The sequence below is a fragment of the Sphingobium yanoikuyae genome, assembly GCF_013001025.1.
GTDB classification, from domain to species: Bacteria; Pseudomonadota; Alphaproteobacteria; order Sphingomonadales; family Sphingomonadaceae; genus Sphingobium; species Sphingobium yanoikuyae_A.
Map to the genome: position 1 here is coordinate 57,672 of NZ_CP053022.1, position 57,075 is coordinate 114,746.

The 57,075-nt window shown below is 60.8% G+C and carries 49 protein-coding genes and 5 pseudogenes (2 of these 54 running past the window's edge); 28 read left to right on the top strand and 26 right to left on the bottom strand.

The genetic code is table 11. From position 1 onward, the window contains the following. The 3 genes in view from HH800_RS25510 to HH800_RS25520 are tightly spaced (at most 8 nt apart) and all read left to right on the top strand, a layout consistent with a single transcriptional unit that may run on beyond the window. Positions 1-315, top strand: partial view of a GntR family transcriptional regulator gene (locus HH800_RS25510; RefSeq protein WP_017502154.1) — the final stretch only. It extends 417 nt beyond the left edge of the window; 315 of the gene's 732 nt are visible here — the last part of the coding sequence; its start codon lies beyond the left edge, outside the window; its stop codon occupies positions 313-315. Then, a complete protein-coding gene (locus HH800_RS25515) occupies positions 316-1,809 on the top strand; it encodes a permease (RefSeq protein WP_017502153.1) in 1,494 nt (497 codons plus the stop codon). Positions 1,810-1,817: 8 nt separating this feature from the next. Then, positions 1,818-2,834 carry a serine hydrolase domain-containing protein gene (locus HH800_RS25520; RefSeq protein WP_017502152.1) on the top strand — a complete coding sequence of 339 codons (1,017 nt, stop codon included), beginning with the start codon at positions 1,818-1,820 and terminating at the stop codon, positions 2,832-2,834. On the opposite strand, the gene HH800_RS25525 is transcribed toward HH800_RS25520, so the two are convergent. After that, positions 2,831-3,964 carry a serine hydrolase domain-containing protein gene (locus HH800_RS25525; protein ID WP_235682146.1) on the bottom strand — a complete coding sequence of 378 codons (1,134 nt, stop codon included), beginning with the start codon at positions 3,962-3,964 and terminating at the stop codon, positions 2,831-2,833. The genes HH800_RS25520 and HH800_RS25525 overlap by 4 nt on opposite strands. A 190-nt stretch (positions 3,965-4,154) precedes the next feature. On the opposite strand from HH800_RS25525, the gene dacB reads away from it, so the two are divergent. Then, entirely contained in the window at positions 4,155-5,597 is a 1,443-nt protein-coding gene (gene dacB / locus HH800_RS25530) for a D-alanyl-D-alanine carboxypeptidase/D-alanyl-D-alanine-endopeptidase (protein ID WP_037522368.1), read from the top strand. A 3-nt stretch (positions 5,598-5,600) separates the two neighbouring features. Here dacB and HH800_RS25535 read toward each other — a convergent pair whose 3' ends face one another. Beyond that, positions 5,601-7,982: a penicillin acylase family protein gene (locus tag HH800_RS25535; RefSeq protein ID WP_017502149.1), complete on the bottom strand. Its 2,382-nt coding sequence runs from the start codon at positions 7,980-7,982 to the stop codon at positions 5,601-5,603. 465 nt (positions 7,983-8,447) lie between these two features. On the opposite strand from HH800_RS25535, the gene HH800_RS25540 reads away from it, so the two are divergent. Beyond that, on the top strand, positions 8,448-11,264 hold the full coding sequence (locus HH800_RS25540; RefSeq protein WP_235682147.1) for a TonB-dependent receptor plug domain-containing protein: 2,817 nt from the start codon (positions 8,448-8,450) through the stop codon (positions 11,262-11,264). A gap of 239 nt (positions 11,265-11,503) precedes the next feature. Here HH800_RS25540 and HH800_RS25545 read toward each other — a convergent pair whose 3' ends face one another. Then, positions 11,504-13,135 carry an N-acyl-D-amino-acid deacylase family protein gene (locus HH800_RS25545; RefSeq protein ID WP_017502147.1) on the bottom strand — a complete coding sequence of 544 codons (1,632 nt, stop codon included), beginning with the start codon at positions 13,133-13,135 and terminating at the stop codon, positions 11,504-11,506. A 166-nt stretch (positions 13,136-13,301) separates the two neighbouring features. On the opposite strand from HH800_RS25545, the gene HH800_RS25550 reads away from it, so the two are divergent. The 5 genes from HH800_RS25550 to HH800_RS25570 all read left to right on the top strand — a co-directional run bounded on the left by HH800_RS25550 (position 13,302) and on the right by HH800_RS25570 (position 17,998). Beyond that, on the top strand, positions 13,302-14,186 hold the full coding sequence (locus HH800_RS25550) for a LysR family transcriptional regulator (protein ID WP_026109384.1): 885 nt from the start codon (positions 13,302-13,304) through the stop codon (positions 14,184-14,186). Positions 14,187-14,280: 94 nt separating this feature from the next. Next, complete coding sequence (dgcN, locus tag HH800_RS25555; RefSeq protein ID WP_017502145.1) at positions 14,281-15,318, top strand: N-acetyltransferase DgcN; 1,038 nt, start codon at positions 14,281-14,283, stop codon at positions 15,316-15,318. Between the two features lie 5 nt (positions 15,319-15,323). After that, the gene (gene dgcA, locus HH800_RS25560) at positions 15,324-16,316 is read left to right on the top strand and encodes an N-acetyl-D-Glu racemase DgcA (RefSeq protein WP_017502144.1); all 993 of its coding nucleotides are present in this window, start codon (positions 15,324-15,326) and stop codon (positions 16,314-16,316) included. A gap of 16 nt (positions 16,317-16,332) precedes the next feature. Further along, positions 16,333-17,565, top strand: a complete 1,233-nt coding sequence (locus tag HH800_RS25565) for a dicarboxylate/amino acid:cation symporter (protein ID WP_017502143.1) — start codon at positions 16,333-16,335, stop codon at positions 17,563-17,565. 169 nt (positions 17,566-17,734) lie between these two features. Then, positions 17,735-17,998, top strand: coding sequence for a hypothetical protein (locus HH800_RS25570; protein WP_017502142.1), 264 nt, complete (start codon positions 17,735-17,737; stop codon positions 17,996-17,998). A gap of 27 nt (positions 17,999-18,025) precedes the next feature. On the opposite strand, the gene HH800_RS25575 is transcribed toward HH800_RS25570, so the two are convergent. After that, the gene (locus HH800_RS25575; RefSeq protein WP_037522387.1) at positions 18,026-19,534 is read right to left on the bottom strand and encodes a tyrosine-type recombinase/integrase; all 1,509 of its coding nucleotides are present in this window, start codon (positions 19,532-19,534) and stop codon (positions 18,026-18,028) included. 176 nt (positions 19,535-19,710) lie between these two features. Between HH800_RS25575 and HH800_RS25580 the strand changes: the two genes are divergently transcribed. Further along, positions 19,711-20,715 (top strand): hypothetical protein, encoded by a 1,005-nt coding sequence (locus HH800_RS25580; protein ID WP_157228533.1) that lies wholly within the window; start codon positions 19,711-19,713, stop codon positions 20,713-20,715. Positions 20,716-22,675: 1,960 nt separating this feature from the next. After that, on the top strand, positions 22,676-23,104 hold the full coding sequence (locus HH800_RS25585; RefSeq protein ID WP_017502139.1) for a hypothetical protein: 429 nt from the start codon (positions 22,676-22,678) through the stop codon (positions 23,102-23,104). A gap of 150 nt (positions 23,105-23,254) precedes the next feature. Here the strand turns inward: HH800_RS25585 and HH800_RS25590 are convergent, their stop codons facing one another. The 3 genes from HH800_RS25590 to HH800_RS25600 form a co-directional block, all read right to left on the bottom strand. After that, on the bottom strand, positions 23,255-24,385 hold the full coding sequence (locus HH800_RS25590) for a replication initiator protein A (protein WP_017502138.1): 1,131 nt from the start codon (positions 24,383-24,385) through the stop codon (positions 23,255-23,257). Between the two features lie 74 nt (positions 24,386-24,459). Continuing rightward, positions 24,460-25,533 (bottom strand): ParB/RepB/Spo0J family partition protein, encoded by a 1,074-nt coding sequence (locus HH800_RS25595; RefSeq protein WP_026109382.1) that lies wholly within the window; start codon positions 25,531-25,533, stop codon positions 24,460-24,462. Next, positions 25,530-26,726 carry an AAA family ATPase gene (locus HH800_RS25600; RefSeq protein ID WP_037522374.1) on the bottom strand — a complete coding sequence of 399 codons (1,197 nt, stop codon included), beginning with the start codon at positions 26,724-26,726 and terminating at the stop codon, positions 25,530-25,532. The genes HH800_RS25595 and HH800_RS25600 overlap by 4 nt, the downstream gene beginning before the upstream one ends. Before the next feature lie 383 nt (positions 26,727-27,109). Here HH800_RS25600 and HH800_RS25605 point away from each other — a divergent pair, with 383 nt between their 5' ends. After that, a complete protein-coding gene (locus tag HH800_RS25605) occupies positions 27,110-27,502 on the top strand; it encodes a hypothetical protein (RefSeq protein ID WP_125989602.1) in 393 nt (130 codons plus the stop codon). 179 nt (positions 27,503-27,681) lie between these two features. On the opposite strand, the gene HH800_RS25610 is transcribed toward HH800_RS25605, so the two are convergent. The 5 genes from HH800_RS25610 to HH800_RS25630 form a co-directional block, all read right to left on the bottom strand. Then, complete coding sequence (locus tag HH800_RS25610; protein ID WP_017503622.1) at positions 27,682-28,101, bottom strand: IS110 family transposase; 420 nt, start codon at positions 28,099-28,101, stop codon at positions 27,682-27,684. A gap of 56 nt (positions 28,102-28,157) precedes the next feature. Continuing rightward, positions 28,158-29,726, bottom strand: a complete 1,569-nt coding sequence (tnpC, locus tag HH800_RS25615; protein WP_017503621.1) for an IS66 family transposase — start codon at positions 29,724-29,726, stop codon at positions 28,158-28,160. Positions 29,727-29,793: 67 nt separating this feature from the next. Continuing rightward, the gene (gene tnpB, locus HH800_RS25620; protein ID WP_017503620.1) at positions 29,794-30,147 is read right to left on the bottom strand and encodes an IS66 family insertion sequence element accessory protein TnpB; all 354 of its coding nucleotides are present in this window, start codon (positions 30,145-30,147) and stop codon (positions 29,794-29,796) included. Then, a complete protein-coding gene (tnpA, locus tag HH800_RS25625) occupies positions 30,144-30,500 on the bottom strand; it encodes an IS66-like element accessory protein TnpA (RefSeq protein WP_017503619.1) in 357 nt (118 codons plus the stop codon). Before tnpA ends, tnpB begins: the two co-directional genes overlap by 4 nt. A 139-nt stretch (positions 30,501-30,639) precedes the next feature. Further along, positions 30,640-30,966, bottom strand: coding sequence for an IS110 family transposase (locus HH800_RS25630; protein WP_081600997.1), 327 nt, complete (start codon positions 30,964-30,966; stop codon positions 30,640-30,642). A gap of 396 nt (positions 30,967-31,362) precedes the next feature. On the opposite strand from HH800_RS25630, the gene HH800_RS25635 reads away from it, so the two are divergent. Then, positions 31,363-31,665: a transposase gene (locus HH800_RS25635; RefSeq protein ID WP_017503617.1), complete on the top strand. Its 303-nt coding sequence runs from the start codon at positions 31,363-31,365 to the stop codon at positions 31,663-31,665. 226 nt (positions 31,666-31,891) lie between these two features. Here HH800_RS25635 and HH800_RS25640 read toward each other — a convergent pair whose 3' ends face one another. From HH800_RS25640 to HH800_RS25660, 5 genes are all read right to left on the bottom strand, one after another. After that, positions 31,892-32,383, bottom strand: a complete 492-nt coding sequence (locus HH800_RS25640; protein ID WP_164522515.1) for a hypothetical protein — start codon at positions 32,381-32,383, stop codon at positions 31,892-31,894. A gap of 110 nt (positions 32,384-32,493) precedes the next feature. Further along, on the bottom strand, positions 32,494-33,069 hold the full coding sequence (locus HH800_RS25645) for a hypothetical protein (protein WP_080727358.1): 576 nt from the start codon (positions 33,067-33,069) through the stop codon (positions 32,494-32,496). Continuing rightward, on the bottom strand, positions 33,066-33,614 hold the full coding sequence (locus HH800_RS25650) for a hypothetical protein (RefSeq protein WP_125989606.1): 549 nt from the start codon (positions 33,612-33,614) through the stop codon (positions 33,066-33,068). The genes HH800_RS25645 and HH800_RS25650 overlap by 4 nt, the downstream gene beginning before the upstream one ends. Before the next feature lie 625 nt (positions 33,615-34,239). After that, a complete protein-coding gene (locus HH800_RS25655) occupies positions 34,240-37,083 on the bottom strand; it encodes a tyrosine-type recombinase/integrase (RefSeq protein WP_162181992.1) in 2,844 nt (947 codons plus the stop codon). A 2-nt stretch (positions 37,084-37,085) separates the two neighbouring features. Beyond that, positions 37,086-38,006 carry a hypothetical protein gene (locus HH800_RS25660; RefSeq protein WP_169863451.1) on the bottom strand — a complete coding sequence of 307 codons (921 nt, stop codon included), beginning with the start codon at positions 38,004-38,006 and terminating at the stop codon, positions 37,086-37,088. Between the two features lie 494 nt (positions 38,007-38,500). Here HH800_RS25660 and HH800_RS25665 point away from each other — a divergent pair. Beyond that, positions 38,501-39,245, top strand: a pseudogene (locus tag HH800_RS25665) (IS5 family transposase). Positions 39,246-39,313: 68 nt separating this feature from the next. Here HH800_RS25665 and HH800_RS25670 read toward each other — a convergent pair. Continuing rightward, positions 39,314-40,249, bottom strand: coding sequence for a LysR substrate-binding domain-containing protein (locus HH800_RS25670; protein ID WP_017503039.1), 936 nt, complete (start codon positions 40,247-40,249; stop codon positions 39,314-39,316). Positions 40,250-40,362: 113 nt separating this feature from the next. Here HH800_RS25670 and HH800_RS25675 point away from each other — a divergent pair, with 113 nt between their 5' ends. The 8 genes from HH800_RS25675 to HH800_RS25710 all read left to right on the top strand — a co-directional run bounded on the left by HH800_RS25675 (position 40,363) and on the right by HH800_RS25710 (position 45,435). Next, the gene (locus tag HH800_RS25675; RefSeq protein ID WP_026109583.1) at positions 40,363-41,157 is read left to right on the top strand and encodes a type 1 glutamine amidotransferase domain-containing protein; all 795 of its coding nucleotides are present in this window, start codon (positions 40,363-40,365) and stop codon (positions 41,155-41,157) included. Between the two features lie 71 nt (positions 41,158-41,228). Beyond that, entirely contained in the window at positions 41,229-41,525 is a 297-nt protein-coding gene (locus HH800_RS25680) for a putative quinol monooxygenase (protein WP_026109582.1), read from the top strand. 10 nt (positions 41,526-41,535) lie between these two features. After that, positions 41,536-41,712, top strand: a complete 177-nt coding sequence (locus HH800_RS25685; RefSeq protein WP_017503036.1) for a hypothetical protein — start codon at positions 41,536-41,538, stop codon at positions 41,710-41,712. 18 nt (positions 41,713-41,730) lie between these two features. Beyond that, positions 41,731-42,471 (top strand): SDR family oxidoreductase, encoded by a 741-nt coding sequence (locus tag HH800_RS25690; RefSeq protein WP_169863452.1) that lies wholly within the window; start codon positions 41,731-41,733, stop codon positions 42,469-42,471. Between the two features lie 110 nt (positions 42,472-42,581). Next, on the top strand, positions 42,582-42,875 hold the full coding sequence (locus HH800_RS25695; RefSeq protein WP_017503034.1) for a putative quinol monooxygenase: 294 nt from the start codon (positions 42,582-42,584) through the stop codon (positions 42,873-42,875). A gap of 110 nt (positions 42,876-42,985) precedes the next feature. Further along, entirely contained in the window at positions 42,986-43,396 is a 411-nt protein-coding gene (locus tag HH800_RS25700; protein WP_169863453.1) for a GlcG/HbpS family heme-binding protein, read from the top strand. A gap of 298 nt (positions 43,397-43,694) precedes the next feature. Then, complete coding sequence (locus HH800_RS25705; protein ID WP_026109581.1) at positions 43,695-44,834, top strand: glutathione-independent formaldehyde dehydrogenase; 1,140 nt, start codon at positions 43,695-43,697, stop codon at positions 44,832-44,834. Between the two features lie 31 nt (positions 44,835-44,865). Next, entirely contained in the window at positions 44,866-45,435 is a 570-nt protein-coding gene (locus HH800_RS25710; RefSeq protein WP_026109580.1) for a type 1 glutamine amidotransferase domain-containing protein, read from the top strand. Positions 45,436-45,691: 256 nt separating this feature from the next. On the opposite strand, the gene HH800_RS25715 is transcribed toward HH800_RS25710, so the two are convergent. Then, the gene (locus tag HH800_RS25715) at positions 45,692-48,283 is read right to left on the bottom strand and encodes an excinuclease ABC subunit UvrA (RefSeq protein WP_037522566.1); all 2,592 of its coding nucleotides are present in this window, start codon (positions 48,281-48,283) and stop codon (positions 45,692-45,694) included. Between the two features lie 638 nt (positions 48,284-48,921). Between HH800_RS25715 and HH800_RS25720 the strand changes: the two genes are divergently transcribed. The 3 genes from HH800_RS25720 to HH800_RS25730 all read left to right on the top strand — a co-directional run bounded on the left by HH800_RS25720 (position 48,922) and on the right by HH800_RS25730 (position 51,160). Further along, positions 48,922-49,542, top strand: coding sequence for a DUF6088 family protein (locus HH800_RS25720; RefSeq protein WP_017503542.1), 621 nt, complete (start codon positions 48,922-48,924; stop codon positions 49,540-49,542). Between the two features lie 113 nt (positions 49,543-49,655). Then, positions 49,656-49,889 (top strand): helix-turn-helix transcriptional regulator, encoded by a 234-nt coding sequence (locus HH800_RS25725; protein WP_017503541.1) that lies wholly within the window; start codon positions 49,656-49,658, stop codon positions 49,887-49,889. Beyond that, the gene (locus HH800_RS25730) at positions 49,886-51,160 is read left to right on the top strand and encodes a type II toxin-antitoxin system HipA family toxin (protein ID WP_026109697.1); all 1,275 of its coding nucleotides are present in this window, start codon (positions 49,886-49,888) and stop codon (positions 51,158-51,160) included. The genes HH800_RS25725 and HH800_RS25730 overlap by 4 nt, the downstream gene beginning before the upstream one ends. Before the next feature lie 76 nt (positions 51,161-51,236). On the opposite strand, the gene HH800_RS25735 is transcribed toward HH800_RS25730, so the two are convergent. Both HH800_RS25735 and HH800_RS25740 read right to left on the bottom strand, forming a co-directional pair. After that, positions 51,237-52,073, bottom strand: a complete 837-nt coding sequence (locus HH800_RS25735) for a hypothetical protein (RefSeq protein WP_155276517.1) — start codon at positions 52,071-52,073, stop codon at positions 51,237-51,239. 91 nt (positions 52,074-52,164) lie between these two features. After that, a pseudogene (locus HH800_RS25740) lies at positions 52,165-52,431 on the bottom strand (MIT C-terminal domain-containing protein); the annotation flags it as partial. 127 nt (positions 52,432-52,558) lie between these two features. Here HH800_RS25740 and istA point away from each other — a divergent pair. Further along, on the top strand, positions 52,559-54,082 hold the full coding sequence (gene istA / locus HH800_RS25745) for an IS21 family transposase (protein WP_169863454.1): 1,524 nt from the start codon (positions 52,559-52,561) through the stop codon (positions 54,080-54,082). Continuing rightward, the gene (gene istB / locus HH800_RS25750) at positions 54,072-54,878 is read left to right on the top strand and encodes an IS21-like element helper ATPase IstB (protein ID WP_169863455.1); all 807 of its coding nucleotides are present in this window, start codon (positions 54,072-54,074) and stop codon (positions 54,876-54,878) included. Before istA ends, istB begins: the two co-directional genes overlap by 11 nt. A gap of 59 nt (positions 54,879-54,937) precedes the next feature. Here istB and HH800_RS25755 read toward each other — a convergent pair. The 5 genes and pseudogenes from HH800_RS25755 to HH800_RS25770 form a co-directional block, all read right to left on the bottom strand. Then, a pseudogene (locus tag HH800_RS25755) lies at positions 54,938-55,144 on the bottom strand (WYL domain-containing protein); the annotation flags it as partial. A gap of 142 nt (positions 55,145-55,286) precedes the next feature. Continuing rightward, positions 55,287-55,736, bottom strand: a pseudogene (locus tag HH800_RS25760) (ATP-binding protein); the annotation flags it as partial. After that, the gene (locus HH800_RS29200; protein ID WP_235682150.1) at positions 55,675-55,923 is read right to left on the bottom strand and encodes a hypothetical protein; all 249 of its coding nucleotides are present in this window, start codon (positions 55,921-55,923) and stop codon (positions 55,675-55,677) included. The gene HH800_RS29200 and the pseudogene HH800_RS25760, both read right to left, overlap by 62 nt. Before the next feature lie 118 nt (positions 55,924-56,041). Then, a pseudogene (locus HH800_RS29205) lies at positions 56,042-56,254 on the bottom strand (DNA repair exonuclease); the annotation flags it as partial. Further along, positions 56,253-57,075, bottom strand: partial view of a TM0106 family RecB-like putative nuclease gene (locus tag HH800_RS25770; RefSeq protein WP_328805881.1) — the 3' portion only. 374 nt of this gene lie beyond the right edge of the window; 823 of the gene's 1,197 nt are visible here — the last part of the coding sequence; the start codon falls outside the window, past its right edge; the stop codon is at positions 56,253-56,255. The pseudogene HH800_RS29205 and the gene HH800_RS25770, both read right to left, overlap by 2 nt.

The following is a 57,075-nucleotide window of genomic DNA, read 5'->3' on the forward strand; positions in this document are numbered from 1 at the left end:
TCGGGCGGCGAGCCGCTGGCGATCGAACATGCCATCGTTCCGGCCGATTGCCTGCCCGACCTCACGACCATCGGCGACTCCCTCTATGAGGCGATGGGCCGGGCCGGTTTCCGTCCTACCTCCGGCACGCAGCGCGTCCGAGCCTCGCTCGCCACGCCGACCGAAGCCGGCCTGCTCTGTGTCCGCCAGAATAGCGAAGTGCTGCGTATCGAACGCATCACCCGCATCCCCGGTGGCCGGGCGGTCGAATTTACCCGCTCCGTCTATCGCGGCGACCGCTATGACTTTGTGACTGAACTCAAGGAAATCGGCTGAATGACAGCATCGATCGCCGCCGATCTGACCGAAGGCCCCACGCCAGAGCGCCCGCCGCTCCGCACGCTGGGCCTCTATCTCCTCCTCGGTTTTTCCGCCGGCCTGCCCTTCTACATGTTCAATGCGGTGCTGACGCTGCGGCTCGCGCGGCATGGCATCGACATCGTCATCATCGGCTTCTTTGCGTGGATCGCGCTGCTGCCGACCTTCAAATTCGTCTGGGCGCCTTTGCTGGATCGCTACAGCGTACCCGGCTTCTCCCATTTCTGGGGCAGGCGGCGCGGCTGGATCATGCTGTCGCAACTCGGCATCTTCTTCTCCATGGTCGCCATGGCTTTCACCTCCAGCGACCAGAGCCTGCCGCTTACAGCGCTCTTCGCGATCCTGCTCGCCTTCTGGACGACCACGTTGGAAGTCGCGGCCGATGGCTGGCGCATCGAACTGGCGCCCACACAGGCGCAGCAGGGGCCGATCGTCGCCGCAAACCTGTGGGGCTATCGCAGCGCCATGGTCGCGGCGGGCAGCGGCGCGGTGCTTGTCGCCGCCTGGGCCGACTGGACCTGGGCCTATCTCGCCATCGCCATCGCCGCCTTCCTCCCCTTCCCCATTCTCGCCGCCATGCGCTCGGAACAGGAAAAGACGAAAGGCCGCACCGGCGCTCTAATCAGCGGCACCCTCGTTAGCCTCGTCATCCTCGCCGTCACCGGCGCGGCCACCGCGCTGATCGGCTGGGTACTACTCTCTGCCGTGCAGAGCGCGGGCTTCTCCGCCCAAACCAATGTTACGCCGATCGTGCTGGCAGTCGCGCTGCTGCCCTTCGTCGCGCTCGCCATCGCCCTGCCGCGCATCCGCCGCCTGCCGGCCGATGCGCCGGCGAAAATGCCCGGCTTCATCGCCCCCTATGTCGAGATTTTCTGGCGCTATGGCTATGCCGTGCTGCCGGTGCTGGCCTTCGTCTCCTTCTACCGTATGGGCGACGTGCTGACACTCACCCTCTCGCATCCGCTGTGGAATGCGGCGGGCTACAGCCTGGAACAGATCAGCATGGCTGACGGCGTCGTCGCCCTCACCTGTTCCATGGCCGGCGTGGCGCTGGGCGGCCTGTGCGCCGCGCGCCTGCCGATGACGGTCGCGCTTATCATCGGCGCCTGCGCCTCGGCCATCGGCAACTGGGTGTTCGTCTGGCTCTGGTATGCCGAACCGTCCGCCTTCGTCCTGTATGTCGCGGCGGGCGTGGACCAGTTCGGCCATGGCCTGGAAGGCGCCGTCTTTGTCGTCTATCTCTCCATGCTGGTCAGCCCGCGCTATCCCGGCACCCAATATGCCTTCCTGTCGGGCTTCGCCTTCCTGCTGCCCCGCCTGATCGGCGGCGCGGCCGGCGCGATCCAGAAGCAGATCGGCTATGACGGCTTTTTCATCCTGTCGGGCGCGCTCAGCTTCGCCGCCATCTTCTTCCTGCCGATCGTCATGCGCGTTCGGGCCAGAACCGTTTAGGAGCAATAATGATAGATGAAATCTGCGAAGCCGCCTTCGCCCCGGCGGTCGAAGCGGTCGCCAGTGGCCGCATCCCCGGCGCGACCCTTGGCATCGTCAGTGCCGACGGCAAAAGCGCAGTGCGCCTGGTCGGTTCAGCCGCCATCTTGCCCGAACGCGAAGCCCTGACCCGCCACCACTGGTTCGACCTCGCCTCCGTATCGAAGGTGATCGCCACCACCACCATGATCTTGCAACTGGCGGAGCAGGGCCGACTCGATCTCGACCGTCCTCTGACCGACGCCATTCCCGACCTGCGCCAATATGACGTCGCCAATGCAGCGGAACGCAAGCTGACCTTCCGTGATTGCCTCGCCCACCGCAGCTTCCTGCCCGCGGTTGAGCCGATCTACACCTATGGCGATGATCCCGCGCGGCTGCGCGCCTTCGTCCTCCAGCGCGAATGGCACCATGGCCCGCCAGTCTATTCCGACATCAATTTCATAATGCTCGGCATCGCGATCGAACGCATCACCGGTGCGCCGCTCAGCGACTGGCCGCTGGGCGATGGCCTGTCCTACGGCCCGCCCCCTGGCCCCGCCGTCGCGACCGAGGCATGCAGCTGGCGCGGACGGGTGCTCAAGGGCGAAGTGCATGACGAAAATGCCGCCGCACTGGGCGGCGCGCCGGGCCATGCCGGCCTGTTCGGCACGGTCGACGGCGTGCTGGGCTTTGCCAGAACGATGCTCGACGGCTCGATCCTATCCCCCGCGATGCTGGCCCAGACCCGCACCGCGCAACTGGGCCACCGCACTTGCGGCTGGGAACGCGCCTTTGCCAGCTGGTCAGGCGGCGACGCCTGTTCGACCGCAACGATCGGCCACACCGGCTTCACCGGCACGGGTCTATGGATCGATTTCGAGCGCGGCCTCGCCTGGACCCTGCTCACCAACCGCGTTCATCCCACCCGCCATGCCGACAGCGGCATCTTCACCCTGCGCCCTGCGGTGGGCGACGCGCTGATCGCGGCGTGGGATGCCGCTTAGGGGAGCTGCCCCTGCGCCAACCCTTCCTCGACCGGCGTATAGGCGCTGACCGCGCCACGCCCGGCCGGAACATCCGTCGCGAAATAGAGCACGCCTGTACCGCGCTTCGGATCGATCCACAGTCCGGACTTCAGGCCATAGGCATCGCCGGCATGTCCGATACGCTGGCGGCCATCGCCGAACGGATCGTCGGCACAACCCTTGGCGGACGTCGCAAGGAAAGCAATCGCCAGACCATAGCGGCAGGTGAAACCGGTGTTCGTGTCACCCGTATCGGCTTCCCCGGTCACGCCATTGGCGGCATCGACGCCGCCATAGGTCCATAGCGGCGTCATCAGTTGCGTCATGCTCTGCGCGCTCAGCAGGCGCCGGCCATCGACCACGCCACGCCCCAGAAACAGGCGGCCCACCGTCGCCAGTCCGCGCGCCGAAATCCGTAGACCGCCCTGCGGAGAGAAGATCGCGCCATTGCGCCCTGCAACCCAGGTCGACAGATCGCAACTGCCATCGCGGGCCGGCGTCACGGTGCAGTCTGGCTTCGCGCCCTTATTATCGTCCCGCACCGGCTGCCCGTCCTGATAGAGCACCACCGCCTGCGCAGCGCGGGCATCCGAACAAGTCGACCAGTTATAGCAGGCGTCCAGTTTCAGCGGCTTTAGCACCAGCCGATCCATCAATCGGTCGAACCGCTCCCCGGTCGCCCGCTCCATGACGGCAGCGACGACCGGAAAGTTGAGATTGGTATAGGCATACCAGTCGCCGGGCCCGTGGTGCGCATCCCATGCTTCCGCCTTGGCCAGGGTGGCGCGCATGTCCGCATTCAGCGGTAGTGCATAGCCGGCGCTGTCGACCAGCCCGGACCGGTGCGACAACAGCAGTCGCAGCGTGATCGGCCGATCGGGAAAGCCGGGGTGGCGCAGCCTGTAGCCCAGCCAGTCGGACACGTCCTGGTCCAGGTGCAGCTTGCCCGCCTCCACCAGCCGCATGGCACCGATGGCAACAACCAGTTTGGAAATGGACGCAACCCGCACCGGATCATCAATGGTCAGCGCCCGCCCCGTCGCCTTGTCGGCTGGGCCGCTGACCTTGCTATCGGTCACGCCCGTGCGATCGAAGCTCACCCGAACCATCGCGACAGGCGGATGCACCGCAGGGACTGCAACAACGGGAGCGGAGGCGAGAGCTAGGACAAGAGACAGCATGCGCAAAAGGCTAGTCCGATCCCCGCCAGCACCGCAAGTCCGCCCCATTGCCCCAGGTTATGGCTTGCGCCGTGCACGCCCTATTCCCCTGCCCTGCCTGCTCTCTATGATCCACCTCATGCGTATCATCCTCCCCCTGCTCGCCCTCACCCTGCCACTGACCAGCCTTTCCGCCCAAAATGCGCCGCCGCCGCTCCTCAGCGCGGTCGAACAGCAGCTGGCGCAGGGGCCTGCCGGCACTCGCTACGGCCTGATGGTCGCCACGCTGGATGGCGAGCCGATCCTCGCCATCGCCCCGGACCAGCGCTTCATCCCAGCCTCCAATACCAAGATGTTCACCACCGCCACCGCCTATGCCGATCTGCCCGCGCTCGACGCCGCGGCACGGGGCACCGGCGTCCGCCTCGATCGGGGCGACGTCATTCTGGTCGGCCATGGCGACGCGCGCCTGTCCAGCGCGAACGGCTGCACGATCAACTGCCTCCAGACGCTGGCCGACGCGGTCGCCGCGAAGACACGCCATGTGCGCAACATCGTGGGCGACGATAGCTGGTTTCCCGACGAACGCTGGGGACCGGGGATGAGCTGGAACAATATCCAGTCACGCTATGGCACCGGCATTTCCGCGCTGACGCTGGACGATAATGAGGTGACGGCGTCGGTCGCGCCCGCCGCGATCGGCGCATCGCCAGCCGTCACCGCGCCGGCCTATTACGGCATCGACAACCGTATCATCACCGTCCCCGGCAAAAGCGAAGCGATCACGGCCGACCGCGCGCCCAACAGCCGCCTCATCCGCCTGACCGGCACGATCGGCGTGGAAGCGAGACCCGCCACGCTCCATTTCAGCATCGACGATCCGGCCCATTATGCCGCCTGGCGGCTGCGCGAGGCGCTCCTCGCACGCGGCGTGAGGGTCGATGGCGATATCCTCACCCGCCACCGCCCGCTTGCCCCCGCCGATGATCCTGCCATCCGCAAGGACGCGCCTGCCGCCCAACCGCCCTCGCCCGATATGCTTGCGCAACTCCCTGCTCTGCCGTTGGCGCAGGACATGCGCATCATCAACAAACAGAGCCAGAATCTCCACGCCGACCTGATGCTGCGCCGCGTGTCCCGCGCGCAGGCGAGCGGCTCGATCGCCGATGGGCAAGTCGCGCTTCACCGACTGATGGCGCAAGCCGGTCTGCCTGAAAGCAGCTACAGCTTCGCCGACGGATCGGGCATGTCATCCTATAACCGGATCACCCCGCGCGCCGCTGTCACCCTGCTCACATGGATCGCCCGCCAGCCCTGGGGCATGGCCTGGCGCGAGACGCTGCCGATCGCGGGACATGACGGCACGCTGCGCGGCCGCTTCAAGGGCACGCTGCTGGAAGGCAAGCTGTTCGCCAAGACCGGATCGCTCAACGCCGCGCGCGCCGTATCGGGCTATTTCATCACGAAAAGCGGCCGCACTTTGGTCTTCTCCGCCCTCGCCAACGACATGCCCGATGGCACTGACGGACAGGCCACCGCCGCCGTCGACCGCGCGCTGGTCGACATAGCGGCGGCGCTATAAGCCTTATGCTGGAATGATCTCCACCCGGTCCGCCGCATGCTGCTCCACTGCAGCGCGGCTGAACCACAGCGGCTGCATCTCGCCCGCCAGCCAGCGCGGGTAGAAATCGCGATAACGCGGCGATCGCGGGTCGGCCGACTGGCCGGGCAGCAGCAGGAAGCGGCTATTGTCCCATGCGCCGACATCCGCGACCAGCAGATAGCTGGCACCATGCGACACCTGATAGCCGCGCTTTGCATTGAAACCGCGCGCCATCGGCGTGAAGCCGTCGCCGCCTGACCGCCCACCCTCGATCTTCGGGAAAGCCGCTGCGACCCCCGGCAGCGACGACAGCGGATGGGCCAGCGTCACCCGATGCAGATCACCCCAGCGCCATTGCGCGGGATCGGCACCGCCCAGTTCCACCGCCTTATTCCACCCGGCGATCAGCGATCGTTCGATCAGCGCATCGCGTGCCAGATCCGGCACCGGCCCCAGCCGCGTGTCGGGCGCGGCCAGTATCCGCAGCATTTCGAACAGATTGACCGACGGAATATATTCCCGCGCCGCCGCCGGCACCACCAGATCGCGGAAGCCCGATTGCAGTTCGGGCATCACCATCTCATAGAGCAGGGCCGCGCCGCTATCCGCCTCCAGCCCGCAATCCCAGCGCTTCAGCAAGGCCGCCGCCGGCTGCGCTTCGGGCAACAGCTTGTCCGGCAGCAATTTCACTAGCGCCCGCGCCGGCAGCGACTGGACATCATGCTGCAGCGCGATGCTGTCCTCGATCCGATGCTTTGGCTGGCTGCGCAGCACTTCGGCAATGCGGTCATAGCGGAAAGGATCGCTCCAGTCGAAGCTGATGACCTTCTTGCCATAGGGATAATCGGCCGGGATATTAAGCTGATTGGCCGACGCGAACCAGCCTTCCTTCGGGTTATGGACAGACGGCATTTCCTCCACCGGCAAGATCCCGGTCCAGTCGAAATCACCGTCGCCCGGCGCCGGGAAGAGCCCGTCATGCTTCGGGCGCATCGGCGTGAAGCCGATCGTCTGCCAGCCGGTATTGCCGTCTACATCGGCATAATGGAAATTGGTCGGCGAGGTATGGATCCTGAACGCCCGCCGCAGCGTCGGCCAGTCCTTGGCCAGGTTGATCGCGATGATGGCAAAGCGCATGTTCGCGCCCGGCAACATGCTGACCGTGGCAAAGGCACTGGCCCGCTGCTTTTTGGCATCCTGCGCCACGATCGGCCGGCCCTGCGCATAGCGCAGCGTCACCCGCTGCATCGGCCCATCCTTGACCGCGATCTCATCCTCGAACGTCTCGAACCGTTTCCACTGCCCCTTGTGCCAGTAACGCTCGGGATCATCCTTGTCGGTGCGCAGGATGAACAGGTCGGTCTGGTCGATATGGAAATTGGTGCGGCCAAAGGCGAAACGCTCGGTATGCCCCTGCATGATCCCCGGCAGGCCCGGCGCGCCTGCGCCGATCACGTCCAGCCCCGGCGCGGTCAGGTGGATCATATGGCGCGGGCTGTTACCACCAATGCCCAGATGCGGGTCATTCGCCAATATTGGCCGCCCGGTCGCACTGCGCGACGCGGCGATCGTCCAGGCGTTGCTGCCCTGCGCAAAGCGATCGGCGCGGCGTTCCGCCCGGTCGAGCGAGGCTTCCTGGATCGTGTCGAACGGCACTGGCCGGTTTGCCGGGTCCAGCACACCCAGATCCGCCTCGCTTACTGCCGAGCAGTCGAGCCCTTCCGGCACAGTGAATTGCCAGGCCGGGCGCAGCGGCGCCATCAGCGCGTCATGCGCCAGCAGCCCCTTGGCCTGCATCTGCGCGCGCCGCACCTCATCATCGGCGTCGCCCATGCCGATGCCCCGGTTCCGCACCAGATCGCGCACGTCCCAGCGCAGCGGCGTCAGGTTCAATATGCCATATTCCAGCGGCATTTGCGCCGGGTTGGCCTCGAGTTCAGAAATCCGTGCATTGACGCCCGCGACATAGCCCTGCGCACATTCGAGCACGCCGGGCGGCAAGGTCGCCAGTTCCGCATCGATGTCACCGCGATACAGGAACAGCCGCGCCGCCTTGTCCGCCGCGACGAAGCGCGGCCCGAACGCTTCAGCCATCCGCCCCATGTCGCGCCGATAATCCATGTCGATCTGGAACAAGCGGTCGCGCGCCACCAGATAGCCCTGGCCGAAATAGGCATCGTGCAGCGACTGTGCCCGCACATGCGGCACGCCCATTTCATCCTCGACAATCTCGATCGGCGCCTTGGCACCCGCTATCTTGACCCGCAGCGGCTTTCCGCCCCGCACCATCGGTTTCGCCATCAACCCGCCCGGCAGGGCGAATGCCGCCACACCGGCCAGAAGGAACGCACGACGCTGGATCAACACATTCTCCTTGTCTTGGAAATTGGGGCAACGATCATCGACACCGAACCCGGTCCGCCCATGGCAGGCCGGCAGGTGCCTAAACGTTGCAAGCTATCCCGGCTGGCGGCGAGAAATCCACCCCGCCATTCCCTTCGGCTATACCTGTATAAGATCAAAGTAATACCAAATCTATTGACCAGCCGTGACCACCCTGTAACCTCCCCGTCATGAAGCCGGTTTTTGCGCCCATTAGCGGAGCCTTGCCGGGTTCGTGATGACGGTATGGTGGGAACCGGCAAATCGACAAGACAGCCTGCCTGCGGTCATGTGATGTTATGGGTTGGATAGGGCCAAACCGGCGCAATAACGCCGCGCACGCATGAATGCGAGCAGCCCCGTCCTGTGAAAAGGGGGTTTTTATCTATGCGTGATTTCAGGCGAATTCGTCGGTCCTTCGGCCGTCGCCATGGCCTTGGCCTGGCCATGACCGCAATAGCATTGGTGCATGCAGCCCCCGCTCTAGCGCAGGAGGCGGCCACGCCCCAGAGCGGCATGGAAACGGCACCGACCAATCAGATCGTCGTCACCGGCACCCGCATCGTACGCGACGGCTTCAAATCGCCCACCCCCCTGACCGTGATGACACAGGAGGCGATCCAGAACCAGTCGCCGACCAACAATATCGCGGACCTGATCAACCAGATGCCGGCGCTGGCCGGCAGCACCCGTCCGTCCAACTCGCGCCTTGCCATTAGTTCGGGCCTGGCGGGCATCAATACGATGAACCTGCGCAACCTTGGCGAAGTGCGTACGCTGGTGTTGCTCGACGGTCGCCGTTCGGTGGGATCCACCATTACCGGCCTGGTTGACATCAACACTTTCCCGCAGGCGCTGGTGAAGAGCGTGGAAATCGTGACCGGCGGCGCATCGGCCGCTTATGGTTCGGACGCCGTCGCGGGCGTGGTCAACTATGTGCTCGACAAGACATATGAAGGCTTCAAGGTCAATGCCGACACCGGCATCACCGACAAGGGCGACGGTTTCAACTACAGCTTCAACGCCGCAATCGGCAAAAGCTTTGCCGACGGGCGCGGCCATATCCTGCTGTCGGGCGAATATGCGCACAAGGACGGCATTTTCCAGGTCGATCGCGACTGGAACCAGCTGGGCTATCGCACCGTCGCCAACACCGCAGCCGCCATTGCAGCCGGCGGCCCGGCCAGCCTGGTCGTGAGCGGCGCTGGCACCTGGAACACCACACCGGGCGGCATCATCCGTTCGCAGGTCGGCGGCACGACCAGTCTGCGCGGCATCTATTTCGGCCAGGGCGGTGCGGCCAAGCAATATCAGTTCGGATCGCTCAGCGACAGCTCGCAGACGGTTGGCGGTGACTGGGAAGTGAACGACACGTCGCGCAATATCGGCCTGGACGCGCAGGACGACCGGCGCGGCGTATTTGGCCGCCTGAGCTATCAGCTGACCGACTGGCTGGAAGTCTATGGCGAGGCGTCCTACAATTGGAACAAGACGCTGTTCAACGCTGGACCTCAGGCCGCGACGATGACGCTGACCGGCGACAACGCCTATCTGATCAATGCGCTGGGCAGTGCGGCGCTGGCCGGGGTAACTTCCGTCACGCTCGGTACTTCGGCATCCGACCTGCCCTATCGCAAGAATAACAGCACACGCGAAGTGCAGCGCTACACCATCGGTGCGGGCGGCGAATTCCAGATGTTCGGCAACAAGGCCGTGTGGGACGCCTATGGCCAATATGGCCGCACCGACACGCATGAACTGCTGCGTGACATCATGAACACGTCGCGCATGGCGCTGGCGACCGACGCGGTATTTGCGCCGGCCGGCAATGCGCTGGGCGTAGCAGCTGGCACCATCGTCTGCCGTTCGTCATTGACCAGCCCGTCCAATGGCTGCGTGCCGCTCAATCGCCTGGGCACCGGCGTCGCCAGCCAGGCGGCGATCGACTATGTGCTGGGCGATCCCTATCGCGATCAGACCTTCAAGCAGACGGTCGCGGGCATCAACCTGTCGACCACGCCCTTCGCCACTTGGGCAGGCGATGTCAGCGTTGCGATCGGCGGTGAATATCGCAAAGAAGAAGTGTCGGGTTACGTGCCCACCGAATATCAGAGCGGCTGGTCAGTCGGCAATTTCCGTCCCACTTTCGGCAGCTACAATGTCAAGGAGGCCTATCTGGAAACCGTCGTCCCGCTCGGCCTCGGCGCGGAATTCAACGGAGCAGCACGCCTGACCGACTATTCGACATCGGGCACTGTCACCACCTGGAAGGCGGGCCTGACCTGGCAGCCGATTCCCGACATCCTGCTGCGCGGCACTCGTTCGCGCGACATCCGCGCACCCAACCTTAACGAACTGTTCCAGTCGGGCACATCGCGTACCAACACATTTGGCACCAACGCATCGGCCTATGGCCAATATGCCGGTGCCACCTTCCGCGAACTGACCACCGGCAATCTGGCGCTCAAGCCCGAAAAGGCCGATACGCTGACGCTGGGCGGCGTGTTGCAACCACGCTTTGCACCGGGCCTGTCGATCTCGGTCGACTGGTTCCGTACCAAGGTGAAGGATGCGATCGCGCAATTCTATGCCGACGACATCGCCCAGCGCTGCAATGAAGGCATTCAGAGCTTCTGCGCCGCGATCGTCGCCGATCCGCTGGGCGAGCGCGACTATTATGTGACCGCCAGCCCGTTCAACTTCGCCCAGGTCAAGGTGCGCGGGATCGACTATGCCGTGAACTATAACCTGCCGATGGATCGCCTGTTCAACAATGGGAGTGCCAGCAGCCTGACCCTGAACGGTACTGCTACCAACTATCTGGAAAATCTGGTCGACAACGGCATTTCGGTACCTGTCGATACGGTGGGTCAGAATAGCGGCCAGTCCAGCACCCCGAAATGGATCTTCCGCATGTCGGCCACGTTCGACACGCCGACCTATTCGATCACCGCGGTCGGCCGTGGCGTGAGTTCGGGTACCTACAACAACACCTATATCGTCTGCACCACGGGTTGCCCGACCAGCACGGCAGCTAATCCGACGATCAACAACAACCATGTCGACGGCACCTTCTACACCGACCTCAACCTGACGACGAAGATCAAGGTCGGCGGATATGATGGCCAGCTGTTCTTCAACATCACCAACCTGTTCGACAAGGATCCGATCCTGCTGCCGGAAACCGGCCTGTCGGCCAATTCGACTTACAGCGATTTGCTGGGCCGCGCCTTCCGCGTCGGCGTGCGGTTCAAAACCAACTGAGCATTTTCGAAGCAGATGCCATCATCTGCGGACTCGGAAAGTGCGGAAAAACAAAGAACATCTTAAGGAGGAACAGGGTGGCGGATCAACGATCCGCCACCCTTTTTCTTGCGCAGGTCCCCAGCCTACCGCGCGGGCCATATTGCTCCGGATGATAGACGCCTGGGATCGGACAGACACGCCCCTTATCGGCACGACATACCGACCTGCGCAGATTGGCTGATGGTCCCTTTCGTCCGTCAGGAGCAGCCCGTCGCCGGCCTGGCCCGCAACAGCGCCCGCCCGGCCCTTGCGCCGGTGGTCTGGCTGTCACTGACCGCAAGGGTCCCGTTAACGAACAGCTTGGCCACCCCGACGCTCAGTTCGCGAGGATGCACATAGTCGGCCCGCGGCGCATATTTTGCAGGGTCGATCACCACGACATCGGCATAATAGCCGGCTTTAAGATAGCCGCGATGATCGATCTTGTAGATGTCGGCAGTGGCCCCCGTCGATTGCCGCACGAAGGTCTGCAGGCTGATGACCGGCCGCTTGCGCACATAATTCACATATTTTTCCGGAAAGGTCGCGAACATGCGGGGATGACCGTCTGATCCGTCCGACGATGTCACGATCCAGGGTTGCTGCATGATCAGGTCGACATCGCTCTGCGCCATGTTGAACGAAGCAACCCCCGTGCCCTTGCCCTTCTTAGCCGGATCGGTCGTCTCGATGCTCTGGCGGATGATGCGCAGCGCCGCGTCGCGCGGATCGACCTGCCATTCGCTCGCCACCTGTTCCAGTGTCTTGCCCGTCCAGGGGAAGCCCTGTGCGATCAGCAGCAGCGCTTTCGCCCCGCCGCGCCGGCGCATGTTATTCCGCATCTCGTCCCGGATCTTTGCCAGCATCGCCGGATCGTCCAGCCGCTTCACCAGCGCCTCGCCGCCGCCATCGACGGCCCAGCCGGGCAACAGCGACGCGTCCAGGCTCGATCCCGACGCCAGCCAGGGATATTGATCCGCCGTGACATCCTGTCCTGCCTTGCGGGCCGCCTCAATCTCCGCAATCACCGCCGGTGCCTGACCCTGCACATCGACGCCCAGCGCCTTCAAATGCGCAAAATGCACCGGCATGCCGGCCTGCCGGCCGATCGATATGGCTTCCTTCACCGAACCGAGCAGACCGATATTATAGCTGGATTCGTCGCGCTGATGGGTATCGTACAGACCTCCCCGGACTGCAGCTTCCTTCGCCACCGCGACCACTTCTTGGGTCTTGGCAAAGCTTTGCGGCGGATAGAAAAGCCCGGCCGAAAAGCCAGTTGCGCCTTCGCACATGCCCTTGGCGACCAGCGCCTTCATCTGCGCCAATTCCTGCGCATCAGGCGCGCGGGCATCATCGCCCAGCACCTGCTGCCGCACTCGCCCGAAGCCAATAAAAGGCACGATATTCGTCCCAATACCCGACGCCTGCAGCTTGGCGGCATCCGCACCCACATTGGGTGTACCGAACCCGTCAACGCCGATCATCACTGTGCTTACGCCCTGATCCAGCCAAGCGGCATTGACCCGCGTACCTGCGTCCGGCGAGCGGATGAAACTATCGGCATGGGTATGGGCGTCGATAAAACCAGGAGCGACGATTAAACCTTTTGCATCAATGACCTTGCTCGCTTTCATGCGCGCCGCGCGACCGACATAGATGATCCGATCCCCCCTCATCGCGACATCGCCCACAAAGGGCATGCCTACACCACCATCATAGATGGTGCCGCCGCGGATCACTATGTCCGCCTGCTCGCCCGGTGCCGCATGGCTGAAAGCGGCAATGGCTGACAGCCCCCCCGCCATCAATAGGGCCTGGAGGCGACGCGCGGCGGTGAAAGAAGGCATGGGTAGGAAGTCCTTGGAAGCTGAGCCTTATCGGCAACATGGCCCCGATAAGTGATGGCCGTCCAGTCCGGCCTGTTGCACCACCTATAACCGAATGTCATAGCGGTTACGTACCCAGCCGTCGTTGATCCAGACGAACAGGGCCGCACCTGAAGGGACCACGCCTGTGAACTTGCGCCAGATTGAAATTTTCCACGCCGTTTATTTGCACGGCACGGTCAGCGCCGCCGCGCGCGCGCTCAATGTTTCGCAGCCTGCCGTCACCAAGGTACTTCGTCATACTGAGAGATTGATTGGTTTGCCATTGTTCGAACGAACGAATAATGGCTTGATACCAACGCAGGATGCCCGCACCCTGTTCGCGGAAGTCTCCGACATTCAAGACCGAGTGCGTTCACTGAAGCAAGCTGCTCAGAATATGCGCAACGGCCGCGGCGCCATGTTACGGTTTTCCGCTCTTCCTTCTCTTGGGTTAGGCGCAATACCCGAGGCGGTCTCGCGCTTCCTGCGAAGCCACGAAGACATCATGTTCGATCTGCAAACGCTCCATCATGACGAGATGGTACGAAAACTCTATGAGCGGGAAACTGATATTGCTATCAGTTTCGAAATTCCGATATCCGCTCCCGTGGCTCATCAGGTAATCGGCGAAGGCGAGTTGGTCATACTGTATCGCGAAGATGACCTGCCAGCTGCTCCGGCGCGGTTACATTTGGAAGATTTGCGGAACAGAAAATTTATCAGTCCGATAAAGAGCGGGCCAATTGGTGTGATGCTGTCCAACGAGTTGAGCCGTCTCGATGTTGAGCTTGAAGAGGTGGTTTCGGCACGCACTTACTATATCGCAGCCGCCTTAGTACGCGCGGGGGTCGGCATGGCCATCGTGGACAATTTTACGGCACATGCCGCTGCTGCACCGGGTCTTTCAAGCCGGCCACTCCAACCAGCCATAACCTTCGACATAAATGCCATATATCTACAGAACCGGCCACCATCGAAAACAGCATCGGAGTTTTTGAATCTGCTCTCGACCGTTATCGATAACCTATAGCCTCAGGCTATGACCTTCATGGCCATTGATATTGGGTTGGGTGGGAACGTGAAGATAAAGCACGTCCTCCCATCAGCATAGGTTCGACACATCCATGATCGCCACGCCCTATCTTCTCTATCTCGGCCACAGCAATGACGATATTGGCATCAAGACTTCGCGCGGGCTGGCGGTGTTCCGGCCTGATATCTGTGTAGGAGAATTCCGCCATGACGATTGCAGTCTGACGCTGGGCTTGCCCCGCATGGATTTCGCCACCGCTTATGCCGGAGGCGCACGGACTTTGGTGTTGGGCATCGCCAATGCCGGCGGCAAGCTGGGCGAAGATTTGGTACGTGACGCGCTTGCGGCGATGGAGGCCGGGCTCGACATTGCATCGGGCCTGCATCAGCGGTTGAAGGACGAACCGCAACTGGTGGAAACCGCTAAACGCCTCGGCCGCACCTTGCATGACGTGCGCGATCCCCGTGCCGACATTCCGGTCGGCAACGGCAAGAAGCGCGCCGGCAAACGCCTGCTGACCGTCGGCACCGACTGTTCGGTGGGCAAGATGTATACCACGCTTTGCCTGGCCCGCGCCCTGTCCGCACGCGGCGTGCCCGCCGATTTCCGCGCCACCGGCCAGACCGGCATCCTGATCGCAGGCGACGGCGTGCCGCTGGACGCCGTGGTGGCCGATTTCATCTCCGGCGCGATCGAACAGATTTCGCCCGATCGCAATGATGGCGGCTGGGATTTGATCGAGGGTCAGGGTTCGCTCTTCCACCCCTCTTTCGCTGGCGTGTCGACAGGCCTGCTGCATGGTGCTCAACCCGACGCACTGGTGCTGTGCCATGATCCTATGCGCCAGAGCATGCGCGGCCTGCCCCATTACAAGCCGCCGGGCCTTTCCGACTGTTTGGAAGCCAATCTGCGCACCGCCCGCCTCACCAACCCCGATGTCCGCGTCGTCGGCATCGCGCTCAACACCTCCGCCTTGGAAGAGGCAGAGGCGCTAGCGCTCTGCGCCCGTATCGGCGACGAGTTCGGCTTGCCCTGTTCCGATCCCTATCGCATGGGCGTGGAGGCGATCCTCGACCGGCTGCTGGAAACGCACACGGCGACGATCGCGCCCGCAACGAAGACCGCCTGATCCCCATGGCCCGCACGCTGACCGCTCTGGGGGAAAGCTTTCCTCTCGCCACCCCTTTCCGCATTTCGCGCGGGGTCAAGACCGCCGCTGATGTCGTCACCGTCACCCTGTCGGAAGGCGGCGTCATCGGCCGGGGCGAATGCGTTCCCTATCCCCGCTATGGCGAAAGCGTGGAAAGCAGCATTATCGAGATCGAGGCAATCCGGGAAGCGTTGGAAAGCGGCATCGATCGCCGCGTCCTTATCGATATGCTGCCCGCAGGCGCAGCGCGCAACGCGGTTGATTGCGCCCTGTGGGATCTGGAATTGCGCTTGAGCGGCAGCGACATCGCCACGGCCATGGGTCTTGCCCGGCCGCTGACACCTATAGCCACGGCCATGACCGTCGGCCTCGACACGCCCGACGCCATGGGACTGGCCGCTGCCGCGCTTGCCGACGTGCCCCTGATCAAGGTGAAGGTCGACCGGACCGATCCCGCCGCCCAGCTCCGCGCCGTCCGCGCCGCCGCGCCCTCCCCCCGCATGATCGTCGATCCTAATGAAAGCTGGACGATGGCGGAGGTCAGCGATCTTCAGGCGCTGATGATCGACCTGAGGGTTGACCTTCTGGAACAGCCGCTGCCCGCGCATGAGGATGGCGATCTCAACGGCTTTAGCTCTGCGATCCTGATCGCCGCCGACGAATCCATCCATGTCGCCGCTGATCTCGATAGCCTGCCCGACGGCTATGGCGTGGTGAATATCAAGCTGGACAAGACCGGTGGCCTGACCGCCGCGCTCGACCTGGCTCAGGCCGCGCGCGCGCGCGGCCTTGGCGTCATGACCGGCTGCATGATCTGTTCGTCCCTCTCTGTCGCGCCCGCCTGGGCCATTGCGGCGGACAGCGACTTTGTCGATCTGGACGGACCGCTCTGGCTGTCGGTCGACCGGGAAGGCGGCGTGACAGGGGTTCGCGGACATCTGTTGCCCGCGCAACCGGGCTTCTGGGGCGGACTGTAACTACAGCATGTCAACAATGACCCGCCGCTGGTTCGCCATTCCCCTCTGGCTGCGCGTGTTGGGCGGGTTGCTCGCAGGCGTGTTGACGGGGCTATTCTGGCCAGCCGCTATTCCCTGGATTGGCTTTGTCGGCGAACTCTTCGTCCGGCTGATCCGCATGCTGGTCGTCCCCATTGTCTTCGTGTCGATCGCATCAGGCGTAACGGCTCTCGCCGATCCGCGCCGGCTGGGATCAGTAGGTGGGCGTACGGTCCTTCTTTTCGCCTTCACCACTGCCTGCGCCGTCTCGATCGGCATGGCGCTGGGATTGTTGATCGGGCCCGGCACCGGCGCAGCACTGGGCAAGGCTGTGCCCCATGCATTGGAGGAGGCGAAATCGCTGCATGATCAGTTGATCGGCATCGTGCCCGTCAACATCGTCCAGTCATTGGCCGAAGGGGATATGCTGGCAATCATCTTCTTCGCCATGCTGTTTGGCTGCGGCGTCATTCTGGCCGGAGACGAAGCACGGCCCATGGCCAATATGCTGCAATCGGCCAGCCGGGTGCTGTTTCACCTTGTCCGCCTCGTGATGGAAATCACGCCCTTCGGCGTCCTAGCCCTGATTGCCAAGGCCGTGGCGGACAATGGCATCGCCGTCTTCGCCAATATCGGCTGGCTGGCGCTGTGCGTGCTGCTGGGTGTGATAGTCCAAATATTGCTGGTCCATCTGCCGCTCATCAGGCTGGTCGCACGCCTATCGATCCGCCGCTTCTTCCACGCGGCCGTTGATCCGTTGCTGGTCGCCTTCTCTACTGCCTCTTCCGCAGCGACATTGCCTGTCGCGCTACGGGTAGCACAGGAAGAATTGCAGCTAGATCCCGCCATCGCATCGACCGTGTTGCCCATTGGCGCCAGCATTGGCAAGGACGGCACCGCCATGTATGTCGGCCTGCTCAGCATCTTTGCCCTGCAGGCGCTGGGCGTACATCCGGATTCTACGATGCTGGGAATTATGCTGTTAACCGGCGCGTTAGCAGCTTTTGGTACCGCGCCAATTCCATCTGCATCTTTGTTCATGCTCGCAGCTGTGCTATCGGCAGTTGGCATTTCACCGGAACAGACCGCGCTGGTGGTAGGCTTTGTACTGCCGTTCGACCGTCTGCTCGACATGACTCGTACCATTGCTAGCGCGAGTGCGAACTTGGCAGTTACAACTGCCGTCGCGCGTAACGACACCCGGTCCAATCAATTAGCATTTCCGCAGTAGGCGAGGCGCCGGTCAGCTATTACCGATAGTCACTCAGCTCCAAACGTGGCGAAGACGACCCTCTTGTCCTTCAGCAGCGCTGAACACCGAAATGCGGTCGCTTCCTGCCGCCCCCCCCTGTACCTCGTTCGCGTCGACGTTTTCCTCAGCCTGATATGAATGCTGCGAGATGAGCCCTGATCCCTCACCGCTGCATTGGGTCGACGATAGCGCTTACTGGAGTGCCAATCGCGCCCAGCATGCAATTGTCGGCGACTATGAGCTGATTGCCTATGATATTCCTCCGACGGGCGACGCGGCGGCGAAGATTGGCTGGGAAATCTATACCGGACCCAACCAGAGCCAACTTCTAAGGACGCAAGAGGCAACGGATTTCAATGCAGCAAAAGCTGCTGCAGAACAGGCTTGGCGCGACCTTCAGAACGACTTGTAACGCCTACGGGCCGAGATTGTGTGACGCCTATTTCATGCGCGTCAGCAACCGCCCCGCCGCGCCGTGCTCCGCTGCCAGATTGCGGTTATAAAGAAGCGGCATCTTGGGTGACTTCCAGCGCAGCGCATCCATGATACCGGCAATATCCTCGCCGGCCGCAAACAGGTCGTTGTTCATGCCGATCCGTGTAGAGTGGGCACTGATCCCCTTGTGCCATTGGGCAAATTCTTCAGCTGTCAGGTCGGGGATAAGGCCCTTATCCCAGGCCTCCTGTGCACGTGCCTTGAATATCTGCGTAACCGCCTGGGGGCGAAGCGGTTCCTGCCCAAGCGTAACCACCTTCAAGGGACCAGCGCCCGCGCGCTTGCTGCTACCCTCGTCCAACATTAGGCCGGGTAGACCCAAATAGGTAGCTGCTGCCCTGCGCCGGGCATCAGCACGCAATTTCGCCGGATCGGCAGGCTTGCGCATCTTGATGAACAGACGCCGGAAGACGGCGCCCTGCTCACCGGGTACGCCAAGTTCGTCCTTGACCTTCGCCCAAGCCTGAAGGGCAAGGACCGAGCGCATCGACAGAAAGGCAGTAGCCCCCTCCCCTTCCTGGTCGCCCTTATGCCGGGGAATGACGAGGAGCCGGGTATCAGGATCGCTTGCAGGCAGGATATGCTCAAAGCAGATGGCCACAAGTTCTGAAGCGCGCAGACCGGTATCATAGGCGACGGAAAGCAAGGCGCGGTCCCGAATCCCCTTTTCGTCCGAGCCGCAGGCTTCGAGCAATGCCTTAAGGCTCACCCCTCGGCTCTGGGCGCCGAAGACATCGCTCACGGCCCCCTTGTATCGCAAAGGCCGCGCCTGTTTTTGGGCGGTGCCAAGACGGCGCCGCAAGGCCTTCATCTCGAGACGGACAAGGTCGTTTCTGGTGGGATCCTCGAGCCCAAACAACCTATGGAAGGTCCCGATAGCCCATAGGATACGGGACAATGTCGCGGGACGGGCAGACTTTCCCCCTACCCCATCTGCGCGATCCCGCAGGAATGCGATCACCGAGGCGGGCTGCGCAGGCAAGGCGCTCACGCCTTGGGCGCGGCAGGCATCGCCAAAGCCGCGCATGTCAGCAAGGAGACCACGCACCGTATTGGCAGCACTGGCCGCAAGCGTCGCCTCGACAAGATCAATGTTGAGCACCGGCCGTTCGCGACCGGGCAACTGGGCGAGAACCGCCTCAAAGCGCTGCAGCGGCGTGCGCGCGCGGTCGGCCTCGCGCCAGCTTCGCCGCGCGGCCAGTTCCTGCTTACGCGCGCCATAAGCCCAACGCTGCCCGGGCGCAGGCATAACAGTGCCGGTCAGCAACGGGCCCGGCGGCGCATCGGGTGGGACCTGAGATGTGGCAGGCTCCGGGGCAACAGGCTCGCTCTGCGGCCGGGAGAGCACGGGAACCTCGGCCTCTTCCGGCAGCGCCATGAAGGCTCTCAATCCGCGCAAGGGGCGCTTGGACGTATCGTTCATGCCCATGTTCGCTTCGCTGTCATAAGCCATCTTATAGAAAACCACCGATTTTGGATCAATGATAATGGCCCTTGTCGGCTATTCAGTTTTTCAAGCTATGTTCACCATTCACTGAAATGACATTTAGCTTTAATTATGGATTACCAAATGGCAGGAAACTGGACTAAACATCCTGTAGAAATAGCCATCGTGGAAAGCAGCCCGACGTGGATCGCAGCGATCTTATGCTTGCCTATGCAAAGGCCCATGGCGCCCTCGAGCGATTGGATGATCGATGGGCCACATCTCCGGTTGCCGGCGCATGGCGCGCACGCATGGCCTGGACCGAGCGTCATGCCCTCGCCTGGGCCGACAGTTTCGACATACCTGCCGACGCGCTTGTGTTCGACAAGCGCGGTCGACTGCGATCGGGCGACTATGACCTTACACATTGCAAAGATGCGATCGGGGCACCGATCAGCCGCAGGGCGCTGCTCGAAGAGCCCGAACAGCTTCTCGCCTGGCTGGGTGGGGAGCGCGCAGGCGCCGGACCGGACTCACGATGGGAAACGATTCAGGCCATCGAGACCTGGTCGAGAGCCAGCACAGCACTGCCCCCTGCCCCGCCCCTTCTCATGGCCGCCCGTCTCTCTTCCCTCTGGCGGCGCCACGCGCCTCTTGGACGCGGCGACGTTGTCGCCAGCCTTCTTATCGGTGACCGGTGGAGCATGGGCCGTCAGCCAGGTTCGCAGGGCGGGCTTGTCGCATTGGGCATGCGCCACAATGGTGGCCGCTGGAAGACGGCGAGCGGCGAGGAGGCCGAGCATCTCTGGCTTGGCGCCATTCGGGCAGGCGCAATGGCCCATCTCGAACTCGAGAACCGATTGCGCGCCTTCGCCATGCGCGTGCGCCATGTTCTCGTGCGTCGTCGACGCAGCGGTCAACTTGGAGAGCTGATGGCCTTTGCAATGGAGCGCCCCCTGATCAACAGCAGCGACGTGGCACAGCGTACGGGTCTCACGCACGCCGGCGCCATCAAGCTGCTGTCGATCGCGCATGACGAAGGCCTGCTGATCGAAACGACTGGCCAGGCCAGCTACCGGCGCTATGCTATCCCGCTCAGCGAACCACAAAGCGCGACTTTGGTGGAACAGCAAAGATCCCAACCTATGTTTGCAGAGCCTCTCGGAGAGGTTGAGGCCAAAAATCACCCCTTCCAGGAGCCCTTCTGAGAGCCAAAATGCGGCATTGATGATCCATATCCTGCCGGCGCGCCCAAGGCCCTCCAGTAGCCCTTAAAACGCACCATGCGCGATTTCATGATTTGTTCCTCTCGAGAGGCATCAACGCAGCTATTGCGCGGGCACATAGGGCATGCATGAGGTCAGTCGGCGTTGTTGGCCGCTTGAAGATGGTTCTCATACTTGGTGAGTGACAGCATCAAGCCTGCATCAACCAATGAGGGCTCTGATCGGGCCGCGGCAGATCGTCCATTCACCAGCGCCCCTGTCGCGTTGCACTGCATGTTTCAAGCGCAAGCCACGCGACTGCAGAGCCAGAATGATTGCGAGCGACGCCTGGACAGGCCTTGCTCTGAGCCACTGGGGCTCGACGAAATGCACAGATGTTTCCGATCGCAGGGTTAGGATGCCCTTTCATCCCGTCGCTCTTCCTTGAGCGGATCTCCGCGACGGCCTGTGACCGCAGCATGCTGCCTGGCCAGCGACTGCCGAGGATAGATCGTGCGACAAAAGACCTGATCATCTGCGCCGAGCGGACATTGCCGTGATGACCGGGACGCGACATGAATGATGAAGAGAGGCTTCGGTTGCGAGATTGGTATCGCTCCCCTCCTCTGCAGCCAAGTGCGAAAACAGGGGATATGCGCGTAATCCTTGTTTGGCAGGCCCTTCCCATCAGGCCTTGCACAAGATTTGCTGATCAGGCTTTCATATCGATGAGGAAACCGAGCATTGTCATGCCGGCATTGGTAGTGGCCCTTGTCGGTTGTCAGTCCAATTCCCGGCCTGGGACTGACACAAGAGGCCCTCCCATCTCTGGCTTGGGCTTGGGCTTGGGCTTGGGCTTGGACTTGGCGAGCCTCAAGATGTTTGTCGAGATCGTTAGCCCTGGCCGGCATATGCCGCCAATGAGCGGGTGCGGTGATGCGTCCCCTGCCCTGTTGAAGGCCCTCGAACTTGGCAGGTGCTGCGTCCAGATTATGACTATGCGGGTCGGGGCAGATGGATGGGCCGTAATGTCCGCGCGAGTGGTGTTCGGACTTCTGGCCCATTGTCCGGCGCACCCTTCCCTCCCTGCGCCATCAGCAGGCTATCGTTGAAGCTCTACGTGCAATCGAGCAATCCAGGGTCTTCCGAGAGACCCAGTCTCCGGCTAAATTTCAACCAGGAAGGAAAGCGCCGCAAGGCGCGTCTTATCAGGTTTAGAAGAATCCATAAGAAGTTAGGGCTGCCCAACAGGCTGGGCGAATCGCGGAGTCCGCGCGATTCGCATCAGAAGCGCCGTTCCTGAAGTCCCGCTGACCTGTTCCTGAAGTCCCGCAACTGGTGTTCCTGATACCCCGTAGATGCGTTCCTAAAGTCCCGTTGGCCGTTCCTGATATCCCGTGCCGTATGCCAGTAGGAGCGGCGGGCGATAGAGAGTAAAACATGTTTTACTTGCCAGTAAGTCACCGGAAAATCGGGGCTTTCGTATGCGTATCACCTGTCCGATCGCGACGAAAATTGAGCTGAGAGCATCGGCGCGGGCCCATCGGCAAGCGCGACCGACATAGCGCCGCTGCCTGGCAGGCACGGTATTTGAGGAACATGGCATTCGGCTGGAAAATGGCCATCTGGCCGCTTCTTGCTGGTATCCAACCGGGCACGGAGCGGGCTTGAGCCATATTTGCGCCCCCATCGCTACGGAACTTCGGGAACGGATGGAGTGACGAGGGCATGTGCGCCATCTGCCATGAACGGGATTTCAGGATCAGCCGATGCCGGCTCGCTGTGCCGCAGCCTCGTCCTGTCCGGGACAAGGCCCCCTCCCCTCCCAAGGGGTGTTCCCGCAGAGATCTTGCCTTTGTTCGCCCTTATGAGCCGCTACCTGTAGGACTGGATGCGTCGCCAGGGGCGCTGCCCAGTCCTGGGCATCTTCGCCCGACCTGTGCTATTCAGGCTCCCGCTATCGATGTGGCGCTGCAAGGCGCACGAGGCTGAAACACAGATGTCTCGCGACGATCTTCCAGCTTTCGCAGCGATCGGTACATGGTTGGCCATCGTGTGCGGACCGGCTGTCGGGCTCGTGCAGAGGCCGTTCCTGAAATACCGCCTTCGCATGTTCTGGCTGATCAGCGTCGCGCGAGACCGACAGATCGGCACGATCATAACAGAGCGGGAAGCTTCGAGTTGGGGGGCTTGGCGGTGGGCCGGCGAACCGGTGGCTTCCAAGAACCAGCGCATGGGGCAGGGGCGGGCGCTTGCCGCCACGACAGGTCAAGCGACGCCCTTGATACCCGCTGGGGCCGGCGATGCGATCCGGCGTGCTCATGCACGCCCGATTGCCGTCAATGCCGATCGGCCACTCATGCAGCGGACATCAGATGAAGGGCAAGAATGAGTGCCGCAGCAGGCTCTAAGTAATGAAGTTGCAATCGCGATCGGCAGGAGAGGGGAGGGGCATTACCCGTCCCCTCAAGGCGGTATTTCAGGAACGGACCGCTCCCGATCGCCTGGGCGCAGGCAAAAACGATCCTGATGCCGACAAGGCTCAGCTTGCGGGACGCTGCTTCGCGCAGAAGGAGGCAAAGATGCTGGTAATGTTCTTGGCGTCAAAGGCGATATCGCGGGCCCGCAGGAAGGCGCGGAAATCATCTGCAACAACCAGATGGTCGCGCTGGGGCGAGGGCAGGTTGGCGCGTGCGATCGCTCCGAACGCGCCATAGCCGATGGAACCCTGTTCAGGAAAGCGCACTGGTGCTTCCCTGGCGTCTGCAGCCTCTCTACCCTTTGTCGCCCGTGCGGGTGCAGCGCCGGGCTCGTAAGAGGAAAGGGCGGGGGGCGTGGTATCGAGCTCCCGCCGCGCCATGCGGATCATTGGCTCGGTGCCTTCCCTGTGGACAAGGTCGAGGGCATAGCCCGGCAGTGCATTTTCCCTGACGATTTTCGCCATTTCGAATTTGAAGCGGCGATAGTCGCCCTCCGCACCCGACTTCTCGAACAGCGTGGGCATGCTGATCGAGAAACCATCGGGGCCTGCGCCACCGGCATGCTTGCGTGCGACGCGATAGAGCCAGCGTTCGCGGCCGCCGGTCAACGAGAAATAGGCCGGATCGATTGCAAGAACCCCACCCTCCATCAGGACGCCGTCATAGAACCATTTGGCAAGCGTGATGCGCATACCACGGACCTGGCCATTGCGATCCTTGAGCTGGCTATAGCTGTCGATCCAGGAAAAGGTCGTCTCCACGGCATCGCCTGAACGGATGTTGGTCTTGACGGTGGTCGACTGGAGCCGATCAAGCGCATTGCCAAGCAGCTCATAGGATCGTCCCCCTGCATCGCGCTTGAGCGTCGTGAGCATGTCATAGGGGACGATATGAAGCGTCTGGGGAATGTCATTTGCCCCACGCCTCTTATGCTCGATCAGCACAGAGGCGCAGTAGATGAGGATGTCGAGATCATAGATTGTCGCCAGCCCATATTCGGAGTTGGCACTCACATGGACCGTTACCTTGCGATCGGGACTGACATAGTCGATCGGCTTGAGACGCTTGCGCTTTGAAAGCGAGAAGAAGGGCCTCTCCATGGTCTCGCGCTGATCGCGCATGGGGAGGGTGGTGAGCTGCGGTAGAAACAGATCAACCTGGATATCGTCCCGGGCATCCTTCCGTGAAGCCATGTGCGTTCTTGAACTCCATCAGAGTAAAACATGTTTTACTCTTAGATAAGTATCTGAATTAAGACGACAAAATCCTATCGCGATGTGAATTTGGCGCCTTCGATCACCGGGCGCAGCGCCTCGAGGATCTCGTCGATATCAAGCTTGCCCCGAGGATTGATCGTCAGCGTCATGCCCTTGATCCGACTGTCCGCTACGATCTGACCAAACTCCTCGCCCTTGCTGGTCGAAAGGCTGGAGCGATGGCGAGGGGCTGCCTTGGTCGCAGGGCGTGCATTAGCGGCAGCCAGGCGCTGAAGAACCTGGGGGCCATCGATCATCGGCTCGCCCGCTCGTCGACGCCGGTTTTGCTCCGCGCTGATGATCTTGGCTTCCGCCATGATCGCATCGCGCAAAGTCGGCTGCTTGAGGAGCGGCGACAATTTCATGCCATGACGAACCTTGAGATCGGACAGGGTTGCAAATGCGTCCACTACCTCCTGTGGAAGCTCGGCCAATTGTAGCAGGTTGTGCAGGTTCTGCTTACCGATGGCGAGCCGCTCGGCCATATGCGCCCGCACGCCACCATAATAAGCGCCGACCGCATGCTGGTAATTGCGAGCCCGCTCGACGTCGGACACGTCCTCACGCTCGCGATTCTCGATGTCGGCAAGGCGGAACGCGCCTTCATCATCCAGAGTCTCAATGCGTGCGATGAGATCGATCTGGGCATGATTATTGGCGCGAAGCCAGGCGACCGAGAAATGGCGCCTTGTTCCTACAATCAGCTCATAGGGCTTTTCGCCATCCTGCGTCCGGCGGATGACAACCGGTTCCCGATTGCCATTCTCCTCTTTGATGGAGTCAATGAGCGAGGCGCAGCGCTCATGGCTCAGGCTCGCATAGTCGCGCGCATTACCCGGCCACACGGTACATTCGTCCGGCCGAATGCGGATAGTGGGCCGCTTAACGGTCCGCGCGATCTCGTCAAACGCAACGCCGCGCCGCTCGAGAAAGGAGGGCGTGGCTGCCTCCTGCCGCGTGGGCGCGGGGCTTGATGGGGCAGGTGCGACCGCCGCGCTGCCCTGCTCGTGGACAGGCGCCATAATATCCAGGCTGTCGATCGCGCTGGCCAAAAGGCTCCGACGGCGTCCTCCCGCGCTGCTCATGCCGCCTCCGTCAGCCTGTCAGTGCCCAGCTGGGCAAGGCGAGAGGGCCACTGCTTGCAGATATCCTTCTCGAGTTCTTTGAACACGGCGTTGAGATTGTCCCTGCAGCGCGTATAGGTCTGATGAGAGCCGTAAGGCTTGTTGATCTCGTAGATGGACGACATCGCGATCCCGGCATTCTTGATCTCTTCCGAAAGCAGGATCGGAGTCGAGAGCATCTGGCCGGCATAGGTCTTCTCCATGACCTGCAGCATCTGCGCCTCGTTGGTGCGATTGGGCTGGAACATCGTGCATACTACCCTGATGAAGCCATAATCGATGGAATTGTCGAACTTCGACACTAGGCTCATCGCCTCGCGACAGGTCTGCATGAAGTGGATCGTCGAGAGATAGTCGAGCTGGCGTGCCGGCACCGGGATGAGAAGCCCGTCCGCTGCGCTCAGTGTATTGACGCCCAGAAAACCCATGGCCGGCGGCGGGTCAAGAATGATGACATCATAGTCATGACGAACCTCTTCCAACCCGACACGCAGCATTCTGAACGCTCCGGCGATGGCGTGCGGTCCTTCCTCGATGGTGGCCGTCAGCTCCCACTCTGTATCCTGCAGCCCAAGATTGGCTGGGCAGATGTCGATGTTGGGCCAGGCGGTAGGCTTGATCGTCTTTCGGAAGGAATCCGCCTCATCTATACGGGGCGAGAGATAATTGGAAAGTGTGTGCGTCTCCTCGACCAGTTCCTCAAGATTGACGTCGAACATGACACTCATCGAGGCCTGGGGATCGCAATCGACGACGAGAACGCGGTAGCCGCGTAAAGCCAGATAGTCGGCCAGATGCTTGGATGTGGTCGACTTGCTGACACCGCCCTTGAAATTCTGGACCGCGACCACGACAGCGCGTTCGTCGGGCAACTTGCCCGCCTTAATGCCGAGCGCCTCGCGGATCGCGATAAGGTCCTCGACCGTATAGAAGCGTCGACCATTGTTCGCGGTCTTGGGCGCGGGCAGGCGACCGCGCGCCTCCGCCTTGGCCAGTGCTTCAGGGGTCCGCCCGAGAAATTCCGCGGCAACCGACGCCCCCATGGTGATGCTTAGGGTCTTGCGATCAGAGGGATCGATCGCCGCTCGTCGCAATACGCTCTTGGCGTTTTCGCACGATGTGATCATGGTGTCCAAAATCTGGCCGGACAACATCGGCGCGTCCCCTTGTTACGGTCTCGAATCAGGGCGGTTCGTAAAAAACGTCGAAATTGAACCCCCTATCCCGGACACATATGTCAAAATGGCGATGGTTAGTCAAACACGCTTCCAGGTAGATGATGTGCAGGACAGTTAGGCATCATGGAGGACTGTCGGGTACAGAAGGAGAGGGGGCCATCCGAGCAGAATGAATGCTGGACTGCCGCCCCTGTTATCGACCAACCTATGTAGAGATTTTGGTTAATCGTCCGTAATCCCCATACGTCGATCAATTCGACTTTGGCCCCGCGCCACGTTGCGCGGCGCCGGGCGTCTAGGGGCGTGCTGAGAAGTTTTGGTGAAGTATCTCAGGCGGGAGGGGGGAGGGCGGGATCCTCATGCCAAACACGCGGTTTTCCAACCTGAATGATACGGCCAAGAGCATCGAAGCGAAAACGCTGCGCCGCAAGTTCGACGATCTTGTCGAGACCGGTAGTTTCGACATCCACAGATACTCCGATACGGACCTTACGCTATGGCGGGCCGGAATAGAGGCTCTCGATTGGCACCAGTCGACGCAACACCCGATAATCAGGATGCGAACTCAGTGTGTCGACCGAACTCTCGAAATTTGGAGGTTCACCTATCATGAAGTGCAAGCGATCCATCGCACCGAGATCATCGGCCTGCCAGTTTTTAGTGAAGAAAGGAGAAGCGGCGCCCCGAAATCTCTTCGCCTTTGGCCGCAGCATCGCCATCCGAGCAAAATGAATGCTCGACTGCTGCCCTAATTATCAACCAACCTGCGCAGAAATGTTGGTTAATTGTCCGTAAACGCCAAAACCTCCCCACATTTTCGTAGCTGCTGATCTGTCTATGTTTTGCCCCTCATCCGAGGGGTATCGTAGTGGATGATGATGTAAGAACATTCGAAACAGGTTTCGAAAGGCAGGAGCGACTATCTGTCTCGTCAATAGGTCAGAGGGATTGAAAGTCGGGTATCGCGCATTTTGGCATTGAGCCTGACGAGGAGCTTTCGGGCGAGAGCGATGCGGACGACGAGCTTTGGTTTGCCAGCTGCGAGGAGTTTGTCGCGGAAGTCAGCGAGGCTTGGGTCGAAGCGCCGGGCGATGTCAGCGACGAGGAAGAGGATAGTTCGAATGGAGGCGCGGCCACCGCGAGTTCGCCTTTTGCCGAATCTGGCGCCGCTGTCATTTGCGATGGGAGCGAGCCCGACGAGCTTGACGATAGCCTTGTTTGAGAGGGTGCCCAGTTCGGGCAGATCGGCGATCAGATAAGCGGTAGTCCGATCGGCCAAGCCCTTGATTGAGCGGATGGTGCGATCAAAGGCGCGCCAGTGAGGATCGCTTGCGATGGACTGCGCGATCATGGCGCTGATGTCCTTTGCCTGTCTGTAAGCGCTAAAACACTCCCACAGGGGAGCGCTCAGGCGGCCTGATCGATGACGGGGCTGGCGGTGGCGCGACTATCTACCCAGTTGTAGGGGAGCAGATCATCGATGGGATCTGTGTCGCCGTACAGGACGATGCGTGCGAGGACATCGGCGAGGTAGGCCTGCGGGTTGATACCGCCCAGTTTGCATGTTTCGATGAGGCTGGCGAAGGTTGCCCAGTTTTCAGCCCCCAGGTCATTGCCTGTGAACAGGGCATTTTTCCGCTGGAGGGTAATTGGCCTGATTGAGCGCTCGACGGTATTGTTATCCAGCTCGATCCGTCCATCCTCAAGGAAGCGGACGAGGCCCTTCCAGTGGTTGAGTGTGTAATCGATGGCCTCGGCTGTATGGGAGCCGCGGGGTAGTTTGGGCAGCATTTCCTTGAGCCATGGCAGCATGTCCGCGATGATCGGAGCGGATTCAGCCTGGCGTACCGTCAGTCTGTGTTCGGGGCTGGAGCCTCGGATACGAGCCTCGATCTTGTAGAGCCCGGCGATCCGCCGCAGGGCCTCATCGGCGACCGGTGCGTTGCCGCCCTTGGCATCGTCGAAGTAGCCCCTCCTGACATGTGCCCAGCAGAAGGCGAGCGTTCCGGGACCGGCCCTTCGGTCCGGCGCCTCGATATGCTTGTACGCGCCATAGCCGTCGCACTGGACGATGCCGGTGAAGTCCCCGAGCAGCTTTTCCGCCCAGACTTTCCCGCGACCTGGCATGTAGGTGTAGGCGACAGCCGGTGGATCGGTGCCGCCATGCGCCCCATCATCACGAGCGATCGCCCAGAGATATCCTGTCTTCACCTTGCCAGTGCCGGGAGCCACGACCTTCGCGGTGGTCTCATCCACGAACAGCCTCGCGCCCGACAGGAGGTCGGCCCTCATCCGGCTGGTCAGGCGGCCGAGCCAGGCGGCGGCTCTGCCTGCCCAGTTACACATTGTCCCCCTGTCGATCTCGATACCCTGGCGCCGCAGTGCCTGTGCCTGCCGGTAGAAGGGAGTGTGATCGGCATATTTCTTGACGAGAACATCGGCGATCAGCGCCTCGGTGGGCAGGCCGCCTGGCATTACATGCTTGGGCGCAGGCGCCTGGAACACGCCATCACTGCATGCCCGGCACGCCATTTTCGGACGGGACGTCACGATGACGCGATACTGGACAGGGATGACATCGAGCCGGCTTGATATGTCGCTGTCGATGCAGTGCAGCACGCCTCCGCAGCAGGGGCATTCCGTCTCGTCAGGGAGGATCACTTCCTCGACACGGGCCAGATGTGCCGGCAGCGACGCCCGCGCTGTCCCGGGCTCCCTTCGCGCCCGTTCCTTCTTTTGTCCTGCGGCAGCCGCTGCCTGCTCGGCCAAAGCCTCCAGTTCAGCGCGGGCGACATCGAGATCGTCGAGGCCCAGCGCCAACTGATCTTCGTTCAGTTTCTCCGACCATTTTCCGAATGTCGTCCGGGTAATCTGGTCAATGATATGCTGCATCCGAGCTTCACGCTCGAGGCCGGCCAGGACCATCGCCTTGAGGATGGCGACATCGTCAGGAAGGTCGGCTGCCGTGGCGGACATGCCCTATTTCTGGCAGTTTCCGGGCAGTCCGCAATGGCATTTCGATCAGGGGAATCAGGCTTGCGACCTATCGCGTCGTCACCGGAACCTGAGCGCGCGGCGTGTGCATTTTCGACCATTGCAGCCCTTCGAACAAGGCTGACGCCTGTGATGCCGACAGCCGCATCACGCCATCCTGCGCCCTTGGCCAATGGAAGGCCCCCGTCTGCAAGACTTTGCTCACGAGCACCAGGCCGCTGCCATCCCAGACCAGGAGCTTGATCCTGTTCGCCCGCTTGGAGCGGAAGATGAAGACCACCCCCGAGAAGGGCTTGAGTCCGAGTTCATGCTCGACCAGCGCCGCCAGGCTGACGGCCCCTTTCCTGAAGTCGACCGGCTTTGTCGCCACCATCACCTTGAGCGGCCCTGGCGGGATGATCATCCCGACCGGCTCACCGCGGCAAGCACACGGGCGATATGATCCTCGCTCGCCCCTGGCGGCACATGGATCGCCAGCCTTGCCGTGCGGATCACGATCTCATCGCCTCCACCATCAGCCGGGCCGGAGCCGCCCGCATCTTCTACCACCGCCGGGACGAAGCCCAGCTTTTTGCTGGCCAGGCGCTTGCCTGGAATGCTGTCATGCCGCCACGCATAAAGCTGCTGCGGCAGTAGCCCATGCGCCCGTGCGATTTCTGCGATGTTGGCGCCGGGCTCAAAACTCGACGCTATGATCCGGGCCTTGGCCTCGGCCGACCAGCGGCGACGCGAAGGTCCCGCTGGAATGACATCCATACGCGAGGGCCGCTGGCCCTCCTGCCTTGCGAAACCTGTTTCGAATGTTCTTACATCATCAGCCACTACGATACCCCTCGGATGAGGGGCAAAACATAGACAGATCAGCAGCTATGAAAATGTGGGGAGGTTTTGGCGCTTACGCCTGTCTGGCGAACAGAGCCAGTGTTTCGCCGATCTGGGCCAGGGCCAGCGGATCGGTCGTGGCTGATCGGCGCTGCTTCTGGACGATGATATCGCGCGTCACATGACGCAGCCGCGCGGTGAGCGCTTCAAGCTTGGCCTGTTGTGCGCTGGGCGGCGGCGTGGGGATGAGCTTGCGGGCATCAGCGAACCAGGCCAGCATCCGGGCGTCGATGCGGTCGGTCTTTTCCAGGCACCCCATCGCCTGTGCGAAGGCGCGGGCGTGACGCGGATTAACGATGGTGCAGGCGATGCCCTGCGCCCAGAGCTGGAGGAAGGCCAGTTTCTCGCCCCCCCACTCGCCTCCAGCACGACCAGCCCATCATCACCGGCATGTTCCCACACGAAATCAGCGAGATCAGCAATGCCTTCGGCCGTGTTGGCACAGCGTATCGGATGATCCGGCGCGGTCCACGCATCCAGCCATGCCTTCGAACTATCGACTCCGATCATAATGTGCGTCACCTTGTACCTGCCTTGTCTGTGCGATTGGCAACCATCCGACTGTTCGGTCGCAGGGCAACAAGCAGGCCGATCCCAAACTCCCGACGGTCGAACGGACCTGAGGGGCAACGGGCGTCGACACTGCGGCCATGAGATCGGGTGGCCACCCGATCTCATGGTGCCAGGTCATCCTCATGACCTCAGGCACAGATACAAGGGGCAGCGCCCCTCGCGCATGGATGTCATTCCAGCGGGACCGGCGCATCGCCGCTGGTCGGCCGAGGCCAAGGCGCGGATCATCGCGTCGAGTTTTGAGCCCGGCGCCAACATTGCGGAAATCGCGCGGACGCATGGGCTGCTGCCGCAGCAGCTCTACGCGTGGCGGCATGACAGCATTCCGGGCAAGCGCTTGGCCAGCAAAAGCTGGGCTTCGTCCCGGCGGTGGTTGAAGATGCAGGCATCCGAGCAAAATGAATGTTCGACAGCAACCATGATTATCAACCGGACTGCACAGGAATTGTGGTTAATTGTCCTGTAATTCGCGACCTGCGATCAACTCGGCTTTAATCCGGCGCCATGTCACGCGCCGGACTCAACCGATACCGCCAGGTGCATTGAAGCATCTTGGCAGTCCAGCCAGCACCGCCCCGACCTAGCTCTGTCATCGAGAACGTGAGCGATCTCGCCTTCGCTTCGCTGCTTATGCATGGTTTTGCAAAGAGGCGACAATTCCGAACGACATCCGACCATCGTAGCAGCCGGTACTAAAGTTCAGGAATATGTTCTGACAGATCGATCCGTGCCTTGTCCATATCAACGGCTGCAAAAATGAAGTTTCGCTTGTTTGCCTCCTGCGGTGTGAGCCTGCCAGTCTCGATCTCCCAATCCAGCTTGGCTCTTGCGATTGCCTTCTCGTGGGTTCGGTTCCAGACAGGATCGGGTGCTGACGTGCCGTCCCGCAGTTGCTGTCTGGCTAATCGCCATCGCGAACGTCGCTGATCTTCGTTGTCATCGATTAGGGCATCGAAAGGGCAATTTGATCGCAGTTCGCGGCCCAAGCCATCATCCTGCACCATAAGCGCCATCCAGAGTTCCTGTGGCCGACATGTCAACAGGAAGCGCCAGAAACGCTGGCCTATCGTTGCCGCCCTGGCGGCGACCCTATGATCCAGGGCAAGCCGCGCTGCCTCAACCAGAGGGCCGATGCCCTCTCGCTGGCACCGTAGCATGTCGACTAGCTGGATCGCGCGCAGCAAGCGGCAGCGCTCCCCAATAGCGTGAGCATTATGCCGCCTGTCCTCGGAAAACGCAGCGCGGTCCGTCGGTCCAGTGTGAGCTGATTTCTTGTCGCGGATGTCCTTACTCCTCATACCGCGCCTACTTTCTCAAACTCATGCCAGCTCGTCAGCGCCGACGCGCAGCCGTTATCGCAGCAGACATCCCGGGCGTGAAGACCAAAGCCATTAGCTCCAAGCCTACGGGCAGGCACGATCAGATGGACATGCGGGTCGTTCGATGAGCCAGCCCAATATGGTACATGTAGCACCATCAGCACCGCGAGTTGCAGTTCGCGTACGAAATAGCTCAGGACCCATGCCCGGATATCTTCCCAGCTCACGTGGAGGGGCCGATCGGCTGACAAGTCAATTGTGAACTGAGCATATCCCGTCTTCTCGACCGCTGGGTGCGTGGCATCATAACGTTCGAGAAGATAGGAAAGCTGCGCATATTCACCCGGCGCATTTGTCGGTACTAGCAGGTCATGTCGGGCTGCTTCATGTCCTGCTGGCGTCAGCTTTGCGAGAACGGCGGCGGAAACGCCGTTCCTTATTCCGTCATTCTTCCAATAATAGCGGACGTAGCGAAAATGGGGATGGTCGGTGCTATCCCCAACGTAGGCGGACAGCGCCTCGGGACCAGAACGGCTCTTCTTGCCAGTCATGCTGCCCACCTCCCGGCAAAGGGGAGCATTTTTTGGCTGGTGCAGGGAAACAGGATAAGTCCCTCGGTGGAAGCCCTGACTCCAGGCTGGCCATCCTCAAGCATCGGCATGAACCACAGCCTGTCGTCGAACCAGGCAGACCGATAGTCTACCAGCCACTCGCGCCTCCTGTGGAAATGAATGTCCAGGCTCTGCGGCCAGGCCCCCGAACGTAGGAGCAGCAGGTCTAGCCCATGGCTATCTCCCATCTGCGCCAATTTTTCACGGGTTTCTGACCCAGAAACATTTGTGCCCGCAATCAGCAAATTGGCCTGTTCGAGAAGCAACATGCCTTCGGTGCCGGTCAATTGTCGGCTCGGTTCAAGATCGATCGGCGCGCCGATATCGCGCGCGATCCTCATCATCGCTCGCTGGACCGAACTGCGAACGAACGGAAGGGTTTGCGCCCCCCCATTGGGGACGCATTCTGGAATATATGTCACATTAATCACTTTCAGATTGGGGAGCCGCGCCACTGAGCCGGGCTGCACTCTCCCTTTTTTCATTCCGTTACTCAGTTGTACTGAGCTACTTGCTTACTTGATAAATCGGGCTGCGATGGCAGCCCTTGTCCCGCAGGGACAGCATCTGTTAATCCGGGCAAGATTAATGCTCGATCGCAACCATGATTATCAATCGGGCTCGGCAGGGTTCACGCTTAATTATCCTGTGACATGCATTCAGCGATCAAATCGGTTTTGGCCCGGTGTCATGTCGCACGATGCTCCGTAATCCGGGCCATTGCTCTACCCAATGGGGCGACGGGGGCGAGTGATCCTGGGCCTTTCCCGTGTCCCGCGGACCTGCAATCCGTCCCTGCAGCCGGGGGCTGTTCGGTTATCCGAACTACATGTGTTCGCGAAACGGGCATGGTTGCACCGACATTGTATTGGACTCGGCCACTATTGCGGAGAGTATGCCGCGTACCTACAAGACTTGGCACGTGCTGTTCGAGGCCGGCCAACCCTTGGCGCTGGCGGCCATTTCTTCCGCTGAGGAATTCGTATTTGTAGCCGGCAACTTTGGTATGGTTTAACTGATCAGCAAATCATCGGCGCTCGGACATAGGAACCAAAATAACTCCAAATCATATCGGATAGGCATAAGATTGCTACCAGGTACCATATGATTTCAGCCGACCTCCTGCATGGCCCTTCCATTCATTTCCCTGAACAGTTTGACGATCAATGCTAGGCGACGCTGGCTAGTAGGGCGGGCCAGGGCATCGGCCGCCAGTTGCTCAGCGCGGACGTGGATAGCCAAAAGAACAATCGCCAATTTGAACGCGCGATCATCCTGTAGGCTTTTACGTTCTTTCTGTTCTAGCCTGACCGCAAGCGACCCGCGCCACCGGCTGCGCCCCTTCAATGGCGGAATGACATCCCGGCTTTTCAGAAAAAGATGCAATGTGGCCGAATTGCGCATTGGATAAAGTTTGCATGTGTGGCGCAGATGAATGTCCGCCTCCTTAAAGCCCATGGCCTTCAACAGCAGATTGACGAAAATTTCTCCGTCTTTCAGGTTCCGGAAAAGGAATTCATTACTCCTTGTATTTTGCAACATCGCTGTGAGCGCTGTCTCCAGTACTCGAGCCTCACGCGCGCCCACCTTTCGACTGAGGCTCAGGCGGCTCTCCAGCGCCTTCAGATAGGCGGGATCTTTCGTCAGTGGGGAAAGCAGCAGCTGCCCTTTCTTGCCTTGCCAGAATCCAACTGGCAGAAGACTGTTGCTGGCCCTCCTCCAATAGACATGCTTGCCATTGCCAGCCTGCGCGTTGCCCGAAAACAGATCAATCATGTTCCGAGCGGGAATGGCATGAGGCGCAAGCCAATCCCTTGCGCGCTTCTTGGACCTCGGCTTGTGTATAGCTTGAGGCGAGGTGGGCAGCTGCTTTTCCTCTGCTGTGAATGTCGCGGGCCTACCGAAATTTTCCGGCAACGGCCTTGCCGATCGCGAGGTAAAATCAACGGCTAGAGACTTGCTGGCCTTCTTAAGCGCCGATTGCAGCAAAGATATCTCAGCCCTTTTGGCGTCCATCTGAGGCGTGTAGGATAGAAGCTGCGATGCAGTCGGGCGACAGGGCAATGGAGGGCATTGCAGTGCGTCGGACCTTTTCAGCCGACCCTTTCGCTTGCGCCATGCGTCCGGTTTGACTTTGGTCAATTCCTGCAGCAATTCAGGCTCAAGCACATCGAAGGAAGAAGGGCGGGCGCAATAGAGGCCCAGCAACCAATCCAGTAGATGGATATATGAACGCAATGTCATGTCTGGTCCGCTATGACCCATAACCTGGCTGACTGCGTGTAGGGCGCTGGCTCCGAGTCTTTCCGCACCTAGCAAGCGCTGCGCGACCCGTTCCCTGCGCTGCTGCGAAATCACGCTGGTCAGTCGGCGCGGCACGGGCGGTTCGGCCATATCGACCGGCAACATCAGCGTCGCCAGCAAATAGGACGCGAAGCTGTGGCGTAAATGACCGTGCTCCAATTCACGGGCAGAAGCCCTTTTCAAGGCATCGTTGATCGCGCTGCTCGCGAAGGCGGAATTCGGAGCAGTTGCACTATCGGCTGTACCGAACAGCCACCCGTCGCGCCCTTCGATCGTTTTGGTCCGTTGCGCTTTAAGAAAGCGCTGCAGTCGCGCCAGTTCTTCAGATTCGAGCAGTATGTCGAGGGGAATGATTCGTCGACTTCCCGGTGTTTTCAGAACCCGTTCTTCATTTTTTTCCACGAAGAGTTCTAAACGATCGCCCGCACTGGCAAAATCGCCGCAACGCAGTCCAACGGCCTCTGTCAGACGGAGGCCGGTGCGAAAAAGCAATATAACGACAAGGGCAATCTGCTCCTGTTTGGTTCTATCGAGTAGGCGGATGAGTCGATCATATTCTTCGGGCAACAGAAGATCGGCGGAAATAGGGTCTTCCAACCGATATTCGTCCAGTCCGAAATCGATCGGTTCTGAACCACGGCAATTATACAGGAAGCGCCCGAATGACTGAAATGCATTTATGCACTTATTACGGTGCTGATGACGCTTTTCATTTGCTAGAAAGGATTTTACATATTCTTCAAGAGTGAGCCATGGGATGGTCAAGGGGTTGAATTCATGATGCCAGCCTATAAACATTGATACTAGGCAATCAAAATAACCTCTTACCGTAGATATTGAATAACCTTTTCCGTTTCGACCGCGTTCGCTCCGAATTGCATATTTGCACCAATCTACAAGCGTGTTTTGCAATTTAAATTTGTCGTTGCCAATCAGTGATATATTTGACAAATTATTTAGTACTATTCTTTTTATTTTAGATTTCTTTAGATTTACGCCACTTTTGAAAATTGATCGGGTAGGATTAAGTGCATCAGATGCGGCCAGAATAAGCGGATCCAGAATTATATTGTATTTCTTTTCATTTTTCCGCTTATCCTGCACCGGTTTTAGGACTTCGCCAGGCACCACATCACCATGGATGATGCGAAACCAGCTTTCATGGCTGACGGACACGCCGGGGGCACGGCCCTGCGCGTGGGCCAAAAGCAATCCGGGTAGGTGCATTCGCCAGGCTCTGCCGGCGTCTTCAACCAGTAGCTGACCGCGGCGCCCATCTTTATCTATTTCTGTTCGTCCGTACGCAGCAAAGCATTCCTCCGGGGTCGCCTCAGCCGGTAGCCGATGCCCATCTCTCCTCCACTGCACGATCAGCATGGCGGTGACAGGATCGGCAAACCATCGGGCCGAATGGCCATCCAACTCCATATCGATCGACAGCATGCTACCCTGGACCAGAACCCAGCGATCAACTCCCTGCATCCATGAAGGCCAGAGCAGCGCGTTATGCAATCCGCCGCGCTGGACGGCCGAAGTTAGCATTTTTCCCATAAGATAGAGCGGCGAACGCACATCAATTGCGGATTCCTGTACCTCAACGGCATGCAAATCGTCATCTTCATATGCCAGGTCGAAGTCTGCCAGCACCATTGTCACAGCGTGGCGATCGCGAGATTGGCGGCACGCGGAATCCATCCGGCTGCCTGAAGGACAGGATCAAGCGTACGGGCGAGATCGGCCCGATACACCGCCGGGTCGAGCGCACTGAACATGTCCCAACTGCCGCTGTCCAGCGGCCCATGGCCGTAAAAGGCATGAATGGTTTCAGTACTGCATTGTCCGACGAGCTTCGTCCGCAACCAGTGACGGCCTGCATTTTTCCTTAAGTGCTGCACGGCCATGGCCTGACCGATTGCGTTTGTTACCTTGATTGGCTCTGCCGTGAGCAACTCGCGATCGAACGATTTTGAACGGTGGCGTTTCAACCGGAAAAGCGGAAGATCGCGTTGTTCCCTGATCTGGCCAACCTGTCGTGCCGTCTCTTCTGGAAGCATATCTTCGAGACACTTTACATGCTCGTCATAGAGGCGCAGTTGCTCCATGGCTGTGTCACAGAGCCAGACCAATCTCTGGGTTTCCGTTCCCCTGACATTTTTGTCTGTGAGCGAGTAGAAGCGCGTGTTGTCATCGACGTCCTTTGACGCCGGCAAGGATCCTGTAATTCCGCGATGGGCAAGAGCAAAGGCCAGCAAGCCTACGCTGTAACGGGTCATGGCCTGATGGAGCATCTCGATAGGCCGCGGCGCCGCTTCCAGACCCTCGGCCAGAGAGCGCACCAGATCACCAACGGTCTCATCCGTGGGCGTAAAGCGTCCACCGATATGTGTAGCGGCCACGGTTGCGGGTAAAGTGACAGGGGGTAGGGTGTCGATCCCGTTGATGGAGGAACGATAATGGCGGGCCAGCCTGTCCTGCGAAAGGGCCCCGTAGGCGCTTGAGGCTTCGGCCATGCTGGGAATGATTCCGGTGATGGCGGCCGTTAGCACCATGTCGCCGCCTGCTGCTTCGTTCATTGTAGCGGGCAGCCACCGAGTGAGGGACGCCGTTGTCGCCGCTGCGTCGCGCGCTTTGCGCCCGGTCTGCGGATCGTGGCGCTCAAGCCAGTGCATCATAGTCTCGACCAGCAGGTCCTGTTCATCGGGTTCGCCTGCAACTTGTCGTCCGTATCTGCCGACCTCCCAATGGGTGAACAGGGGCTGGGCAAATCTATCGGGCGCGCATTGGAGACGCTGGACGGCCGACTTAGGGGGCAGGTGAATAAGAAGGGAGCATTCCTCACTGCCGGCACGATCTGTCGGAAACCATGCCGGACGTCGTCTATCCCCGCCCCGTCAGCCCCACGGTCCCTACCGGGGGTGGTACAGCTCTCTCCCTCTGCCCCACCCTTCGGCACCAAACGCTAGCGAAACGGCAGTCAGAGCGCTGCCGAATTCCGAGAGATGGCATGATGGCCTGCACTGCTGCCTGGCGTTGGTGTTGGCTTTGCGGATCGACAAGCACGAAGGACATGAGCGACCTGTTTTGGCTAACGGATGAGCAGATGGAGCGGCTGCGGCCGTTCTTTCTGAAGAGCCACGGCAAATCTCGAGTGGATGACCGGCGGGTGCTGAGCGGCATCGTATTCGTCAACCGCAACGGGCTGCGCTGGCGCGACGCCCCTGGCGTGTACGGCCCGCACAACCGCTGGAAGCGCTGGGGTGAGGCACGCGTGTTCACGCGCATCATAGAAGGTCCGGCTGCGGTGGGCGCCAAACCCAAAACGGTGATGATCGACGCGACCTACCTGAAGGCGCACCGCACGGCATCGAGCCTACGGGTAAAAAGGGGGATCTCGACCGCCTGATCGGACGCACGAAAGGCGGCATGAACACCAAGCTCCATGCCGTCGCCGACGCGAACGGTCGCCCTTGAGCTTCTTCATGACCGCCGGTCAGGTCAGCGACTACACCGGTGCGGCCGCGCTGCTGGACGACCTGCCAAAAGCGCAGTGGCTGCTCGGCGACCGCGGCTACGATGCCGACTGGTTCAGGGACGCTCTTCAGGCCAAGGGCATCGAGCCTTGCATCCCAAGCCGCAGGTCGCGCAACGAGCCCGTCCGATACGATAAGCGCCGCTATCGGCGCCGCAGCCGCATCGAGATCATGTTCGGCCGCCTCAAAGACTGGCGCCGCGTCGCCACCCGCTACGATCGCTGCCCTACGGTCTTCTTCTCCGCCATCGCCCACGCCGCCACCGTCATCTTCTGGCTGTGATCAACGCGTCCTGACCCTAAGGAATGTTTGTGAAATTCAACCGGCGTCGCCCGGCCGAATGAAGTCCATCACGTTGGCGACGTCATGGCTGTTGCTGCCGTCTTGTCCTTGAAGTCGATGATGACTTCGCCGATCAGCGCCCGTAGCCAGCGGTGGGCGGGATCGTGGCGGTAACGGACGTGCCAGGCCATCTCGACGGGAAAGCTGCCGAGGTCGACCGGGGCGGGCAGGACCTTCAGCCGGGGGTCGTGCATCAACTGTCGGCAGATGAGCGTGGGCAGGGTGGCGCAATAGTCGGTCACCGCTACCATCTCGGCTGCCGCGAAGAAGTTGGTCACGGAGATCGCGACGTCGCGCTTCAGCTGTTGCTGCGCCAGCGCCTGAAACAAACCGGCGCGCATCCGTCCGGGCGGCACGATGTTGACATGCTTCATCGTCTCGAACTGCTCGCGCGTCATGACATCGCCGACGCCCGGATGGTCGGTACGGACGGCGCAGGCGAGCCCTTCGTCCATCAGGTGCTGGACGACGAGGTTATCGGGCGGATCGACGATGCGGCCCAGCACGAGCGCCGTCGTGCCCGACACGACGCCTGTTTCCACAAGATCGTTCCCGTAGGGCGTCAGACGAAGCTTTATGCCGGGGGCGACCTTCTCCAGGCGCGCCACGATAGCGGGGACGAGGACGAACTCGACATAGCCGTTCGGCGCGATCGTGAAGAGCCGTTCGGCCTTTACGGGGTCGAAGGCCTGCTGACCGAGGACCGCATTGTCGAGCTGCGCAAGTGCCTCGGCGATCAGCGGTGAGAGTTCAAGCGCGATCGGGGTCGGCTGGATGCCGTAGCGCTCGCGGACGAACAGTTGGTCCTGAAGCATCAGTCGTAGACGCGATAGGGCATTAGACAGGGCGGGCTGCGTCATGCCCATGCGCTCGGCAGCCCGCGTGACGCTGCGCTCCTCCATCAACGCGACGAAGATCGGCAGCAGGTTCAGATCGTAGCGCATGCAGTCATCCTGTCAGACGTATATCTGACATTAGAAATATAAACTTCTAGAATATATCAACGAGGCCCATTTCCCATCCATCGGCGACGGGCGCCGCGAACATGGAGGTTGAGATGAGCAAGGGTCAGGTTCTCGTTCTTGGATCGAATGCGACACGGCTCGGTCTGCGTAGCGGCAGTACCGCAACGGTCGGTCAGTATCTCAACGAGACGGCAGTCCCCGCGCTGGCACTGCTCGACGCCGGCTATGATATTGTTCTCGCTACGCCCAACGGGACCAAGCCGCACATCGACGCCGGCTCCGACACGAAGGACCACTTCGGCGGTGATGAGGCGGCATACCAGCGCGCCAAGGACTTCTTCGCCAGCCACCCGGCCATGAACGACGTCCGCACGCTGAAATCGGTCGTCGACGAGGGTCTGGACGGCTTCGTTGGCGTGTTCGTGCCGGGAGGTCACGCGCCCATTGTCGATCTGATGCAGGACCGCGATGCGGGCACGATCCTCCGTCACTTCCACGCGACGGCCAAGCCGACCGCGCTCCTCTGCCACGGACCGGTGGTCGTTGTCTCCGCGCTCGACGATGCTCCGGCCTTCCGCAAGGCGCTGGAGGAAGGCGATGACGCCGGGGCGGCCGACCTGGCGCGAGACTGGATCTACGCGGGTTACCGCATGACAGTCTTTTCGGCGAGCGAGGAAAAGATCGCCGAGGAGCAAGTGCTGAAGGGCGAACTCTACTTCGACATGGAAAAGGCGCTGCGGTCGGCCGGTGGCGACGTCTCTGTCACCGACAAGAACTTCGCTTCGAATGTCGTCGTGGACCGGGAGCTGATCACGGGTCAGAATCCGGCGTCGGACCAAGCCATGGCCGACGCTTTGATCGAAGCCCTCGATCGCGCCGCTGCGTGAGTACCAGGATGACGGGCGGGGCGCTCAGGATGCGCCCCGCTTCGCATAGAACCATTATGAGGAACGGTACCATGACCTCCAACGTGAAGATCGTCGCCGTCTTAACCGCCCGTGCGGATACCGTCGACCGCCTGCGCGCTCTGCTCGACGCCATGCTAAAGCCGAGCCGTGCCGAGCCGGGCAATTTGCGCTACGATCTCTGGCAGGACCAGAGCGATCCGAACCGCTTCGTCCTCGACGAGCTGTACGCGGACGCGGATGCGGTTACCGCCCACCGCGCGACGCCCCACTTCCAAAACTACCTCTCTCAGATCGGCGATCTGGCTGAGCGCGGCGCGTTCGTCCTCAACCCCGTCTCCGCGACCTAGGGGTGCTGCCATGGGCAACCTTAAAGAATGGGTGGGGTCGGCGCTGCTGGCACAACCGTTCTACATAGAGGAGCTGCGGATGATCGGCCTGTTGGCACCTGCGCTTCGCCTGGGCCTTATGGGCCTCGTTCATCCACGCGGCTACCGCTGGCGCGGGGCCGCGACCCAGCGAAAAATCAACATTTGAAGTGAAGGAAACACAATCATGACCAAAGGTATCGAAGGCAAGGTTGTTCTCATCACCGGCGGCAGCACCGGCATCGGCGCGGAAACCGCGCGGCTTCTCGCCGAACGCGGTGCGAAGGTCGCCATCGCCGCACGGCGCAAGGACAAGCTCGACGACGTCGTCGCGCAGATCGCCGAGAACGGCGGAACGGCACGCGCCTATGCGCTCGACGTCACCGACAAGTCGGCGGTCCAGTCCGTCGTCGCCGCGATCGTCGCCGACTTCGGCCGTCTCGACGTACTGATCAACAACGCCGGTCTGATGCCGATCCGTCCGATGGCCGAGGTCAACACCGACGAGTGGGACCAGATGATCGACGTCAATCTGAAGGGCACGCTCTACGGCATCGCTGCGGCCCTTCCCGGCTTTCTCGAGCAGGGCAGCGGTCACATCATCAACTTGAGCTCGGTTGCGGGCATCAAGGTCTTCGCACCGGGCGGCACGGTCTATTCCGGCACCAAGTTCGCCGTCAGCGCGATCAGCGAGGGCTTGCGCCATGAGGTGGGGGAAAAGGTCCGGGTCACGTCAATCGAGCCTGGAGCTGTCGAAAGCGATTTGAAGTTCACGACCTCTGGCGCGGCTGCCAAGACGGTGCTGGACTTCTACAAACAGGCCATCCCGGCGGCATCGGTGGCGCGTGCTATCGCGTTCGCTGTCGAACAACCTGATGACGTCGACGTCAACGCGATCGTCATCCGGCCGACCGCACAGCAATTCTGATTTCGACCAGGAGGCGGGGCCGCCTGTGCTCCGCCTCATGGGGAACGACCGGCCCGCTCGTCCGTTACTTTGCCGAATAACATCTGCCCGTTTCACTTGGGGAGTCATTTATGCCCAAACTTGCCCTGTATGTACCACTGAAGGCCAAGCCCGGAAAAGAGCGTGATGTCGCCAATTTCCTGACCTCGGCATTGCCGCTCGTTCAAGCTGAGGCGGGCACTCTGACCTGGTATGCGATCGAGGAAGGTCCCGGTGCGTACGCGATCTTCGATACGTTCGACACAGAGGAGGATCGGCAGGCCCATCTCGACGGCAAGGTTGCTGCCGCATTGATGGACAAGGCAGACGAACTGTTTTCCGAACCGCCGCAGATTCACAAGTTCACCTTGCTGGCCGCGAAATAGCGGAAGCAGTCGGCACCCTAGCGCGTCGCTCTCATCGCCCGCGTGGGGGAAACACGGGCGCGGCGGCGTGCGTCGAGCGGTTTTCCCCGGACTGGCCACGGAGACACGCCATGCACTCCATCCAGACGCTCGACGCGCGGACGATCATCGATGCGGGGATCGCGGAGACCGAACGGATTGGCAACCCGACGAACATCGCGGTGGTGGACGCGAGCGGCTGCCTCCTGGCGTTCGCGCGGATGGACGATGCGTGGCGCGGCAGCGTCGACATCGCGATCGGCAAGGCGTGGACGGCGCGCGCGTTCGACGTCGAGACCAAGGCGCTGGCGAAGCTCGCCCAGCCGGGCGCCGACCTCTACGGCATCCATGCCTACAACGGCGGCAAGGTGATGATCTTCGCCTGTGGCATGCCGATCAAGGAGGGCGAGACGGTGATCGGCGCGGTGGGCGTGTCGGGCGGCACCGGCAAGCAGGACGAGAGCATGGCCGAGGCAGCGGCGCAGGCGTTCGCGCGCGGCTGAGCCTTGGAGCGCGGCGCCGCTCAGTCGGCGGCGGCGCTCGGGCGCCGGGCGTGCCTCCCGCGCGGCGCGGGTCGCCTCCATTTAGCGCGTTATTCGGCTGTTCTGGCCCAGTTATTCAGAAAACCGCAATAAATCGATCCTGGGACGGCCATACGGGTAGGAACCTCTCAGATGGCAGAAGGTTCAGGAAACTGAGATCACTTGGAAGGGTGCGATGTCGTCCGCCGTTGCGATGGACCGGATCACCAAGCTGTCGATTTGATAACGCGTTGAGAAGAGCTGCGAAAGGAAAAGATCCGTGAAAGCTGTCGTGTACAACGGGCCCAAAGATGTTTCTGTCAGCACCATCGATGATCCCAAGATCGAAAAGCAGACCGATGTTATCATCCGGCTGACCACGACCAATATCTGCGGGTCGGACCTTCACATGTATGAGGGCCGTACCAGCTTCGAGAAGGGCAGGGTCTTCGGTCACGAAAACCTTGGCGAGGTCATCGAAGTCGGCTCTGCGGTAGATCGTATCAAGAAGGGCGATCGCGTGTGCATGCCGTTCAATGTCGGTTGCGGTTTCTGCGAAAATTGCGAACGCGGTTTGACGGGTTTCTGCCTCACCACCAACCCTGGAACCGCCGGCGCAGCGTATGGCTTTGCCGAGATGGGTCCGTGGCAAGGTGGTCAGGCCGAGTTGATGCGCGTTCCTTATGCGGACTTCAATTGTCTGAAACTGCCTGAGGACGCTGAGGAGAAGGAGGATGACTATGTCATGCTCTCCGACATCTTCCCCACCGGTTGGCATGGCGTCGAACTGTCGGGTTTCCTGCCTGGCGAAAGCATCGCGATCTACGGCGCCGGTCCGGTCGGTTTGATGGCCGCGCACTCAGCCGAGATCCGCGGTGCCTCTCAGATCTTCGTGGTCGATTCTCACGATGACCGCCTGAAACTGGCCAAGGCGATGGGCGCTATTCCGATCGACATGCGCAAGGGCGATCCCGCCCAGCAGATCCTTGACGCGACCAGCGGCCTCGGGACCGACCGCGGGGTCGAGGCGGTCGGGTATCAGTGTTGCGATCGCCACGGCAAGGAGCGCAGCAACTACACGATGAACTGCCTCGTCAAAAGCACGAAGGCCACCGGCGGAATCGGCGTCGTCGGCGTGTTCATTCCGGAAGACCCGAACGCGCCCGACGATCTCCAGAAGGAAGGCAAGATGGCGTTCGACTTCGGCAACTTCTGGTTCAAGGGCCAGAAGATCGGCACCGGCCAGTGCAATGTAAAGCACTACAACCGGCGACTGATGAAGCTTATCGAGCAAGGCCGGGCCAATCCTGCCCAAATCATCTCGCACCGACTGCCGCTTGATCAGGCACCAGACGCCTACAAGCATTTTGACGAGCGCGACGCTGGCTGGACGAAGGTCGTGCTCAAGCCGGGCACCTGACCTTAGTCTTCGACGGAATAGGAAATAAATTATGACTTTGGAAGGCAAATCCATTGCCATTCTGATCGCACCCCGTGGGACGGAAGAACCAGAATTCTCGAAGCCCAAGCAAGCTGTCGAGGACGCTGGTGGCAAAGTGACCGTGGTCAGTTTTGAACCGGGCAAGGCTCGCACAGTCAATGGCGATCTTGACGAGGGCGCCAGCTATACTATCGACAAGACGTTTTCCGAGGTGAAAGCCGACGATTTTGACGGACTTGTTGTGCCCGGAGGGACTGTCGGTGCCGACAAGCTGCGCGGCAACGTCGAGGCAATTGCTTTCATCCGGGCTTTCTTCGATCAGAAAAAACCTGTTGCGGCTATATGCCATGCACCTTGGACATTGATCGAGGCGGGCGTGCTTGAGGGTCGCACCTTGACGTCCTACCCGACGCTGAAGGTCGATATCGAGAACGCCGGCGGTGCATGGACCAATGAGGAAGTCGTGGTCGACAACGGCCTTGTTACCAGCCGCGATCCCAATGATTTGCCCGCCTTCTGCGCCAAACTCGTTGAGGAAATCGCAGAAGATGTCGGCGCAGCGCCCGCAGCAGGGAATTAAGGCGGGGCGTTTCGACGAACCATGTGAGGGCCCTCTCCCTGGAGAAGGTCCGCACAAAGCAAGCGTGGCGGATGGCCAGCGATTGGCCGTCCGCCACGCCGCGTATCACACGAACACGGCGCACCTGACGGGCACCCAAACCCTAAGCCGCGCCAACCGCGGTGACACATCGCCGGCTCCCACTTCCAGATTCGACCCAACCCAACGTGTGATTGAGATGCACCTGATCGAACGTGCGTTCGGCCAGATTTACGACCTACAGCGCCGCCTTGAGATAGCGGGCGGTGAGACTGCCTTCCGCTTCCGCAACGACGCCAGGGACGCCGCTGGCAACGATACGGCCCCCATCTTCCCCGGCCCCCGGTCCCAGGTCGATGATCCAGTCCGCCTGTGTGATGGCGCGCATGTCATGTTCGACGACTACGACGGTATTGCCGGCTTCTACGAGGCCCCGCAGGTGTCGCATCAGCCGGTCGCCATCGGAGGGGTGAAGTCCCGAAGTTGGCTCGTCGAGGATGTAGATCGTGTTGCCGCGTTGAGCGCGTTGCAGTTCAGTCGCCAGCTTGATGCGCTGCGCCTCCCCGCCAGACAGCTCGGTCGCCGGCTGACCGAGCCTCAGATAACCAAGACCGATCTCCCGCAACACGTCGAGGGAGCGCATCACAGATGCCTCGCCAGCGAAGAAATCGCACGCATCGTCGACCGTCAGTTCGAGCACCTGGGCGATATTGCGCCCGTTCCATTCGACTTCGAGCGTTTGCGGGTTGTAGCGAGAGCCATGACAGGTCGAGCACGGGGCAAAAACGCTCGGCAGGAACAGCAGCTCCACCATGACGTATCCCTCGCCCTCGCACACAGGGCAGCGGCCTTGCGCGACGTTGAACGAGAACCTTCCCGGGCTGTAGTGCCGCCGGCGGGCGAGCGGCGTATCAGCGAAGATCCGTCGCACATGGTCGAACATGCCGCTGTAGGTGGATAGGTTCGAGCGCGGCGTGCGGCCGATCGGCTTCTGATCGACCCGCACCAGCCTGCGAACATGCTCCATGCCTGCGACAATGCGTCCTTCAGTGTCGTTCTGCGCAACATCGAGCAGCGGATCGATATCCTCCTCCTCGGCCACGGGGGAGCCGCCGAGGTGTTCCGTGACGAGCTCGGGCAGCGCCTGACTGACAAGACTGGATTTGCCCGATCCCGAAACGCCGGTGACAGCGGTGAAGCAGCCGATGGGAAACTCGACGTCGAGACCATGGAGATTGTTCCGCCTGATCCCTTCCAGGCGTAGCCATGCCTTGGCATCGCGCGGTGTGTGCTCACTGCGGAGCGGCTCTGCGAACAGGTAGCGGCGGGTGATCGAAGTCTCGACGTTGGCAAGCCCCTCTATCGGCCCGCTGTAGAGGACTTCACCGCCCTTTTCCCCGGCTCCTGGCCCGACATCGACGAGCCATTCCGCGCGGCGGATCACGTCGAGATCATGTTCGACGACGAACAGGGAGTTGCCCGCAGCCTTGAGACGCTCGAGGATGGTGAGCAAGGCTTCGCCATCTGCCGGGTGCAACCCTGCCGAAGGTTCGTCAAGCACATAGACCACGCCGAAAAGCTGTGACGACAATTGCGTGGCAAGCCGCAAGCGCTGCAGCTCTCCGGAGGAAAGCGTCGGCGTGCTGCGGTCGAGCGAAATGTAGCCAAGGCCAAGATCGATCAGCGGCTCTAGCCGCTCGATCAATTCGCTGGCAAGGCGTTGGGCGGCGATCCGCTTCTCGTCGGAGAGATTGGGCGTGCGGCGTACGTCGGGCGCGCTCTTGTGCGCCGAACCTCCTGCCGCGACCCGCCGTTCGACCGCCGCATCGCGGGCCGCCTTGCCGAGGACATGGCTCTTCGGGACCGCCGCGGCGCCCCCATATTCGCCATGCGCGACTGGCGTGAGCAAGTCCCGGAGTTTCAACACCGTCAGATCGCCGAACTCGGCGATGTCGAGGCCCGCGAACTTTACGGACAGGGCTTCGCGCTTCAGGCGCTTGCCGTCGCAGGTCGGGCAATCGCGTCCGATGATGTATTGCGAGACGCGCTTCTTCATCAGCGCGCTTTTCGTGTTGGCGAAGGTTTCCAGCACATAGCGGCGCGCGCCGGTGAAGGTGCCCTGATAGCTCGGTTCCATGCGGCGCTTCAGCGCCACGCGGGTCTGTTCGGGCGTCAGGCCCGCATAGACCGGCACCGTCGGCGCCTCGTCGGTAAAGAGAATCCAGTCGCGATCCTTCTTCGGCAGATCGCGCCACGGCGTGTCGACGTTATAGCCGAGCGACACGAGGATATCGCGCAGATTCTGGCCATGCCATGCCGCCGGCCAAGCGGCGACTGCGCGTTCCCGGATCGTCAGCGTGTCGTCGGGCACCATCGTTTCTTCGGTCGCGTCATAGACGCGCCCGATGCCGTGACAGGTCGGGCAGGCGCCGGCGACCGTGTTGGGGGAGAAATCCTCCGCATAGAGCATGGGCTGATGGCGCGGATATTCGCCGACGCGCGAATAAAGCATTCGCACCAGGCTAGAGAGCGTCGTCACGCTGCCGACCGAGGATCGCGCGTTGGCCGAGCCGCGCTGCTGCTGCAAGGCGACCGCAGGCGGCAAACCGTCGATCGCGTCGACCTCCGGCACGCCGGCCTGGTCGATCAGGCGACGGGCATAAGGCGCAACCGATTCCAGATAACGCCGCTGGGCTTCGGCATAAAGGGTGCCGAACGCGAGCGATGACTTGCCCGAGCCCGATATGCCGGTGAACACCACGAAGGCGTTGCGCGGCACATCGACGTCAACATTTTTGAGGTTATTCTGGCGTGCGCCGCGAATCTGCACGCAAGCGGGCGGCCCCGTATGCCCATGATCGGTGGCCGGCGTCGTCGCGTGAATATCCTTGCTCTTCAATTCAGTCTTCTGCCTTATACGCCCGTGCGGTCAGTGGTTCATCACAGTCGGGTAACAGATGAATGCATTTCCGACTCAATACATCCAACGGCCAGGCTGGCCCGATGTTCGGCACCTTTGAAATATTTTTCCAGCATTAGACAAAGATTACGACAAAACCATTTTTCCCGTTGGGTCTCGCGACGAGGCCACAGACACTCCGCTGGTAAGCGCCTGGGACAGGCGGCCCTGCACGCACCGGTGAGGCCGGCGACCAAGCGCTTTCCGGCGAAATTGCGGTCTTCCTGGCGGCTATGCCGCCGGCGGTTTCTCGACGTCTCGCGCTGGCCCGTGAGATGATGCAGGGGCGGCAAGCGACACATCCGGCGCGCGAACTGGAGGGTGGAGCTGGTCCCGAGCGGCCACCGCCCGAGCGTGGGCGGGAGCGCTGATTCGCATGGGCGGCTGATCTTGCTAAGGGATGCTCCCACTACCATGTGCTGGAATGTCTTGGAAAATCGAGGGAATTGGCGCTTTCTGTGGTCATAACTTGTTAGAAAAAACGATGCTATTATCTAACAGATAGGAGCATGGACATGTCTGCGGTGGCTGATCGGATTATGAAGCGTGTGCGCGGCAAGGGCCGTGGCTGGGTGTTTACGCCCAAGCAGTTCGTCGACTTCGGTACCCGCGGCTCGGTCGACATGGCGCTGTCGCGTCTCGCGCATGCCGGCGACATCCGTCGGATCGGCCGCGGTCTCTACGATTATCCCCGCCAGCATGACAAGCTTGGTGCCCTGAGCCCGGATCCCTGGCAGGTGGCCCAAGCGCTCTCCGCGCAGAGCGGCGATGCGCTCGCCCCGTCGGGAGCGGCGGCGGCCAATAGCCTTGGCTTCTCGACACAGGTGCCCACCCGGGTAAGTTACGCCACCAGCGGCCGCACCCGCACCGTCAGGGCTGGTGGCTGCCGCGTCACCTTGAGGCACAGCCGCGCGCCGGTGCTCGATGCGCCGGATTCTGTGAATGCAATCGTCCAGGCGCTCGCGCATCTCGGAAAAGGCAATATCGGCGCGGATGCGGTCGGGCGTATCGCCGCGCGGCTCGATGATGCCGGTACGCGTGCGCTCGTCGCGGCCCGCCCGGCTATGCCGGGCTGGATGGGTGACGTCGTCCTGAAGATTCAGGCAACGCACGATGAACTTTCCCGATAGGGAAATTTCTGGCATTTCACGCATAACGTCGCTTAAAATACCCCGTTCGGGAAAATTATAACTTGAAATCGTCTGGTCGATCTTATATTTCCCGCTCGGGAAAGTGAGGTCATATGCTCGATATGACGATGATCGGCCAGATTGTTCGCGACGAGCGCAAGGAAATGGGGCTGCGCCAGGACGAATTGGCGGCGGCCAGCGGAGTAGGCTTGCGCTTCATCGTCGAACTTGAGCGCGGCAAGGCAACGGCACAGATTGGCAAGGTGATTACGGTTCTTGCGGCTTTAGGCTGCGAGCTTCAGATCCGTCGTCCTGACGGGATCGTGATCGCGGGACAGCCAACGTGACCGCCGACATTCTTGAGCGACTTGTCGTTTGGTCTGATCAGCGGATCGCCGGTGAACTTTCCATCGACCGTGGCGGCGCAATGCATTTCATCTATGCCGACGATTGGTTAGCCGATCCAGCGGCAGGCCCGCTTTCGCACGCGCTTCCAAAGCAAGCAGAGCCATTCGGCGATGCGTTATGTAAAGCCGTCTTTGGTGGACTCCTGCCCGAAGAGGGGCAACGAACAGCCATCGCGCGGGCCCTCGGAGTATCGCCTGACAATCCCTTTCGATTGTTGGCTGCGCTCGGCGGTGATGTTGCAGGCGCGCTCGCCTTTTTGCCCGAAGGGGAGAAACCGCCGCTGCCTCCTGAAGGTGAGCTGCCCCCTGCGCTGGATGATGCCGAGCTTGCGGTTTTAATCGGTCGCCTGCCGCGCGTACCGATGCTGGCCGGGCAAGGGGGCGCTCGGCTCAGCTTGGCTGGCGCCCAGGGCAAGCTCCCCGTCGTGCTGGCCGAGGGGCGGGTGGCCGTGCCGCGCGTAGGTGAGCCATCTACACACCTCATCAAGCCAGAGCCAGATCGCTTTCCAGGCCTTGCCGCCAATGAAGGCTTCTGCCTGGCACTGGCGCGCGCGGTGGGTCTCGATGCTGCCATGGCAGAGTGGCGAGAGGTCGCTGATAAACCCTATCTGCTGGTCACTCGTTACGATCGTCTGGATCGCGATGGTCATACGATCCGGTTGCATCAGGAGGATTTTGCGCAGGCGCAGGGCGTGCCGTCCAACCGCAAATATGCCAGCGAAGGCGGGCCAACCTTCCGCGATTGCTTCGCGTTGGCGCGCCAGGCGACCACCCGGCCGGCACGCGAGGTGCTGAAGCTTGCCGACGCGGCAATCTTCAATGTGATCATCGGCAACGCTGACGCCCATGCGAAAAATTATAGTCTCGTTCGGCAGAGCAAGGGCGAGGTCGTGCTCGCACCGCTGTACGATCTGGTTGCAACCCACATGTGGCCAGAGCTGTCAGCGAAGCTCGCCATGCGTTTCGGCCGTGCCGCTACGCTGGAGGAAATAAATGCCGGAAGCTTTGTGCGCTTTGCTGGCGATACGGGACTGGCTCTACCGTTTCTTCGTCGCCGCGTGGCGGCGCTCGCGGGCCGGGTCCGAGAGGTCATTTCAGGTGGCGTCACCGTGCCAGGGCTAGATGGCACCGCTCGCCTCGGTGAACTCCCGTCAATTGTTCTCGACCGTGCTGCTCGGTTGGCACTGAAGGCAGAACTGCATGGTAATTAAGATTATGATATTAAACGATAAAAACTGATAATATTTCTTATGTTAAATGTCACCCATGACTTAATTTGATGCGTTTTCACACTCTAAGAATGCCAAAGCTGACGCTATCGCTTGGAGATATTTCGTAACTTACGTAAATGGCGTCATCACCATTGGCGCTTTCTCGCAAAGGAGGTGTGCCATCTTCAAGTACGAAAAGCACCGGTGGCGCTGAGAATGGGTAAGGGCTGGAGTCGTTCATCATACCGAATGCACGAATCTGGAAAGTGTATCTCCGCTCGTCTGCATCGATCAATGCAAGTAGTTTTTGGGCCGCATCCAGCACAGATGATGGTAGATCGAGCGATCTGTTGCCTAGTAGCTCCTCGACATAGTAGCTGAGATCGCCTGCTCCATAATCTAGAAAAGGTTGGTCAAAACCCGAAATGGCGTGACCTGGTAGCCAAAAGGGAGTTTCTCTCGCAGGATCAATGTCTAACAATCGCCTATGGTAATCCTTAGGCTGTTGGGACGGTACGGGTGTGATGTCTGCTCCAGCGACCGCTACTGACGGTACCAGGCGCACGATTGCGCCACGATCCCAAGCCCAGATCTGAAGCCACTCCGTACCCAGGTTCACTCCCTTGAGAAGCCCGAGTTGCGGAAGATGTATTTGCAAAACGGGTTCTAGCCAGCGACCATCTTCCGCTGGCCAAGGAAAATCGACAGAGGTAAAAAGTGGTCCGGCCAATATCGCCCCGCGACGGTCGATTATGTCTTGCGCTTCGATCAGAACCGGCCAAGCCAAATTGATTCGCTCACAATGTTGGAAGATCGCCCGCACAGTTTCATGTCGGTGGATTTTGTCAGAACTGTCGGACTGTATGACGCCCAATAGCTGCTCGATACCGTGGGCTATGCCGGTGTCTATCACGTGCTTTAGTTTCGCCCTAAGCATATTACGAACTCACTATCGTTCCCGCTGAATAGGCCACTCAAGGCGGAATATTAAGCGCGGGCGCAAATCAATCAGCCTTTGAGGTTCTCAGATAGATAACCTCGAAGGCCTTCACTGATCTGAACTGCTGAAGCCTGTTAGCAAAGCTGAAGGCGTCGTTGAGCTCATACTGCTGAAAAATATCCAACCCCCTATCGAGAGCGATTTTCCATCCGGTATCGGTCACTATGTGGCGGGCATGGATGGTGTTGGTTTGGTCAAACTCCCATGTGAAACTGATCCCGATACCTTCGCAAGACTGCGCTATTGCCCCAAGGTTCTCTGCCTGTTTTTCCGGACGAATGCTGTCTGTTGATTTCCACTGAGAAGTGACCCGGGTAGGGCATAAATTTCCACTGAGAATTGACCCATGTTGAACTCGTCCCTGGCTTTGACAAGCGAGGGTATATGGAGTGTTGGACATGGCGTTATTGAGCGTTATCCGGCGCTGGCATTTTCGCGATCATCTACCGATCCGGGAGATAGCGCGGCGCACCGGACTATCACGCAACACGATCCGCAAATATTTGCGGTCCGAGACGATCGATCCGCGTTTCAATGTGCCTGATCGACCAAGCAAACTGGACCCATTTGCTGAGCATCTGGCGGCCTGGCTGCGGCGCGAGATGGGTCGATCGCGCAAGCAGAAGCGCACGATCAAGCAGTTTCACGCCGATCTGGTGAGCCTGGGTTATGAAGGATCCTACAACCGGGTTGCCGCTTTTGCTCGGGACTGGCGCGAAGATTATCGGCGCCAGCAACAGATTGGCGGGCGTGGGACATTCGTGCCCCTGTCGTTCGCGCCGGGGGAAGCTTTCCAGTTTGATTGGAGTGAGGACTGGGCAATCATTGCCGGGGTTCGGACCAAGCTGCAGGTCGCGCATTTCAAGCTCAGTTACAGCCGGGCATTCATCGTGCGCGCCTACCTTCTGCAAACCCATGAGATGCTGTTCGACGCCCATAATCACGCCTTCCGCGTACTGGGCGGCGTGCCGCGCCGGGGTATCTATGACAATATGCGCACGGCCGTCGACAAGGTCGGGCGTGGCAAGGAACGCACCGTCAACGCGCGCTTCCTGACGATGGTCAGCCATTATCTGTTTGAAGCCGAGTTCTGTAACCCGGCTGCGGGATGGGAAAAGGGGCAGGTCGAGAAGAATGTCCAGGATGCGCGGCACCGTCTGTGGCAACCCACGCCGCAGGCCGAGAGCCTTGATGAGTTGAACCTGTGGCTGGAGGAGCGCTGCAAGGCGTTATGGGAGGACATCCCTCACGGGATCGAACCTGGGTCGGTTGCCAATGCCTGGGCCGATGAATCTGAGTGTCTGATGGTTGCGGGCAGGCCCTTCGATGGTTTTGTGGAATATCGCAAACGGGTATCGCCGACCTGCCTCATCCACTTTGAGCGCAATCGCTACAGCGTACCGGCCTCTTTCGCCAATCGCACTGTCAGCCTGCGCGTCTATCCTGATCGCTTCCAGGTCGTCGCCGAGGGGCAGCCAATCTGCGCACATCAGCGCATCATCAACCGCTCTCACGACGGTCCAGGTCATACGGTTTATGACTGGCGCCATTATCTGGCGGTCGTGCAGCGCAAACCCGGCGCCCTGCGCAACGGAGCGCCCTTCCTTGAGCTACCCGATGCGTTCCAGCGTCTGCAGCGACATCTGTTGCGCAATCCCGGCGGCGACAGGGAAATGGTCGAAATACTGGCGCTGGTTCTTCATCATGATGAGCAACTGGTGCTGACGGCGGTCACCATGGCGCTGGAGGCTGGCGTTCCGACCAAGACCCATATCCTCAATCTGCTCTATAGGCTGGTCGACGGAAAACCGATCTCCACGCCGCCGGTGACGGCGCCCCAGGCGCTCAAACTGGTCAGCGAGCCGATGGCCAATGTCGAACGCTATGATGATCTGCGCAAGGAGAAGCGTCATGCGTCATGACCCTGCCAGCGGCGCCATCGTCGTCATGCTCCGCAGCCTCAAGATGCATGGCATGGCGCAGGCCGTCACCGATCTCATGGAACAGGGATCTCCAGCCTTCGAAGCCGCCATCCCGATCCTCTCCCAGTTGCTCAAAGCCGAGACAGCAGAACGGGAGGTTCGGTCTGTGGCCTATCAGCTCAAGATCGCGCGCTTCCCTGTCTATCGCGATCTGGCCGGCTTCGACTTTACCAGTAGCGAGGTCAATGAAGCTCTAGTGCGTCAGTTGCATCGCTGCGACTTCATCGACATCGCCGACAATATCGTGCTGGTCGGCGGTCCTGGCACCGGCAAGAGCCATGTGGCAACGGCGCTGGGCATCCAGGCCATCGAACATCATCGAAAGCGCGTCCGCTTCTTCTCGACGGTCGAACTGGTCAATGCGCTCGAGCAGGAAAAAGCACAGGGCAAGGCCGGTCAGATCGCCAATCGCCTCCTGCACTCCGATCTCGTTATCCTGGATGAGCTTGGATATCTGCCGTTCAGTGCTTCAGGTGGCGCGCTGCTCTTCCATCTGCTGAGCAAACTCTACGAGCGCACCAGCGTCATCATCACCACAAACCTGAGCTTCAGCGAATGGGCCACCGTGTTCGGCGACGCCAAAATGACCACGGCGCTTCTCGATCGGCTTACCCATCACTGCCACATCCTGGAGACCGGCAACGATAGCTTCCGCTTCAAAAACAGCTCTGCCAAGCAGGCCAGAACCCAAAGGAGAAAACCACGAGTTGACCCACACATGACACCCGAAACATAATCCGCAGACGGGTCACTTCTCGATGGAAAACCCGGGTCACTTCTCAGTGGAAATCAACAGACATAGGTTCGCGCGCTCTTGTCGTAACTCATGTTGTCCGGTGCTAGGCCGAGATAGCGGTTCAGGTCCGTCGAGGCTTGATTGACCGACACGTTGAAGGTGTCGATGATATCCCCGCGATTGACGTAGCCTTCCCAAAAAAGCCTGAATTCGATGAACTCGAGCTTGCGCTCGACGCCCCATCTTAAATTCAGTTTCTCGTCCACGGTTAGTCCCCTGTCTGGGAATCAATTTCTAGACCCACCCAGAAAGTTGACTCTCAAATCGTCTAACTGGGAATGGAGTCAGCAGCAACCCTTGTTGCCGGCGTATCGGACGCCACCAATGCCCTGATAGCGCTGAGGCTTTTCAAATCTGCACACGCGTGGCATCGAGATGCCGAAATGCTCGGTCCCGGCAGGTGAGCAGGATCACCTGCATACGCTGAGAGGCTTCCTCCAGGATTTCCGTCATCAGATCGAGCCGGCCGTCGTCGGAATAGACCAGCGGATCGTCGAGGATCAGCGAAACCGGCATGCCCTGCTCCAGCAGCATGTCGGCAAAGGCGAGGCGGGTCAGCACCGCCAGCTGCTCCTGCGTCCCTTTTGAGAGCGTGCCGCAGGCTTCGCTCAGACCTGATCGCGTGACCGAGGCCAGGCCGAGCTCTTCATCGAAGCTGAGGTCGGCCCCGGGAAACAGGCGCTCGACATGGACGCGGGCGCGTTGGGCCACCGGGCCAACGAAGGTTCGGGATGCCTCAGCGCGCGCCTCGTCCAGTACGTCCTTGAGCATTTTGACCGTGGCGGCCTCTTCGTCGACCGCGCGCGGCCGACTGAAAGTTATCGAGCGGGAGCTGGCGGACGAGACCGAGCAAGAACAGCGCGCCGGTCTTGTTCAGTCTCTGGAGATCGCCAGGGCTGCCGCGCAGATCCTGGAGACCCGCAAAGCCGAGCATGGGAATTTCTCTGCAAACCTCGATCGTCTCGACGATCTGCAATCGCAGCATGAGGCGGCGAAGGAAGCGCTGGCGGCCGCTGGCGAATCTTTGACCGCAATCACCGCCGATCGCGATCAGCTTGCAGATCAGCTGGAAGCGGGACGCACGAAAGTCGCGGATGCAAAGGCAGGCCGATACGCAGCTTCGCGCCTGGCGTTTCCATGCTGTCGAACAGCTCGGTCGGATCGTCGAGATGGTGACGGTGGAGGAGCGGCGCAGGAAGCAGCCAGAGCCCTGCTTCCATCTCCTGCGCGACGGGCTCGGTGAGCAGGATGATATTGTCCGAGGCTTTGTGACGGACGCGGTCCCACAGTCCGCCGTTGCGGGCATAGTCGTGATTAATGATAGATGCGGGCCTCCGGATAAGCCGTGAGGCGATCACGAAAAAACGCAAGCAGCCGTTCGAGCGCTTGCGCTTCGGCGGCATGGTCATGAGCCCAGAAGGCATGGAAACTATCATCGGCCCACACGCCGTGCAGATATTCAAGGCCTCCCTCATAATGGGGGTCGCCCTCGATGTCGTAGAAGAGATCGCCCGCCTGCGGCCGAGGGAGCAGGTCAAAGCCTTTGCCTGGCTGTGCCGGACGCAACTCGAAGGCGGGTTCGCCGGTTTTGCGCGCGTGCTGCAGTCTGGCCTGGCCGACAAGCTTCTCCGCCGTCGCACTCGCAACGCCGCGCACCGGGCCGTCATGCCGAGCCAGCGCGGCCATGGTTTCGATGCCGGACGCCTCCAACTTCTTCACTTGGCCGCGTGTAACATTGGCAACCTGGAACAGGCTGTCCTGGCTGGTGAGGACGGCGTCGCAATGGTCGGCCCATCGGCACAGCGAACAATCCGCGCAGGGGATCGGCCGCGTTGGCTCAGGGGAAGCAACAAAGACCTCGAGCTTAGCCCGCGCACCGCGCGCATAATGGGCATAGTCGGCCAACCTCAGCGTCGCGCGCGTGCCATCTCCTAGCTGCACATGCGCGTGCTCAGGCATCACGCCCTGGATCTCCGCCAAAAGGTCGGAATAGAGCACGAGCTGCAGCACATGCTTGGGATGGGCTTTGCGCTTGAGCTTGGTGTCGGTCACTTCGTAGCTGAACGGCCCCAGCAATGATGGTCGCTCGACTCGCTCGAGAAAATCGGACCACCCACCCCAACGCTCGGCGAGAAAA

What these genes read in the sequence shown, in the direction of transcription:
- HH800_RS25655 (WP_162181992.1), bottom strand. Translation starts at nt 37,083, where the DNA reads ATGGTGCTGGCAGACTTCGACCTGGCATATGAAGATGACGATTTGCAT.
- HH800_RS25670 (WP_017503039.1), bottom strand. Translation starts at nt 40,249, where the DNA reads ATGCGCTACGATCTGAACCTGCTGCCGATCTTCGTCGCGTTGATGGAG.
- HH800_RS25605 (WP_125989602.1), top strand. Translation starts at nt 27,110, where the DNA reads ATGCCAAACACGCGGTTTTCCAACCTGAATGATACGGCCAAGAGCATC.
- HH800_RS25675 (WP_026109583.1), top strand. Translation starts at nt 40,363, where the DNA reads ATGAGCAAGGGTCAGGTTCTCGTTCTTGGATCGAATGCGACACGGCTC.
- dgcN (WP_017502145.1), top strand. Translation starts at nt 14,281, where the DNA reads ATGATCGCCACGCCCTATCTTCTCTATCTCGGCCACAGCAATGACGAT.
- HH800_RS25710 (WP_026109580.1), top strand. Translation starts at nt 44,866, where the DNA reads ATGACTTTGGAAGGCAAATCCATTGCCATTCTGATCGCACCCCGTGGG.
- HH800_RS25565 (WP_017502143.1), top strand. Translation starts at nt 16,333, where the DNA reads ATGACCCGCCGCTGGTTCGCCATTCCCCTCTGGCTGCGCGTGTTGGGC.
- HH800_RS25600 (WP_037522374.1), bottom strand. Translation starts at nt 26,726, where the DNA reads ATGTTGTCCGGCCAGATTTTGGACACCATGATCACATCGTGCGAAAAC.
- HH800_RS25525 (WP_235682146.1), bottom strand. Translation starts at nt 3,964, where the DNA reads ATGGTTCGGGTGAGCTTCGATCGCACGGGCGTGACCGATAGCAAGGTC.
- HH800_RS25650 (WP_125989606.1), bottom strand. Translation starts at nt 33,614, where the DNA reads ATGAAAAAAGGGAGAGTGCAGCCCGGCTCAGTGGCGCGGCTCCCCAAT.
- HH800_RS25515 (WP_017502153.1), top strand. Translation starts at nt 316, where the DNA reads ATGACAGCATCGATCGCCGCCGATCTGACCGAAGGCCCCACGCCAGAG.
- HH800_RS25685 (WP_017503036.1), top strand. Translation starts at nt 41,536, where the DNA reads ATGGGCAACCTTAAAGAATGGGTGGGGTCGGCGCTGCTGGCACAACCG.
- HH800_RS25595 (WP_026109382.1), bottom strand. Translation starts at nt 25,533, where the DNA reads ATGAGCAGCGCGGGAGGACGCCGTCGGAGCCTTTTGGCCAGCGCGATC.
- istA (WP_169863454.1), top strand. Translation starts at nt 52,559, where the DNA reads ATGGCGTTATTGAGCGTTATCCGGCGCTGGCATTTTCGCGATCATCTA.
- HH800_RS25635 (WP_017503617.1), top strand. Translation starts at nt 31,363, where the DNA reads ATGGATGTCATTCCAGCGGGACCGGCGCATCGCCGCTGGTCGGCCGAG.
- HH800_RS25690 (WP_169863452.1), top strand. Translation starts at nt 41,731, where the DNA reads ATGACCAAAGGTATCGAAGGCAAGGTTGTTCTCATCACCGGCGGCAGC.
- HH800_RS25570 (WP_017502142.1), top strand. Translation starts at nt 17,735, where the DNA reads ATGAGCCCTGATCCCTCACCGCTGCATTGGGTCGACGATAGCGCTTAC.
- HH800_RS25660 (WP_169863451.1), bottom strand. Translation starts at nt 38,006, where the DNA reads ATGAACGAAGCAGCAGGCGGCGACATGGTGCTAACGGCCGCCATCACC.
- HH800_RS25575 (WP_037522387.1), bottom strand. Translation starts at nt 19,534, where the DNA reads ATGGCTTATGACAGCGAAGCGAACATGGGCATGAACGATACGTCCAAG.
- HH800_RS25585 (WP_017502139.1), top strand. Translation starts at nt 22,676, where the DNA reads ATGTGGCGCTGCAAGGCGCACGAGGCTGAAACACAGATGTCTCGCGAC.
- HH800_RS25645 (WP_080727358.1), bottom strand. Translation starts at nt 33,069, where the DNA reads ATGACTGGCAAGAAGAGCCGTTCTGGTCCCGAGGCGCTGTCCGCCTAC.
- HH800_RS25695 (WP_017503034.1), top strand. Translation starts at nt 42,582, where the DNA reads ATGCCCAAACTTGCCCTGTATGTACCACTGAAGGCCAAGCCCGGAAAA.
- HH800_RS29200 (WP_235682150.1), bottom strand. Translation starts at nt 55,923, where the DNA reads ATGCTGCGATTGCAGATCGTCGAGACGATCGAGGTTTGCAGAGAAATT.
- HH800_RS25700 (WP_169863453.1), top strand. Translation starts at nt 42,986, where the DNA reads ATGCACTCCATCCAGACGCTCGACGCGCGGACGATCATCGATGCGGGG.
- tnpB (WP_017503620.1), bottom strand. Translation starts at nt 30,147, where the DNA reads ATGATCATCCCGCCAGGGCCGCTCAAGGTGATGGTGGCGACAAAGCCG.
- istB (WP_169863455.1), top strand. Translation starts at nt 54,072, where the DNA reads ATGCGTCATGACCCTGCCAGCGGCGCCATCGTCGTCATGCTCCGCAGC.
- HH800_RS25680 (WP_026109582.1), top strand. Translation starts at nt 41,229, where the DNA reads ATGACCTCCAACGTGAAGATCGTCGCCGTCTTAACCGCCCGTGCGGAT.
- HH800_RS25610 (WP_017503622.1), bottom strand. Translation starts at nt 28,101, where the DNA reads ATGATCGCGCAGTCCATCGCAAGCGATCCTCACTGGCGCGCCTTTGAT.
- dgcA (WP_017502144.1), top strand. Translation starts at nt 15,324, where the DNA reads ATGGCCCGCACGCTGACCGCTCTGGGGGAAAGCTTTCCTCTCGCCACC.
- HH800_RS25540 (WP_235682147.1), top strand. Translation starts at nt 8,448, where the DNA reads ATGACCGCAATAGCATTGGTGCATGCAGCCCCCGCTCTAGCGCAGGAG.
- HH800_RS25590 (WP_017502138.1), bottom strand. Translation starts at nt 24,385, where the DNA reads ATGGCTTCACGGAAGGATGCCCGGGACGATATCCAGGTTGATCTGTTT.
- tnpA (WP_017503619.1), bottom strand. Translation starts at nt 30,500, where the DNA reads ATGGATGTCATTCCAGCGGGACCTTCGCGTCGCCGCTGGTCGGCCGAG.
- dacB (WP_037522368.1), top strand. Translation starts at nt 4,155, where the DNA reads ATGCGTATCATCCTCCCCCTGCTCGCCCTCACCCTGCCACTGACCAGC.
- HH800_RS25725 (WP_017503541.1), top strand. Translation starts at nt 49,656, where the DNA reads ATGCTCGATATGACGATGATCGGCCAGATTGTTCGCGACGAGCGCAAG.
- tnpC (WP_017503621.1), bottom strand. Translation starts at nt 29,726, where the DNA reads ATGTCCGCCACGGCAGCCGACCTTCCTGACGATGTCGCCATCCTCAAG.
- HH800_RS25720 (WP_017503542.1), top strand. Translation starts at nt 48,922, where the DNA reads ATGGACATGTCTGCGGTGGCTGATCGGATTATGAAGCGTGTGCGCGGC.
- HH800_RS25520 (WP_017502152.1), top strand. Translation starts at nt 1,818, where the DNA reads ATGATAGATGAAATCTGCGAAGCCGCCTTCGCCCCGGCGGTCGAAGCG.
- HH800_RS25545 (WP_017502147.1), bottom strand. Translation starts at nt 13,135, where the DNA reads ATGCCTTCTTTCACCGCCGCGCGTCGCCTCCAGGCCCTATTGATGGCG.